Here is a 46,703-nt window from a genome sequence, read left to right on the forward strand (position 1 = left end):
ACCAGCGCGTTGTTGATCTGCAGGAACTCCCCGCTCAGCGTCTCGCGCTTGAACAGGTTGGACACCTGCGGCTCGATGCACTCGTAGCAGCCGACGATCGAGGCGATGGTGGCGGTCGGCGCGATCGCGATCAGCAGCGAGTTGCGCAGGCCGTGGGCGGCGATGCGCTCGCGCACCGCGTCCCAGCGCCCGGCCTGGGTGCCGCTCTCCCCCCACAGGTCGTGCTGGAGCCGGCCACGGGCCGCCCACGTCTGGTCGTAGGCGGGGTGGGCGCCGAAGCGCTCGGCCAGGGCGGCGGAGGTCTCCAGCGCCGACAGGTAGATCTCCTCGGCGATCCGGGTGGACAGCTCCTTGGCCTCGGCCGAGTCGAACGGCAGGCGCAGGGCGAAGAAGACGTCCTGCAGGCCCATCACGCCGAGGCCGACCGGGCGCCAGCGCGGGTTGCTGGCCGCGGCCTGCTCGCTCGGGTAGTAGTTGATGTCGATCACCCGGTCGAGGAAGGTGACCGCGGTGCGGACGGTGGCGCGCAGCCGCTCCCAGTCGATGCCGCCGTCGATGTCGCCGTCGGGGCCCGTGCCCGTCAGGTGGGCGGCGAGGTTGACCGAGCCCAGGTTGCAGACCGCGGTCTCGGCGTCGCTGGACACCTCGACGATCTCGGTGCACAGGTTGGACAGGTGCACGACGTTGCCGGGCTCGGCCGCCTGGTTGCACAGGCGGTTGGCGGCGTCCTTGAAGGTCATCCAGCCGTTGCCGGTCTGGGCCAGGGTGCGCATCATCTTGGCGTACAGGTCGCGGGCCTTGACCTGCCGGACGTACCGGCCGTCGCGCTCGGCGGCGCGGTAGGCCTCCTCGAACGCCTCGCCCCACAGGTCGGGCAGCTCGGGGACCTCGTCGGGGTCGAACAGCGACCAGGTGCCGTCGGCCTCGACCCGGCGCATGAACTCGTCGGGGATCCAGTTGGCCAGGTTGAGGTTGTGGGTGCGGCGCGCGTCCTCGCCGGTGTTGTCGCGCAGCTCCAGGAACTCCTCGACGTCCGGGTGCCAGGGCTCCAGGTAGACGCAGGCCGCGCCCTTGCGCCGGCCGCCCTGGTTGACCGCGGCCACCGACGCGTCGAGCGTGCGCAGCCACGGGACGATGCCGTTGGAGTGCCCGTTCGTGCCGCGGATCAGCGCGCCCCGGGAGCGCACCCGCGACCAGGAGATGCCGATCCCGCCGGCGAACTTCGACAGCTGCGCCACCTGGGCGTAGCGGTCGTAGATCGAGCCGATCTCGTCACGGGGCGAGTCGACCAGGTAGCAGGAGGACATCTGGGTGTGCCGGGTGCCGGAGTTGAACAGCGTCGGCGAGCTGGGCAGATAGGCCAGCGACGACATGAGCCGGTAGAAGCCGACCGCCTCGGCGGGCGTCTCGGCCAGCCCGCAGGCCACGCGCAGCAGCCAGTACTGCGGCGTCTCCACCACCAGCCGGGTGGACGGGTGGCGCAGCAGGTAACGGTCATAGACCGTGCGCAGCCCGAAGTACTCGAACCGCAGGTCGGCGGTGACGTCGATGGCGTCGTCGAGCTTGCGGGCGTTGGCGTTGACGAACTCGGCGGTCTCGTCGCCGATGAGCCCCTCGGCGTGGCCCAGCCGGATCGCCTGGCTGAAGGAGGCCACGCCCTGCCCGCGGACCTCCTTGTCGATGTAGCCCGACAGCAGCCGCGCGGCCAGGCGCGAGTACTGCGGCTCCTCGCCGATCATCTCGGCGGCCGTCTGGATGGACAGCCGGTCGAGCTCGGCGGTGGTGGCCCCGTCGTAGAGGCCGCTGATCGTCTTGGTGGCCACCCGCATCGGGTCGATGTCCGTCAGATCGGCCGCCCAGTGCTCCACCGCACGTACGATCTTGTTGACGTCGACCGGCTCCGCGGTGCCGTTGCGCTTGCGCACCTGCATCTGGACACGCCGCGGCGCGGACCTGTCGGCGTCCGCCCGCGCCGTCCCGGCCAGGTCCGTCATCGGGTCCCCTGTGACCGTCACTGCGCTCTCCCCTCGTGAACTCGGTCGGTCGCCGAGAACGCGCGCAGGAGGCGGACGGCGAGGCGCCACAGCCCTCTCGCCGGTGCCGTCCGCCGTCCCGCGCGGCCTCGGAGCAGCCGCGCGCGCATGATCGCGCGCGGCGCGCCGGCAGGTCTTCGGACTTGTGGGCATGCTGTCGCTGCCTACTGGCCGTCGCTTCCCGGGCCTTCGGCCCAGTGCGTCTGACGGCGTTCGTTCCCACTCACCGCTGCGGGGCAGTCCCGGATTCCCACCGGGTTCCCTCTTGCTTCGGCCGCCCTGGCGGGGCGACCGAACCGGCTGCGGGAGACACCATATATAGGGCGGATCAAAAAGTCACACCCAACATCTCGTGTTGCGAAGAACCCCCGCTCCGATCCGGCCACCCGCCGCGGGGCCGCTCCCCGCGTGCCTCACGGACGGACCGGTGTGTGATCGAGGTCATAGACCGGCCGTGCCAGATTTTCGCTACCTTAGGTATCGATACTTCAAGTAGCGAAAAGCCGAGGAGACCCCATGAGCGACACCTTCACCCGTCCGGTCACGCCGGACTGGGACACCGTCACCCCCGCCGAACTGGCCGCCTACGTCGAGGCGGAGAACCGGCTGCGCGCCTCCGTCGAGGCACAGGCGATCACCGGCCGGCCGGATCCCGGCGCCGCCATCGACTGGCGGACGGTGGCGCTGCCCGGCCGCGACCTCCGCGTCCGGGTCCACCGGCCCCGAGCGGCCGGGCCGGGGGACGTCCTGCCGCTGGTGCTGCACGTGCACGGAGGCGGCTTCGTCGGCACGGCGCCGCAGAGCGACTGGGTCAACAGCCACCTCGCCGCCCACCTGCCCGCCGTCGTCGTCTCGGTGGACCACCGCCTGCTCGACCGGCACACGCCGCTGGCCGCCGCCGCCGACGACGGCTGGGACGCGCTCCGGCACGTGCTGGAGCACGCCGCGCAGTGGGGCGTCGACCCGGCGCGGGCCGTCCTGTTCGGCGAGAGCTGCGGCGGGCTGATCTGCGCCCTGGCGGCGATCAGGGCCCGCGACGCCGGTCTGCCCCTGAAGGCCCAGGTGCTGGTCAACCCCGCCGTGGACGTGACCGGTACGATGTTCGACCACTCCTCGACGGCCGAACACGCCGACACCCCGACGCTCGGCGTGCCGGTGCTGCGGTTGGTCCACCGGCTCGCCGCGCCCGAGGGCACGGACGCCCGCGCGCTCTCCCCCCTGCACGCCGGCGACCTGGGCGGGCTGGCCCCGGCGCTCGTGGCGGTGCCGACCCACGACCCGATCGCCGACCACGGCCGCCGCTACGCCGAGGCGCTGCAGGCCGCCGGCACCCCCGCCCGCCTGGCCGAGTACCCGGGGGCCGGGCACGCCTTCCTCAGCCTGCCGGCCCTGGCCCCCCAGGCCGAGGACGCGCGGGCGGACATCCTGGGCTTCCTCCGCGACGCCCTCACCGCGTAACGCCACGACCGGAGCGGGCAGGCGAGGACGACCCGGCCCCTCGCGCGGCGCCGGGTTCTGCTTCATGATTCGGGGTGTCACCCCGTGGCCCCTCGCGATGGGACGGTCAGTGAAGCGCATCCTCGCCTGGATCGGCGTCAACGTCGACATCCTCGTCGCCCTGGCGGTGGCGGTCGTGGTGAGCGTCCTCGACGTCGCGGGCATCGCCACCGCGGAGGCCGTCAGCAACGCCCAGTCGCTCAACCTGTTCATGAGCGCGACCTGCTGCCGTCCCTGCTCCAGGAGCAGTCGGCGGTCCGGCTGGTGCGGGGCGAGGAGTTCAACCGGGTGCCGGCGCAGGCGCGCCCGCTGAACCTCAGGGGCGCCGAGGACGTGACGTTGTCGTTCTCGCCCACGGTCGAGGAGGTGCGGGCGCTGTTCGAACGCCTCGGCCTCGCCCTGCCCGGGACCTACGGCGACGACGACGTCGCGGAGATCGTCGGGATGGCCTTCAGGAACGTCGATCCGTACGACAAGGCGGCGGCCTGGGGGTGAGCCGCCGCCGGCGCGGTCAGCGGCCGGCGTCCCGGGCGACGATGCCGTGCGCCAGCCGGGCCAGGGCGGCGGTGATCTGCTCGGGGGTGAGCCCGCGCCTGCGCTGCTCGGCGTAGACGTCGGGGCCCAGCGGGGCCAGCAGGATGTCGGCCAGCGCCTCGGTCTCCGGGACGCCCGCCTCGGTCAGCAGCACCCGCACGTGCGCCCGCCAGAACCCGTAGGCGCCGGTGGCGTAGCGCAGCGGGCCCTGCTCGGCGCCCAGGACGAGCGAGATGTGCTCGTCCAGCAGGCCGACCATCGCGGCGTAGAAGGCGGCGAGCCGGTCGGCGGGGGGCGCGCCGGGGCCGAGCGGCGGGTCGCCGCGCAGCAGGCGTTCCTGCAGCTCGCGCTCGTGCTCGTCGAGCAGGGCCTGCGCGATCGAGACGGTGTCGGGATAGCGGCGGTAGAGCGTGCCCCGCCCGACGCCGGCGGCCTTGGCGATGTCGTCCATGGTCACGGCGCGCGGGTCGCGGGTGGCGAACAGCTCGGCCGCCGCGGCGAGCACCTTGGCGCGGTTGCGGGCGGCGTCGGCGCGCTCGCGCGGGCGGCCCGTCTCCGCCACGGGACGTCCGGTCAGCAACTCGGTACGGGACTCCATGGCGGCGACTCTAACCCACTCCGACATAAGTGGACAACGTGCCCGCTTACTTGCTACGGTCACCTCGACCGCAAACCGGACGCGATGTCCACTTATTTCGAGGAGCCCCTCCCATGGCCGTTCTGCTGCACCTGGACGCCAGCGCCCGACGCCGTTCGATCAGCCGCGAACTCGGCGACACCTTCGCCGAGGCGTGGCGGTCCGCCCACCCCGAGGGCACCTACGTCCACCGCGACCTGGCCGCCGAGCCGGTGCCGCACATCGGGGAGGCGTGGACCGAGCTGTGCGACTACGTCATGGCCAACCAGATCACCGACATCTCCCGCTACCACGAGGCCGCCCGCACCCCGGAGCAGGCGGCCGCCTGGGCGATCGTCGAGCCGCTGCTGTCGCAGCTGGTGGCCGCGGACGTGGTGCTGATCGCCACCCCGATGTACAACTACTCGATCCCGTCGGCGCTCAAGGCCTGGCTCGACCAGGTGACCTTCCCCAAGATGTCCCTGGCCGGGCGGCGTTTCGTGGTCACCACCGCGCGCGGCGGGGCCTACTCGCCGGGCGCCCCCAAGGCCAGGTTCGACTACCAGGAGCGCTACCTGCGTGACTTCTTCGCCGGCCACTTCGCCGTCGAGGACACCACCGTCGTCACCGCCGAGCTGGCCAACTCCCGCGTCGACCCCGGCCTGTTCCACCTGCGCGCCCAGCACGACGAGCTGTACGCCGCCGCGCTGCGCGGCGCCCGCGATCTGGGGAAGGAGTTCTGACGATGAACTGGCTCATCCTCGGGCTGGCCGGGCTGGTCGAGATCGCCTGGGCGCAGAGCATCAAGCCCACCCAGGGCTTCACCAGGCCGCTGCCCACGCTGATCTGCTTCGTCCTCATGGTGGCCGCGGTCTGGCTGCTGTCGTACTCGATGAAGACCCTCCCCGTCGGCACCGCGTACGCGGTCTTCACCGGCATCGGGGCCGTCGGCGCGATCGCCCTGGGCGTCGTCGTGCACAAGGACCCGATGTCGATCGGCCGGATGGCGGCGCTGGCGCTGATCGTCGGCGGCATCGTGCTGGCCCGCCTCACCAGCCCGGAGTGACCCCTCCCCGTCCGGACGGGCGGCCGGGCTCAGCTCGGGCCGAACCAGCGGGCGAGGGCGGCCCTGAGTCCGTCGGGGCCCGCGCCCGCCCAGGCGACGTAGCCGTCGGGCCGGACGAGCAGCGCCGGGGCGGGGGCGTCGGCGGCAGTGGCGGCCACGTGGCGCACCCGGCCGAGCCAGGGCGCGGCGGCGGTGGCCAGGGCGTCGCCGCCGGTCAGGTCCAGGAGCAGGGGGCGGGCGTCGCGCATCAGCTCGGCCAGGCGCCACGGCCGCCCGTCGCCGGTGGTCAGCGCCAGGGACGGCGCGAACCAGCCGGTGGGCCCGGCGGGCCGCTCCTCCCCCATGTCATGGCGGACGTCGCCGCCCGCCATCAGCTCGGCGATCATGCGCAGGTTCTCCGTACGGCCCAGGAGCTCGGCGAACAGCCGTCGCAGCGCGGTGACCTCGGCGCCGGGCGCCAGCAGGGCGGTCGCGGCGAGGGTCTGGGTGACCACCCGTTCCGCGCACGCGCGGCGCTCGGTCTCGTAGCTGTCCAGGAGCCCTTCCGGGGCCTGCCCCCGGAGCGTGGCGGCGAGTTTCCAGGCCAGGTTGGCGGCGTCCTGGAGCGCCAGGTTCAGGGTGGGCCCGTGGCTCACCTGGGCGGCGTCGCCGGCGATGAAGACGCGCCCGGCGCGGTAGCGGTCGGCGAGCCGGGTGTTGCGCCCGCACAGCCGGCGCAGCATGACCGGCGCCCCCTCGGGCGGCGGGCTCAGCGGCAGGCGCACGCCGAGGACGCGTTCGACGCTCTTCTCCATCTCGGCCAGCGTCATCGGCGCGCCCGGCCCCGGGTAGCCGCCCGCCGGTTGGTCCTCCCACTCGGCGGTGTTGATCAGCGGCCGCCGCAGGTCGTGGGCCAGGAGGGTGAAGACGCCGCGATCGGTGCGGTGGAAGTGGGCGGGGATCTCGCCGAGCCCCTCGATCAGGACGCGCCCGCCGGGCAGGACCCGGAAGTGCTCGCTCGGGCCGATGAGGGCCGAGCGGTCCACGACGTGGTCGTCGCTGACGCCGGGGAAGCCGATGCCCGCCGCCTTCCTGACCAGGCTGTGGCCGCCGTCGCAGCCGACCAGGTAGCGGGCGGTGAGGGTGGTCTCGGCGCCGCCGGGGCCGCGGGTCACGACCTCGACCCGGTCGGCGTCCTGGCCGAAGGAGATCACCTCCTGGCCGCGCCGCACCTCCGCGCCCAGTTCGGCCGCGCGCGCGGCGAGCACCCGTTCGAGGTCGCGCTGGTCGCAGGGCAGCAGGTACATCGGGTTGGCCTCGCCGAGCGTGTGCAGCGGCAACGGCATCCCGCCGAAGAAGTGGCCGGGCGCCGGCGCCGGGACGCCCCGGCCGCCGCAGCGTTCGAACAGGCCGCGGTGGTCCAGCAGCCGGACGACCTGCCCGGCCAGGCCGTGGGCCTTGTCCGACAGGTCGGGCTCCGGCCGTCGTTCCAGCACCAGCGGCCGCACGCCGGCCAGGCGCAGCTCGCAGGCGAGGAAGAGGCCGGCGGGCCCGGCGCCGACGACGATGACGTCGAACATCATGGAGGGTCCTTTGAGTACAGGGCTGTATCTAATTCCGGCCACCGTAGGGCGCCGGGATAAGATACGCAAGTGACTCTCAAGCACCGTGCCCCCGGCGGCGCGTCCCGCCGTCGCGGCCCCGCGCTGGAGGAGGCGATCCTCGACGCCGCCTGGCAGGTGCTGGTCGAGCACGGCTACCACGGCTTCACCTTCGAGGCCGTCGCCGCCCGCGCCGGCACCAGCCGCCCGGTGCTCTACCGGCGCTGGCCCCGGCGCGACGACCTGCTGCTGGCCACCCTCGCCAAGTTCTGGCGGCTGATCGACGTGCCCGACACCGGCAGCCTGCGCGAGGACGCCGTCGGGTTCCTGCGCAACGCCGGTGACGACCGCGCGGGCATGCTGACGCTGATGAGCGTGCAGCTCGCCGACTACTTCCGGGAGGCCGGCACCAGCCTCACCGAGCTGCGCGACACGCTGCTGCCGCCCGGCCGGGCGACCGCGTTCGAGACGATCGTGGGCCGGGCGGTCGAGCGCGGCGAGCTGCCCGACGTGCCGCGTTCGTCCAGGGTGGTGAACCTGCCGCTGGACCTGCTCCGGCACGACATGCTCGTCACGATGCGCCGGGTGCCGGAGGAGTCGATCGCCGAGATCGTGGACGAGGTGTGGCTGCCCCTGCTGGGCGCGCCCCCCGGCTGACCGGCGGCCACCCCGTGGCGGCGAGCCGGTCAGCTCCCGTAGTAGTCGCGGACCTCCCAGAACCTGGACGGGTGCCCGTCGCAGGTGTACTGGACGGCCTCCAGGTTGTTGGCGGGACTGACGCCGCCGGCGATGGTCAGGCACTTGGCGGTCTGCACGTTGCGGAACTCGACGTACTGGCCGACGCGGTTGCCGAGGGCCCAGTAGCGCGAGGGGTGGGTGTCGCAGGTGTACTGGAGGGCGACGACGTTGTTCTCGGTGCTGACGCCCCCGGCGATGGTCAGGCACTTGCCGGTCTGGCGGTTCCTGACCTGCAGGGCTGCGCTGGAGTAGCCCCAGACGTCCCAGCGGCGGGAGGGGTGGCTGTCGCAGTCGTACTGGACGGCGTGCACGTTGTTCTCCGTGCTGACGCCCCCGGCGATGGTCAGGCACTTGCCGGTCTGCCGGTTGACGAGCTGGACGTTCGAGGCGGCCCAGACGGACGAGGCCGACGCGGGCGCCGGGGCGGCGGTGAGGGCGAGGACGAGCAGCGGGGCGGCGACGGCCGCCGGGCGAAGGAGGTGTCTCTTCATGCGACCAAGCGTGCGACGGCCGGGCTCGTCCGGCCTGAGTAGCGCGTACTCAATGTGCGCCGGCGGGGTTGTGCGCCTGGACGATCAGGAATGAGGATCGGGCACATGACAACACGACGCATACAAGGAAGGGTCTTCGGCGAAGTCGCCGACGAGTACGACAGGGTCCGGCCCGGCTACCCGGCGGAGCTGGCCGCGGACGTGCTGGCCTACGCCGGAGGGCCCGCGCTGGAGGTGGGCGCGGGCACCGGGAAGGCGACGGAGCTGTTCGCGGCGACCGGCGTCGAGGTCGTGGCCACCGAGCCGGATCCGGCCATGGCCGCCGTGCTGGCCCGGCGGACCGCCGACCGGCCGAACGTGAAGGTCACCGTCTCGGCGTTCGAGGAGTACGTCCCGGAGCGGGCGTTCGGCCTGCTGTACTGCGCCCAGGCGTGGCACTGGGTCGACAAGGAGGTGCGCTGGCGGCGGGCCGCCGCGGCGCTGGCCCCGGGCGGCGGGCTCGCCCTGTTCTGGAACGTCGACTGGCCCGCCGACGAGGGGGCGACCGCGCGGCTGCTGGCCGCGCACGAGCGGTTCGCCCCGCATATCAGGCCCAACACCGGCCCGATCGGCAGGCCCATCGGCGAGGAGGCCGGGGCCCGTGAGTGGGCCCGGGAGATGGGGCTGCCGCCCGAGTTCGGCGACCTCGGCACCCGCCTCTACCGGTCGGGACGCACGGTCTCGGCCGCCGACTACGTCGCCCTGCTGTCCACCCAGTCGTCCTACCGCATCCTGGCCGAGGACGTGCGCGAGAACCTGTTCTGCACGCTCCTCGACACGCTCGGCGAGCAGGTCGACCTGAACGTCGAGACGGCCCTCTACCTGGCCCGCCACCTCCCCTGACCGGCGGCACGGCACGGACGGGCGCACCCCGTCACGGCTGGGCCCTGCCGGTCGCCCACGCCCATCCCGCGATCATCACCCGGTTCCTCGCGCCGATCTTGCGCTGGACCGCGGCGACATGGTTCTTCACCGTCCCCGGGGACAGGAAGAGCTCGGCGGCGATCTCCGCGTTGGTCCGCCCCTGGGCCACCAGGGCCACGATCTCGTCTTCCCGCTCGGTCAGCACCACGTCCGACACCTCCCGTTCCGGGCCGCTGCCGCGCAGCAGCCGGACGGTGAGCTGGGGGCTGATGAGCATGTCGCCGTTCACCGCCGCCCGGACGGCCTCCACGAGCAGCGCGGGCCCCGAACGTTTCAGCACGAACCCGGCCGCGCCGTGCCTGAGCGCCGCCTGGACGTACTCCTCCAGCCCGAACGTGGTGACGACCACCACGTGGATGCCGGTGCCGGACAGGGCGCGGGTCACCTCGATGCCGTCGGCGCCGGGCATGCGGATGTCGGCCAGCACCACGTCCGGCCGGACGGCGAGGGCGGTGTCGATCGCGGTGCGGCCGTCGGCCGCCTCGGCCACCACGCTCAGGTCGGGCTGGGCGTCGAGGATCAGGCGGAAGGCGTCGCGGATGCCCTCCTGGTCGTCGGCGACGAGGATGCGGATGCTCACCCGGGAGATTGTCGCAGCGGCAGCCGCGCCGCCAGCGACCACCCGTCCGGCACGGCCCCCGCGACCAGCTCGCCCCCTTGCTCGGCGACGAGCGCGGCCAGGCCGGGCAGGCCCGAGCCGCCGCGGCGGCGGCCCGCCGCGGCGGACGTCCCGTCGTTGGTCAGCGTGATCTCCAGGACGTCGCCCGGCGTCGTGACGGACAGCTCGACGCGGCCCGCCCGCGGCGCGTGCCGCCGGATGTTGGTCAGCCCTTCGATCACGATCCGGTAGGCCAGCGCCGCCGTCTCCGCCGGGACGGCCACCGCGCGGTCGATCCGCACGCCGACGTGCGCGGATCCGGCGGCGGCGAAGCGCGCGGCGGCCTCGGCGATGCCGTCCAGGTCGCCGGACGGGCCGAGGGGCCGGTCGTGGTGGAGCATGTCGAGCGTGCGGTCGAGCGTGGACAGGGCCCGCTGACCGGCCGCCTCGACGCGTTCCAGCGCCCGCAGCGGATCGCCCGCGACGGCGCCCGCCTGGGCGTGCGCGACCATCTCGCTGATGTCGTGGGCGAGGAAGTCGTGCAGGTCGCCGGCCAGCCGCAGCCGCAGGACGGTGCGGGTGTCGGCCACCGCCCGCCGCTGCCGTACGTCGAGCAGCCGCAGGTAGGCGCCCACGGCGGCGCCCGCCAGCACGCCCGTCCCCCAGAACGCGCACGCCCCCACCGCCTCCAGCGCGGAGGCCGGCGTGAAGACCCGCGGCAGCCAGGTGGCCGCGGCGAGCCCCGCCAGGAGCGCCGCGGGCACGGCCCGGCGGACCGGCGCGTACCGGACGACCAGCCCGGCCGCGACCGTCAGCGCCGCGCTCTCGGCCATGCCCAGCGCGCCGACGCCCGGCGTGGACGGGCCCCCGGCGGCCCGCCACAGGACCGTGACCGCCAGGGACGCGCCCGCGGCCGGCAGGACCAGCCAGGCGAGCCACCCGGCCCTGCTGCCGGCCAGGAACAACCCGATCGCCGCCACGGCGACGGCGACCGCCGCCGGCAGCGCGGCGGCCGCCATCCACAGCACGTTCATCCGGGACACGATATGCGCCTACGCCGCGCACCCCCCACGTGCCGAACGGCACTGCCGCGGCCCGCGGGAGGTGCCGAACGGCATCTGCCCGCCGTGCGCCCGCGCTGGCAGGCTCGTCGCATGACGATCTTCACTTCCGGCCGGTACGGGTACGCGGCGGCGCTGTGGGCGGTCGCCTACGGCCTGCTCGGCGCGGCGTGGGCGCTCGGGGCGCCCGGCTATCCCTGGGGGGCCGACGATCCCGACCCCGACGGCGCGCTGTCGATCCTGGCCGGCACGGCGCCGCCGTTCGGCTGGTGGATCGCGGCGTTCTCGGCCCTGGTGGCCGCGACGGCACTCACCCTGACCCGCCGCAACGGCCGCCGCCCGGCGGAGGGGGCGTGGGGGCGGGTGCCGGTCCTTCTGGCCTGGCCGATCGCCGCGCTGCTGGTGCTGGTGGTTCCGGACTCGCGGCTGATGATGGGCGTCGCCTACACGCCGCTGCTCCTGGCCGCGCCCCTGTTCGGCTGGGGGCTGGGCGGCGCGACGTTCGCCGACGCCTGGCCGTGGCCGGTGCTCAACCAGCTCGTGTGCGTGCTGGGCGGCCTGCTGCTGGCCGCCGCCGCGCGGGAGCACGGGCGCGGGCGCGGGAACTGGTTCACCCCGGCGCGCGGGCGGATCGCGGTGTACGTGGCGGTCGCGGTGCCGCTGGTCTACTGCGCCACTCGGTGGGCCTGGGCGCTGGGCATCCCGCTCGGCGTGAGCACGGAGTTCCTGGCCCAGGGCGAGGACGGCCTGTGGCTGGCGGGGGCGTACCTGGCGACGTTCGGGGCGCTGGGCGGCGTGCTGACCCTCGGGCTGATCCAGCGGTGGGGCGAGGTGTTCCCGCGGTGGATCCCGGGGCTGCGCGGCCGGCGGGTGCCGCCGCTGCTGGCGGTCGTCCCGGCCGGGTTCGTCTCGATCATCATCACGGTGGCCGGGCTCACCTACATCCGCTGGACCGTGGCCGGCCGGTTCGCGCTGGAGGAGTGGGGAGCATGGCTGCCGGAGTGCTTCTGGCCGCTGTGGGGCGCCGCGCTGGCCACCGCCGCCGTCTGCTACCACCGGCGCCGCAGGGAGAGCCCGCAGCCGGCGGCGGAGGTCAGCCCGCGCTCTGCCGGTCGGGCTCGATGAGCAGGACGACCCGTTCCTCCGCGCGCGAGTAGGGGCCGCCGATGTACTTCGCGGCGATCCGGTCGACGATCTCCCAGCCCGCCTCGCCCTCGACCCACTCCACGACCCGGCCCCGGACGAGCACCGGCCGGAACGGGTCGCCGGGCGGCGTCAGGGAGAGCGCTACCCGCGGGTCGCGCCGCAGGTTGAGCGCCTTGCGGGAGCGCGGGCCGGTGAGGACGGCGAGATGGTCGCCGTGCGTGCCGATCCAGACCGGGACGGAATGGGGGGCGCCGTCGGGCAGGACGGTGGCGAGGTGGGCGATCGGGGTGCCGTCGAGCACGCCGCGCACGTCGGGGTCGAGTTCCATGGTTCTCTCCGGATTCTGGGGTTCCTTGAGGAGACTCTGTAACCGTAACACCTTGAGTTCCCTCAGGGAACCCCAAAAGGTAGAGTGGGGGCCATGCAGCGCACGAACTTCGCGGAGATGGCCTGCTCCATCGCCCGCACCCTCGACGTGATCGGCGAGCCGTGGTCGCCGCTGATCCTGCGGGACGTGTGGGCCGGGGTGCGGCGGTTCGACCAGCTCCAGGCCGATCTCGGCATCTCCCGCAAGGTGCTGACCGAACGGCTCGCCCACCTGATCGACCACGGCGTCCTCGAACGCCGCCCCTACGACCGGCGGCCGCGCCACGAATACCACCTGACGGCCAAGGGCGCCGAGCTGGTCGACCTGCTCATGGTCATGGCCGGATGGGGTGACAGGTGGCTCGCGGGCGAGGCCGGGCCGCCCGTGCTCTACCGCCACCACGCGTGTGGCGAGATCAGCGCCGTGGAGCTGCGCTGCGCCCACTGCGGCGCGCCGATGCACGCCGGCGACGTCGACCTGCTGCCCGGCCCCGGCGCGACCGGCCCGGACAAATCGGCGCCCGGCGCCGGCGCGGCCGGCCCGGATGAATCGGCGCCCGGCCCCGGCGCGGCCGGCCTGCCCGGATGAATCGGCGGCCGGCGCCATGGAGGACCGGCCCGGGTAAATCGGTGGCCGGCGCCGCGGACGGTCTGGGAGCCTGAGTCATGCCTCCCACGGAACCGGGCCCTTACCGAGCCGGCGAGACGGCGCTCGTGGTCGCGATCCCCGAAGCGGAGCCGCTGGTCGGCCCCTGGCGCTCCCGGCTGGACGCCGCCGCCGCCGACGGCGTCCCCGCGCACGTGACGATCCTCTACCCGTTCCTCGATCGCGACCGTCTCGACGAGGGGGCGCTCGACCGGCTGATCGGCGCGCATCCCGCCTTCGACGTGCGGTTCACCGGGTGCGGCAGGTTCCCCGGGGTGCTCTACCTCTCCCCCGACCCCGAACGGCCATTCCGGGAGCTGACGGAGGCGGTCGCCGCCCGCTGGCCCGAGGCCCCGCCCTACGGAGGCCGGTTCGCCTCGATCGTCCCCCATCTCACGGTCGCCGACCAGCAGGAACCGGAGCTCCTCGACCACGTGGCGGCCGAGCTGGCCGCGGGGCTGCCGCTGGCCGCCCGGGTCCGCGAGGTACGCCTGCTGGTCAGCGACGGCCGCCGCTGGCACGAGGACCGGATCTTCGCACTCGGACGGCGCCTCTGAGCGCCCGGCAGGCTTTCGTCACTTACCGTGCCTTTGCCATTCCTTGGCGTTACGATCGGGGAGTTTCCGGTCCCTGATCGATCACGGAGTGCCGTATGGAGCGAACGGTTCTGGCCGCCGTCACCGAACACCCCGACGCCGACTCGGCGCTCGCCGAGCAGATCCGCCGGGTGTGCGCCGAGATGGCCGAGCTCGGCCTGCAGGTGCGCTGGACCCGCCGCACGGCCGACGCCCTGGCGGTGGTCGGCTCCGACGCCTCGCTCACGGCGATCCTGGCCGCCTGGGACGCGCCCGGCGCCGAAGACCTGCTGGCCGCGGTGGCCAAGCGCTTCCGCGGCCTGCCGGTCTTCCTGATCACCCAGGACCAGGAGCTGCCGCTGTGGGTGTACGAGGTCATCCAGGGCTACGTCTTCCCGCTGGAGGACACCCCGCAGTTCATCGCCGGGCGCATCGCGCACGCCGCCGACCAGTACGCCGACCAGATCCTCCCGCCGTTCTTCCGCGCGCTGGTGCACCTGGAGGACCACCACCCCTACTCCTGGCACACCCCGGCGCACGCGGGCGGCGTGGCGTTCCTGAAGTCGCCCGTGGGCCGGGCGTTCTTCGACTTCTACGGCGAGCGGCTGCTGCGCACCGACCTGTCGATCTCCGTCGGGGAGCTGGGCTCGCCGCTCGACCACACCGGCCCGATCGGCGAGGCCGAGCACAACGCGGCCCGCGTCTTCGGCGCCGAGCGCACGTTCTTCGTGGTCAACGGCAACTCCACCGCCAACCGCATCGTCGGGCACCACGCGATCGCCCGTGGCGACACCGTCCTGGTCGACCGCAACTGCCACAAGTCGATCCAGCACGCGCTGGCGATCAGCGGCGCGCGGCCGGTCTACCTGGTTCCCGAGCGCAACGGGCTGGGGCTGGCCGGGCCGATCCCGGCCGCCGCGCTGGAGGCGTCCGCCGTCCGGGCGCGGGTGGCCGGTCATCCGCTCGCGGCGGGCGATCCCGCGTACGCGGTCGTCACGAACTCCACCTACGACGGCGTCTGCTACGACGCGGTCCGGGTCGCCGAGTTGCTGGGCGCCACCGTGCCGCGGCTGCACTTCGACGAGGCGTGGTTCGCCTACGGCCGGTTCAACCCGCTCTACTCCCGCCGGTACGCCATGTCGGTCGACGAGCGCACGCTGCCCGGCCCGGGGCGTCCCACCGTGTTCGCCACGCAGTCCACGCACAAGTTGCTGGCCGCGTTGTCGCAGGCGGCGATGTTGCACGTCCGGCCCTCGCCGCGGGCGCCGGTCGACTTCGACGCGTTCAACGAGACGTACCTGATGCACGCCTCGACCTCGCCGCTGTACCCGATGATCGCCTCCCTCGACGTGGCCGCGGCGATGATGGACGGCCCCTCCGGGTCGTTCCTGACCGGCGAGGCGATCGTCGAGGCGGTCCGGTTCCGGCAGGCGATGACCCGGCTGGCCGCCCGCATCCGCGAGGACGGCCGCCGGCCCGGCTGGTTCTTCGGCCTCTGGCAGCCGCCCTCGGTGCTCGACCCGCACACCGGCCGGGCCGTGCCGTTCGCCGACGCCGACCCGGCGCTGCTGTGCTCGGAGCCGCGCTGCTGGGTGCTGGAGCCCGGCGCCGCCTGGCACGGCTTCGACGGCATGCGCGACGACTACGCCCTGCTCGACCCGGTCAAGGTGACGATCACCTGCCCCGGCGCGGACGCGGCCGAGGGCACGCTGGAGTGGGGCATCCCGGCCAAGGTCGTGGCCGCCTACCTGCAGCGGCGCGGCATCGTGGTGGAGAAGACCGGCGACCACACGCTGCTGGTGCTGTTCTCGATGGGCATCACCAAGGGCAAGTGGGGCACGCTGATCGACGCGCTCACCGACTTCAAGAACGCCTACGACGACGACAAGGCGCTGGCGGACGTGCTGCCCGGGTTCGGGCCGTCCGGCGTGTCGTTGCGGGCGTTCTGCGGCGAGGTGCACGCGAAGCTGCGCGACTCGGGCGTGGGCGCGCTGCTCGACCAGGTCTTCACCGCGCTGCCCGAGCCGGTCTCCACGCCCGCCGACGTCTACCAGGCCATGATCCGCTCCCGTACCGAGCGGGTCCCGCTGGATCGGCTGGCCGGGCGGGTGGTGGCGGCGACCGTGGTGGTCACCCCGCCCGGGATCCCCATGCTGATGCCCGGCGAGGCGACCGGCGCGGCCGACGGCCCGCTGCTGAGCTACCTGCGCGCCCTGGAGGACTTCGACCGGGCCTTCCCCGGCCTGGCCACCGACATCCACGGCGCCCACCGCGACGGCGAGGGCCGCTACCGGGTGGAGGTCCTCCGCGACTGACGGCCCCGCCCCCGCCGGGCCGTCAGAGCAGGCCCGGACCGTCAGGACGGGGGCCGGAGCGTCAGGGCAGCGGCCGGACCGTCATGGCAGCAACCGGACTGTCAGGGCAGTGGCCGGCGCGGCGGGCCGGGCCGGTTCAGGGCAGGGCCGGTACGGCGGGCCGGGCGTCGGTCCAGCCGACCTCGGCCAGGGTGGTGACGGACGACTTCACGGCCCCCTTCCCGCTGCCCCCGGTGGTGTACTCCTGCGCCAGCAGCGCCATCCTGCCGGTGTCGACGATCAGCCGGTTCCTCGTCCGCGGCGCCGCCTCGCCCGTCCCGTTCACCTCCTCGATCACGACGGCGACGCCCGGCCTGCCCAGCTCGTCCTTGGCGTCGCCGTCCGCGCGCACGCCCGGCATGGTGAGCATCGCCTGGTAGGCGGCGTCGCGGACCTCCTTCGGCGCGGGCAGCACGTGCAGGAGCTGGGGCAGCGTCCCGGCCACCCAGCCGGGCAGGGCGCTCGCGGGGACGCCGCCGACCCGGCCGGCCCTGGAGAGCCAGTCCTTGAGCAGGGCGGGATCGGCGGGCAGGCGCTGGACCTCGTCGTAGGTCAGCAACTGCCCGGCCAGCTCGAACGTGACGAGCTCCCGCGCGGTCCCCACGTGGCCCTTGGACGGCTCGGTGGACAGCCGAACGGTCCTCCCGTCGATCGACTCGCTCCACCTGACGGGTGAGCCGGCCCGCCGCCAGGCCTCCTTGTCGGCCGGGGTCGGCGGGGTCGTGCCCAGTTCGCGGTAGGCGTACCAGGCCCTGCCGTCGGGGGTGGTCCACCGTTCCGTGATCTGCCTCTTGACCAGCGAGTACGGGTGCACCCTGGTGCCGAACCGTCCCTCCTGCGGCATGGTGAGCAGTTCCTTGACGTGCCAGTAGGCGCCCTCCGGCGGGGCCGCCGCGGCGGGCGCCGGCGTGCCGAGGGCGGCGCCCACCGCCAGCCCGGCGCCCATGGCGATCAGGCGGCGGAAGGTCGCCGCCGCGGTCCATGAAGACGAAGTCATGACCCTCCATACGCCCGGGCCCGCCGAAGGGTTGCCCGCCGTCTTCCCCCGCTCTCGCGGGCAACCGCCGCCGGCGCCCAGGCGTATAAGGAAGCGTGAAATCGGACAGACAGCCGTGAGCGCCACGGAACACGACTTCGGCGCATTCGTGGCCGCACGCGCCACGAGCCTGCTAAGGGTCGCCTACCTCGCGTGCGGCGACGAGGCGGAGGCCGAGGACCTGCTGCAGACCGCGCTGGAGCGCACGTACCGGAACTGGGACCGGGTCCACCACGACAGCCCCGAGCCGTACGTGCGCCGCGTCATCGTCAACGCCGCCATCAGCCGGGCCCGCCGCCGGGCGATCCTCAGGATCATCCCGATGCACAGCCCGCCGGACACGCCGGACCGAGCGACGGACACCGACCTGCGCCAGGTGCTCATGGACGCGCTGCGCGCCCTGCCGCCCCGGCAGCGGGCGGTGATCGTCCTGCGGTACTGGGAGGACCTCAGCGAGGCGCAGACCGCCGAAGTGCTCGGTTGCTCGGTCGGCACGGTCAAGAGCCAGGCCTCGAAGGCGACGGCCAAACTCCGTTCGGCCCTCGGACGGGAGACAGTGGAAGGAGTGATCAGGAATGCCCACGCTTGAGGAGGAGCTCCGCCGGCTCATGACGGAGGAGACCGCCCGGCTGCACGCCGTGCCCGACCTGCTGGAACGGGTGGTGCGCGGGTCCCGGCGCAGGCGGGTGCGGGGCCGGATCGCGGCGTTGTCGGCGTCCGTGGCGGTCGTGGCCGCGCCCGTGGCGTACCTGGGCGTGAGCACGACGACCGCGACCGGCGGCCAGGTCACGATCTCCGTGACGCCGGAGCCGCCCGCCATCGACGACACCCCGCCCCAGCCGTCGGAACCGCCCAGCCTCGGCGACCTGGGCGACGGGAAGAAGTTCGGGCACGTCAAGGTGGGGTACCTGGCCGAGCGGCTGAAGTGGTCCGGCTGGTCGGTGGACTTCGGCGACAAGTACACGACCGCCTACTTCTATGAGGGCGACGACCCGGGCTCCTACCGGGTGCAGATCTACATGTACGAGGACGGCGCCGTCCAGGAGGTCGGCGACCGGATCGCGGCCTACCGCGACGAGGGGGACGGCGAGGAGGTGACCGTCGGCGACCGCGGCGGCTACCTGGTCGTCCAGAACGTCGGTGAGGACGGCATGGCGGGCACCCCCACCCTCTTCCTCCGCATGGGCGACCGCCAGTGGGCCGAGATCATGTTCAGCCCGACGTACGCCAAGGAGTTCCGCGACGCCGGGGCCGTGTCCGCCGAGCTGAAGAGGATCGCCGAGGGGCTCACCCCCAGCCCGTGACCGCCTCCGCCTCCGCCGCGCCCCCGCGGACGTGCGCGGCACCATACCTCGGGGGGTATATTGGCGGTGGAGGTGGAGCGAATGGACATGAACGCGGCCGTCCTGGCCGAGGCGCTCACCCGGCTCAAGCGGGCCCACGGCCAGCTCGGCGGGGTGATCGCCATGATCGAGAACGGTGACGACTGCGAGCGGGTGCTGACCCAGCTCGCGGCGGTGTCCAAGGCCCTGGACCGGGCCGGATTCAAGATCATCTCCACCGGCCTGCAGCAGTGCCAGGCGGCGCGCGAGCGCGGCGAGGAGCCGGCCATCACGCCGGAGCGGCTGGAGAAGCTGTTCCTGGCCCTGTCCTGATGCAGCACTGATCTCCCCACGGGCATCCGAAGGCGACGAATGAACTCGCACGCCCTCGCATGCCCGTCTTTTTACCTGCCCGATACCCCCCAGGGTATCAATGGGTAGGACGGTCCCTGACCCGGAGACCGGCCGGACCGCGACTGCGACGACACGAAGGCGGCGAAGAAGATGAGCACGATCCACATCGAGGTGGTGGAGACCTCTTCCCTGGGCGACCGCAGCTACCTCGCCCACGACGGCCAGGTCGCCCTGGTCGTCGACCCGCAGCGGGACATCGACCGGATCCTCGCCCTGGCCGGACGGCTCGGCGTGCGCATCACCCACGTGGCCGAGACCCACCTGCACAACGACTACGTCTCGGGCGGCCTGGCCCTGGCCCGGGTGACCGGCGCCGCCTACCTGGTCGCCGCCGACGAGAGCGTGCGGTTCGACCGCCGGCCGGTCTCCGACGGCGACGAGGTCACGCTGTCCGGCGCCATGAGCGTCCAGGCGGTGGCCACGCCCGGTCACACCTTCCACCACCTGTCGTACATCCTGACCGGCCCGGACGGCCCCGAAGGCGTCTTCACCGGCGGCTCCCTGCTCTTCGGCACCACCGGCCGCACCGACCTGCTCGGCGCCGAGCACGCCCACGACCTGGCCCACCGCCAGCACACCTCGGCGCACCGCCTGGCCGACCTGCTGCCCGACGGCGCCCACGTGTGGCCCACCCACGGCTTCGGCAGCTTCTGCTCGGCGACGCAGGCCGACGCCCCGGCCTCCACGATCGGCCGCGAGCGGCAGGCCAACCCGGCGCTGCGCCTGGAGGCCGACGACTTCGTCGCCCAGACCCTCGCCGGTCTCGACGCCTACCCCGCCTACTACGCCCACATGGGCCCGCGCAACTCCGAGGGCGGCGGCCCGATCGACCTCACCCCCGTACGGACCGCCGACCCCGAGGAGCTCGGGAAGCGGATCGCGGCCGGGGAATGGGTGGTCGACCTGCGCTCGCGCAAGGCGTTCGCCAGCCGCCACCTGACCGGCACCCTCAGCTTCGGCCTCGACGGCCCCATGTCCACCTGGCTCGCCTGGATGGCTCCTTGGGGCGCGCCGATCACCCTGCTGGGCGAGGACGCCGCGCAGGTCGCCGCCGCCCAGCGCGAACTGGCCCGCATCGGCGTCGACCGCCCGGCCGCCGCCGCGACCGGCGACCCCGGCCGGTGGGCCGGCGGCCACGACGACCGGCTGGGCGAGCTGGCGGTGGCCACGTTCGCCGACCTGGCCGCCGTCCGCGCCGGGCGCGCGCCCGCGCACCTGCCCGCCCCGGACGTCGTGCTGGACGTGCGCATGACCAACGAGTGGCGGGCCGGCCACATCGCGGGCGCCACCCACATCCCGCTGCCCGACCTGCCGCACCGCCTGGCCGACGTCCCGGCCGGCACGGTGTGGACGCACTGCGGCTCCGGCTACCGGGCGGCCGCCGCCACCAGCCTGCTCGCCCGCGCCGGACGCCGCGTGGTGCACATCGACGACGCCTACGCGGCGGCCGCCGAGGCGGGCCTGACCATCACCGACGACTAATGGGACCCGGCGAGTTCGCCGCCGTGCGCGTCCCGGGCTCCCCCGACGTGCCGCGCGCACCACACCACCCTGCGCCCGGACGCGCGCCGCCGTCAGGAGTGGGCGTGGCGGTCGAGGCCGAGGGTGGAGATCAGGTCCTCGTGCAGCTCGAACCAGACGCGGTGACAGGAGTCGACGTCGGTGCGGTCGACCCACGCGCCCTCCCCGTTGCGGGCGCGGGCCAGGGCCGCGGCGAAGCGCGTGTCGTACCCGCCGAAGCGGGCCAGGACGCCGGTCAGCCGGTCGGCGAGCGGCTGGAGGGCGCGGCCGACGACGCTGAGCTCGTGCAGGATCCGGGCGTCCCAGGCGGGGTCGGAGTGGTCGTTGGCGGCGAGCCGGTCGCGGCCGTCCGGACGCAGCTGCCAGTCGGTGCACGCCTTGAGCAGCAGGGCGTTCAGCGGGAGGAACTCGCGGTGGACGTCGCGGACCTCCTCCCCGCAGCCGGCCTGGTCGAGCTCGGCGGCCAGGCGCCGCTCGTCCTCGGCCCGGCCCGCCTCGGTGAGCGACCAGCCGCCGGTGCCGGCGAACTCGGAGCGGCTCACCCAGCCGCGCGCCTCGGCGTCGAGCAGCTCCTCCTCCGTCTCGGCCACGCCGAGCGCGTACCGGCGGGCGAGCACCGGGGTGTCGGCGAAGCCGGTGACGCGTACGGCGTGCAGCGCCAGCAGGTCGGGCGCGGACTGCCGGGTCATGAGCCGGCCTCCTGACGGGTGGTCAGGCGGGTGTAGTGCTGCTGGCACGCCTGCGGCGAGTTGAACCCCATCGCCTCCGCCATCTGCGCCCAGGTCAGCCCGGCGCTGCGGGCGGTGAACAGCAGGGCGGACTCGATCGCCTCGACCTCGGCGCGCGCGGCGGGCAGCAGGGCCAGCGCGCCCAGGACGTCCTCCGGCTCCAGGCCGGCGTTGCGCCAGACGGCGAACCGCGTCAGGTCGACCGCCGACGGCGGGACGGGCGGGGGTTGCCACGGGCGCGGGTCGAGCAGGTCGGCGCCCAGGGCCATGAGCCGCCGGCGGGCCTCCTTCTCGCGCTGGGCCTGGAGCTGGTCCGCGTTCGGGGCGCGGACGGGGTCGTGGTTGCGTTGCATGCGGGACATGATTCACAATCGGCGGGACATCGTCAACATTTTGTTGAAGGGCGGGCGGATGATCGTACCCCTTGTGGCGGCCGCGGCCGACACCTGCGGGGGCAAGGGCGGCGCGCTCGGCGCGCTGCTGCGGGCCGGGCTGCCGGTCCCGGACGGTTTCGTGGTGCCGTTCGCCGCCTACCTCGCCGCGGTCCGCGGTCTCGACCTCGGACGGCACACCGCCGGACCGGACGACCTGGCCGCGGCGCGGCGGGCGATCGAGGCACGCACGCTCGACGCCGGGCTGGCCGCGGCGCTGGCGCGGGGGCTCGCCGGGCTCGGCGACCCGCTCGTGGCCGTGCGGTCGTCGGCGGCCGACGAGGACACCGGCCTGAGCTCGGCCGCCGGCCGGTACGAGAGCTTCCTCGCCGTGCGTGGCGCGGGCGGGGTGGCCGAGGCGGTGCGCGCCTGCTGGGCGTCGCTGTTCTCGCCGCGCGCCGCCGCCGGCCGCGGGTCGGGCGACGGCAGCGGGTCCGGCGACGGCCCGGCGATGGCCGTGGTCGTCCAGCGCCACCTGGACGCCGAGGCGTCCGGGGTCATGTTCACCCCCGGCGGGCCGGGCGAGCCCACCGGGATCGAGGCCTCGTGGGGCCTCGGGCCCAGCGTCGTGGGCGGCACGGTCACCCCCGACTCCTACCGGGTCGCCGCGGACGGATCGGTCGTGCGGGCCGTGGCCGACAAACGCACCCGCCTCGACCGGGAGGGCGCGCGGCTCGTCGTGCGGAACGTGCCCGACGACCTCCGGGGGCGGGCGGCGATCGACGACGCGACCGCCGTGCGGCTGGCCGGGCTGGGCGCGCGGATCGCGGCCCTGCGCGGCGGGCCGCAGGACGTCGAGTGGGCCGTCGCGGGCGGCCGCGTCTGGATCCTGCAGGCCCGCCCGGTCACCGCCGCTCCGCCGCCCGCCGGCCCGCCCGCCCCGGAGGCGGACGTGCCGGCCGGGGCGCTCGTCGGGACGCCGGGCAGCCGCGGAGCCGTCACCGGCACCGCGCGGATCGTGCGCGGGCCGCGCGACTTCGCCCGCGTGCTCCCGGGCGACGTGCTCGTCTGCCCCTTCACCGACCCGGCGTGGACGCCGCTGCTGCGCATCGTCGCCGGCGTCGTCACCGAGACCGGCGGCGTGCTCTCGCACGCCGCGATCGTGGCCCGCGAGCACGCCATCCCCGCCGTCCTCGGCGTCCCGGACGTGACCAGCAGACTCCGGGACGGCGCGCTCGTCACCGTCGACGGCACCGCCGGTACCGTCACCGCCACCTGACCCTGGGAAAGGAGAGGGGAGCGGTCTCCGACCCGCCGCTCCCCGATCATCCATGTCGCTACGACGCCTCTACCTGGCCCGCCACGGCGCGGCCGACGCGTTCGGGCAGCTCACCGACGCCGGGCGGCAGCAGGCTGCCCTGCTCGGCGAACGGCTGGCCGCGATGCCGATCGGCGCGGTGTGGCACTCGCCGCTGCCGCGTGCCGCCGAGAGCGCGCGCGAGCTCGCCCGGCAGCTGCCCGGCGCGCCGGGCGTGCCCGTCGCCGCGGCCGACGAGCTCGTCGACCACGTGCCGTACGTGCCCGCCCCAGCCGAGACGCCCGCGTCCTGGGCCGGCTACTTCGACGGCTTCGACCAGGCGGAGGCGGAGGCCGGCCGCGCGCTCGCCGACGCCCTGGTCGCCCGGTTCGCGAAGGTCCCCGACGAGCCCGACTCCGACCTGCACGAGGTGCTGGTGACGCACGCCGGTCAGATCGCCTGGCTGGTGCGGCACGCCCTGGACGCGCCGCCGCCCCGGTGGCTCGGCCTGAACAGCGCCAACACAGGCCTGACGATCATCGAGTACCGCACCGGCCTGCCGCCCACGATGGTGATGTTCAACGACCTGAGCCACCTCCCGTCCGGCCTGCGCTGGACCGGGTTCCCGCAGGACATGTGGCCGTGAGCGGCGGGCCGGGGGGCGTCGGGAGGTGGCGTCAGGGGATGCCGCGTCAGGAGATGCTGCGTCAGGAGATGCTGCGTCCCTCCACCGCGTCGAGCACCAGGGGGCTGGGGCCGGGGTCGCCGCGCACGCCGAAGCCGTAGCGGTAACCTGCCCTGACCTCCGGGTCCGACAACGCCGGCAGGTGTTCCAGGGTGGCCGCGGTCACCAGCTCCCAGCCGGAGCCGGTGTCGGCGTACATGGCGGCCCGCTCCCCCACCAGCGACAGCGCGAAGCGGCCGCCGTCGGGGACGGTGACGCCCTGCTTGACGCCGAAGACCGCGATCCCGCCCGGCACCTGCGGGCCGCGCACCTCGAACCCGGCGAACCTGTGGCTGTTGACGTAGAACGCCGCCACGTCCGTGCTGCCGTCCTTGACCAGGCCCGTGTAGACGGTGTCCATGTCGGTGGAGTCGCCCTGGAATTTCCTGATCGTGATCGCCGTGGCGAACGCCGGGTTGCGCGGCGAGACGCCCGACGACATCAGCCCGAACCAGGACGCCGACGGGTGCCCGGCCGACAGCGCGCCGCCCGCGTACGTCACCTGCGGCAGCTCCTTGTCCTCCGGCTTGACCCGGTGGACCTGGTAGTCGCCGGCCCGGTCGAAGCCGTCGGCCAGCTCCTGGTTGGCGAAGGCGTCGGGGGCGGGCGGCACGTACGCGGCCTGCGGCGGCAGCCGGAACGTCACCCGGTCCGTGTGCCCGAGGTAGGAGGCGCACACGACCGGATACTCCTGGTCGGCGGGCGCGTACGCGGTCAGCGTGGTCTCCGTCGTGCGGCTCGCGCCCGTGCGCAGGCCGGTCACCGGCAGCGCGGGCGGATCGACGGCCACGCCGTCGCAGGCGGACAGGGTGACCCGGCCGGCCATCGGCAGCACGTCCCGGTTGGTGACGGTGAAGGTGACCTTGGAGCCGAGCCGGCCGCGCTCGGCGGTGGACGCGCTCACCTCGACGTTGCGCCGGGCGAGGCCGGGCAGCGCCGCCGCGGCCAGGCTCAGCCGGTCGAGGTCGTACGAGCCCGCCCAGTCGGAGCCGGCCGAGCCGCGTACCCACACCTTGACCCGGGAGATCGCGGCGCGCGGGGCCCAGCGGGACAGGTCCAGCGTGAGCCGGTTCCAGCCGAGCTCGGGATCGACCGTGCCGGCGCCCTCCGCGACCGCGCCGCCGCGCCCGTAGACGCGGACCTTGGCGGTGAAGACGTTGCCCGGCTTGAAGCCGTCGTCGGCCTCGGGCGGCACCCGGACCGACACCGAGAGCGACGGCGTGCGCGAGGCGTCGAGCGGCTTGCCGAACAGCACGTCGGCGCCCTTGTACGACTTGGCGTAGCGCGACCAGCCGGGCAGGTCGCGGTCGAAGCGCACGCGCAGCGCGTGCCCGCCGTCCACGGCCACCCGCTCCACGGCGGCGGCGTTGTCCGAGGGCCGCCAGCCGTCGGCGCCGGTCTCGAAGCCGGAGATCACCCGCTCGGCCACCGGCCTGGCGTCGAGCTGGGTGCCCACCGCGGCGGGCGGCTTCCTGACGGCCAGCTCGGCCGGGTCGAAGCCGGGGATGACGTCCTTCCAGTCGGAGATGCCGATGATCTTCTTGGCGAACTCGGTCACCTCCAGCGACCGGTCGGTGTCGATGGCGGCGAAGACCTCGTGCAGGGGCTTGCGCTCCCCGGCGTTGGAGGGCGCGCTGTGCTCCTCGTCCCAGGTCCACAGGCCGAGCCGCAGGCCGCCCTCCTGCTTGTGGTCGACGTGCCGGTGCAGGATGAAGGAGTCGATGCCGTCGGCGAAGGCGATCTTGTAGTAGGCGTAGGCGTAGGCCGCGGCCTGCAGCTCCAGCTCCTTGGCGGAGTAGTCCTGGGAGTTCAGGCCCTGTTCGGAGAGGATCACCCGCCGCCGTTGCCCGTGGTAGGTGAGGTCGTCCTGGGCGAGGTAGCGCGGCAGCAGCTCGATGTTCTTGAACGTGATCCGCAGGGTGTCGAAGCTGTCCGTGGCCGTCTTGTCGTTCCAGAACGCCGGGTTGAACAGGTTCTCCGGGTAGGGGTGGTAGGCGATGTTCCAGTCGAAGTCGCCCTGGCGCTTGGTCAGGGCGTTGAGCCCGTCCACCACGTCGCGGCCCTTGTAGGTGTACTTCGGGTCGTCGTTGGCCGCGCCCGTCCAGAAGTGCGTCAGCGAGGTGTAGACGCGGGCGGCGGCGTCGGCCTTGCGCACGGCCTGCCAGGTCAGCCGCATGGCGCGGGCGTACTGGTCGAGGAAGACGTCGCGGTCCTGGCGGCCCATGTTGTACCAGAACTGCTGGGCGTCGATCTCGTTGCCGACGATCCAGCCCCACGCCCGGCCGTACCGGCCGTCGGGCTGGCTGTAGCGCTGGGCGAAGAACTCCATCGCGGCGGTGAAGTGCGCCTCGCCCTCGGCCGTCTTGGTGTTGAACGCGTACACCGTGCCCTTGCCCAGCTCGGCGTCGGGGTGGATGAGCGTGCGCGCGGCGGAGTTGGGCGCGCCGCTGTTGTAGACCAGCACGATCATGTTGACCAGGACGCCGTTGTCCGACAGCGGCTTGACCTGGGCGTCGAGCCCGGCGACGGCGCCGCGGTCGAAGTAGTACGTCTTGCCCTGCGAGACGAACTCGATGGTGTTGCCAGGGGCGCCCGGCCCGGCCGTCATGACCGAGTCGAGGGCCAGGTTGATGCCGGCGTGCTGGACGCCGATCTCCTCGGCGTCGTCAGTCATCTGCACCTGCAACCCCTTTTTGCCCGACATTTCGGGATAAGGGGTTTGGTTGGCCGACGTGAAGCTCAGCTTGTCGGCGTAGTGCACCTCTCCCAGCGGGCCGTCCGCGCCCACCGCGAGGAACTTGTCGTAGAGCCGGTCCTGGTCACCGTCCATCCGGGGCACCTCGACGCGGAACGGGCCCGCCTCGACGGACGCGACCGGCCGCTCGCCCTCGGGCGAGTCCTGCCAGGTGTCCAGCGCGTACAGCTCGGCCGGGCCGGGGGCGAGGCCGGTGACGGTGATCGTGTCCCCGCCGACCTCGACGCCGCTCACCCCGCCGGCCTCCGCCGCGCGCGCGGGCAGGGCCTGCGCCGGCAGGGCCAGCATCGGGACGGCCAGCGCCAGGGCGATCAACAACCGCATGTCATCTCCTCCTACTTGGCCCAGTCCTCGTCGCCCCAGGCGTTCTTCTTGATCCCGGCCTCGATGCCGCGCTTCCACCACTTGTCCAGGTCGGCCAGCTCCTCCTCCAGGGAGCGCCGGCCGAGCAGATAGCCGTCGAAGACGTCGCGGAAGGAGGTGCCCTCCGGGCCGCCCGGCAGGGCCACCACCCGGAACGGCTTGCCCCACTCGCCCTCCAGCAGCCCGGCGGTCTCGGCCGACGGCTCGACGCCCTCGACGGCGGGCAGGCCGCCGGTCGCGTCCAGCCAGGGCTTGATCGCCGGGGAGCTCATGTACTGCAGGAACTTGACCGCCGCCGCGTACTTCTCGCCCTTGACGGTGGAGGGGATCATGTAGCTGGTGCCGCCGATCGAGGCGCCGTAGCGGGCCGGGGCCTCCGACGACAGCGGCGTGCTGGCCTTGGTGATGGTCGGGAACGGCATCGTGCCGAGGGCGAACTTGGCGTCCGCCTTCAGCGCCTCGACGGCGAAGTCGGTGCCCCACGACATGGCGGCCTTGCCCGAGACGAAGTCGCGGTAGCCCACGGTCGCGCCGCCGTCGGCGACGCCCGTCCAGTTGGGCGTGCCGCAGTCGAAGAACTCCTTGTAGATCTTCAGGGACTCGGCGACCTCGGGCGTCCTGGTGGTGAGCGTGCCCTCCTTGATGACCCTGCTCATCGACTTCTCGGTCACCGTCGGCGCCTTGCCCGGCTTGCCGGTGGCGTCGAAGAGGTTCCAGTCGTCGTGGTACTTGTCGATGAGCTGGGTGCTGACCGCCTCCCACGTCCAGCCGGCGGCCAGGCCGCCCTTGTCGAGGGCGACGGGGTCGAAGCCGGCCGCCTTGAGCTTCCCGCAGGCGCTCCTGAAGTCCTCCCAGGTGGCGGGGGGCTGGTCGATGCCCGCCTTGGCGAAGGCGTCCTTGTTGTAGAACAGGCCGATGGCGACCAGGTTGAAGGGGACGTACTCCAGCTTGCCGCTCTCCTTGCTCAGCGCCTTGGAGACGGCGGGGCCGTAGTACTCCTTCCTGAACACGTCGATCCAGCGCTGGTTGCCCGGCACGTACGGGTTGGGCTTCTGCAGCTCGGCGTCGAGCGCGTGCACCTCGTGGGCCTTGTGCGGCGGCTGGTTGAAGACCAGTTCGGGCGCGGTGCCGGCGGCGAGCTGGGTGGTGATCGTCTGCATGAAGCCGTCGAGGGGCAGCACCTGCGTCCTGACCTCGATGCCGGGCTCGCGCTTCTCGAAGGCGTCGACCAGCGCCTCCCAGGCCGGTCCGAAGCTGCTGCCGCTGGCGTTCCACTGGTTGGGGCCGGCCAGCGTGATCGTCACCTTGCCGCCGCCGTCCTGGGCGGACGTGCCGCCGGTGCCGAGCAGGCCGCAGCCTGTCAGCGCGAGCAGCGCGGCCAGCGCCGCGAGCCCGCTCTTGGGGGGTGTCCTCATGGGGGTACGGGTCCTTTCCTTATTGATACGTTTCAATCGCGGGCGCCGGCTCACTTGCCGGACACGATGCCGCCCTGGATGCCCGCCAGGAACCACTTGGACAGGAACGTGAACAGCACCACCAGCGGCAGGCTGGCCAGGACGTAGCCGGCGAACAGCGGGCCCCACTGCTGCGCGTTCTGGTTGGCGAAGAAGGCCAGCCCCGCGGGGATCGTCCGGTAGGCGTCGGTCTGCACGGTGAGCAGCGGCCAGAAGTAGTCGTTCCACACGCCCAGCACCGTCATCAGCGCCACCGTGCCGATGACCGGCCGGGCCAGCGGCAGCATGAACGCCAGGAACAGCCGGACGCCGCCCGCCCCGTCCACCCGCGCCGCCTCGAAGATCTCCTCGGGGATCTGCGCCATGTACGTGCGCATGACGACGATCCCGAAGACCGTGTTCGCGGTGACGTGCGGGATGATCAGCACCAGCCGGCTGTCCAGGATGCCGAGGTCGCGCATCAGCACGAACAGCGGGATCAGGCTGGTGATCGAGGGCACCATGAGCAGCGCCGCGACCAGCCCGAACAGCGCGTTGCGCCCAGGGAAGCGGTAGCGGGCGAACACGAACGCCGCCGCCGGGGCCAGCAGCATCGTGCCGGCGATGGCCAGCGCCGCCACCACGAACGAGGTGAACAGGTACGGGCTGACCTGCTCCCAGGCCGCCGCGTAGTTGTCCAGGTGCACCGGCCAGGCCGGCGACCAGTAGCTGCCGAAGAACTGCTCGTTGTCCTTGACCGAGGCGGCCAGCATGAACAGGTAAGGGAACAGCCCGGCGAAGGCCAGCACCGCCAGCACGCCGCCGGCCACCAGGTCGGTCCTGCGGGTCCGGCTCACGATCCCGACCTCCTGCCGAGCGCCAGCGCGCCCAGGCTCACCCCGAGCGTCAGCGCGAACAGCACGGTGCCGAGCGCGGCCGCGTACCCCCAGCTCGTGTCCACGAAGGCGGCGTCGAGCATGCGCAGCACGGGCACCTGGGTGGCGTTGTCGGGGCCGCCCTTGGTCATGATGTGGGCCTGCATGCCGTACTGGAGCACCGAGATCACCGCCAGCACCAGCAGCAGCTTGACGTCGCGGAACATCATCGGCAGGTCGATGCTCCAGAAGCGGCGCAGCCGGCCGGCGCCGTCCACCTCGGCGGCCTGGTAGATCTCGGCCGGCACGTTCTGCAGCGCCGACAGGAAGACCAGGAACGGCAGGCTGGCCACCCACGGGAAGCCGATCGTCATCAGCGCGGCGAGCGCCGTGGCCGGGTCGCCGATCCAGTTGCCCGCCAGCCCGTCCAGGCCGAGCGCGCGCAGCAGGCTGTTGACGACGCCGTCGCGCGGGTCGTACATGAACTGCCACAGCAGCACGTTGACCACGGCCGGGAAGGCCAGCGGCAGGATGAGCAGGGTGCGGAAGACGAACCGCAGCCGCTCGCTGGACAGCGACATCACCAGCTCGGCGGCCAGCAGCGGGAACACCCACATGAGCGTGACGGCCCAGACGAAGATGATCCCGGCGTTGCGGAAGGAGGCCCACCACAGGTCGTCGCCGAGCATCGTGAGGTAGTTGTCCAGGCCGACGAACGGCGAGCCGAAGCCCGGCCGCCACTCGTACAGCGAGTGCAGCATGCCGTTGAGCGCCGGGTAGTAGGCGAACGCCGCGAGCAGGGCGAAGGTGGGCAGGAGGACGAGGTAGACGCCCCACGGGATCCGGCGGCGCGCTTTTGTGCTGGTCACGATCGTCAATGCCTCTCAGCGGTGGTGCGGAACGCGTACGAGCCCGAGCCGACCCGGTAGACCGCGGCCCCGTCGTCGAGGCGGTCGAAGGTCACGCCCGCCGCCTCGGCCGCCGGCCGGCCGCCCTCGGTCACCCGCTCCGGCGGCGCGGGCACGTGCACCTCGGCGCGGGTGTTGGGCGGCACGACGACGTCCAGGGCGAGGCCGCCGTCCGTCAGCCGCCAGGAGATCTCCACCTGGCCGTGCCGGGTGCGGTGGGCGGTCCGCGCCCAGCCGATCCCGCCGCCGGGGCGGGGGCGCACGACGATGTCGGCGTAGCCGGGCGAGCCGGGGGCCAGGCCGCCGACCGTCCGGTACATCCAGTCGCCGACGGCGCCGTAGGCGTAGTGGTTGAAGGAGTTCATGCCGGGGTCCTGCAGCCCGCGGTGGTGGCTCCAGGAGTCCCAGCGCTCCCACATGGTCGTCGCGTCGCCGTGCACGACCGGGTAGAGCCAGGACGGGAAGGTGTCCTGCGTCAGCAGCCGGTAGGCCACGTCCAGCCGTCCGGTCGCGGTGAGCACGTCCAGCAGGTACGGCGTGCCGAGGAACCCGGTCGACAGGTGGCCGCCGCGCGCCTCGACGTCGCCGGCCAGCCGGGCCGCGGCCCTGGGCAGCTCGTGCTCCTCCAGCAGCCCGGCGGTGACGGCCAGCACGTACGCGGTCTGCGTGCCGCTCGCCACCACGCCGGGGCCCTCGACGAAGGCCGCGCGGAAGGCCCGGCGCACCCGTTCGTACAGCTCCAGGCAGGAGCGCTCGTCGGCGTCGCGGCCGAGCGCGGCGGCCAGCCCGGCCAGCTGCCGGGCCGACAGCGCGAAGATCGCCGTGCCGACGAGCCGCTTGGGGGTCTCGGCGCCGATCGACAGCCAGTCGCCGAACCCCTCGTCGGGGAAGATCCCGTTCTCGGAGCGCCGGTCCAGGTAGGCCAGCCAGCGCAGCATCGGCTCGAAGCAGGCGGCGACCACGCGGGCGTCGCCGCGCAGCCGGTGCAGCGCCCACGGCAGCATGACCAGCGCGTCGCCCCAGCCGGGCGAGCCGGCCTCCTTGGGGTTGGGCGACAGGCCGCGGCCGGACAGCACGTCGGGCACCACGTGCGTGACCGCGCCGTCGTCGCCCTGGGCGTCGACCACGTCGGTCAGCCAGCTCCGCAGGAAGGCGGCGGCGTCGTAGTTGAACAGGGCGGTCGGGGCGAAGGCCCAGATGTCGCCGGTCCAGCCGAGCCGCTCGTCCCGCTGCGGGCAGTCGGTGGGGACGGCCAGGAAGTTGCCGCGCTGCCCCCACACGATGTTGCGCTGCAACCGGTCGAGCCGCTCGTCGGAGCAGGTGAACTCGCCGGCCGGTTCCATCGCGGCGTGGGCCACCCTGGCCGTGATCGACTCGGGGGCCGCGCGCAGGCCGGACACCTCGGCGTACCGGAAGCCGTGGAAGGTGAACCGCGGCTCGAACGTCTCGGCCTGCTCGCCGCGGGGCAGGAACTCGTCCGTGGCGCGGGCCGAGCGCAGGTTGGCCAGGTGCAGCCCGCCCTCGTGGTCGAGCACCTCGGCGTGCCGCAGCACCACCGGGCGGTCGCGGCCGGCGCGGCCGGTGAGCCGGACCCAGCCGACCAGGTTCTGGCCGAAGTCGGCGATCCACACGCCGGGCCGGTGCTCCCACACCCGCACCGGCTCCACCTCCTCGTGCACCCGGATCGGCGGCGCGACGGAGGCGGTCACCCGGCCGGCCGGCGGGCTCACCGGCACCGCGGGCGCCCAGCCGGAGTCGTCGAACCCGGCGGCCGTCCAGCCGAGCGGTTCTGCCGCCAGGTCCTGCCGCTCGCCGTTCTGCAGGTCGGCGTAGCGGATCGCGCCGGAGCCGGCGCGCCAGTCGGAGTCGGTGCGCAGCCGGGTGCGGGTGCCGTCCTCGTGCAGGATCTCCAGCTCGGCGCGGAAGGCCAGGCGGCGGCCGTACTGGAAGGAGCCGAACCAGCTGATGTTGCCGGCGTACCAGCCGTCGGCGAGGACCGCGCCGATCGTGTTGCGTCCCTCCGCCACCAGCGCCGTCACGTCGTAGGTCTGGTAGGTGACGCGGTGGCGGTAGTCGGTCCAGCCGGGGGCCAGGTGGTCGGCGCCGACCCGGGCGCCGTTGAGGTGGATCTCGTAGACGCCGAGCGCGGTGGCGTACAGCCTGGCCCGGCGCACCGGCGACGGCACGCCGAACTCGCGCCGCAGGTACGGGCTCGGCCGGTCGCCGACCGGTTCGCGGCCCAGCGGCGGGTCGCCGTGCAGCCCGACCTCCTCGGCCAGCCGCCAGCCGGAGTCGTCGAAGCCGGGCTGCTCGAAGCCCTCGCCCGGCCGGTCCTCGGCCCGCCACCGGCCGCCGGAGGTGACGGTCACCGTGCTCTCGCCCGCCACCGGGACGAGCTGCGGCAGCGCGGGCCGCCCCTCGACCACGACCTCCAGCCGCACGCACAGCCCCGGCCCGGCGGCCCTGATCGCGAGCACGTTCTCGCCCGAGGCCACCAGGTCGCCGGCGTCGGCCACGAACGCGCCCGCCCGCCGCTCCCCCGCGACCCGCACCCCGTTGACGTACGCCTCGACCGCCCCGGCCGACTCGGCCGCCTCGCCCGACGCGCTCCCGCCGCCGTCGCCGATCACCAGCCACGCCGACAGCGGCCTGGCCCCGCCCGGCACCGAGAACCGCGTCCGGAACGCCCCGGTCGGCGCCTCGGACGGGCCGAGCGGGCCGGCGACCCAGATGCGCGGCACGTTCTCCAGCGACGGCAGCCGCTCTGAGCCGGGCACCATGGGGGTGCCGATCCAGCCCGCCATCCAGCCGCCGGCCTCGCCGAGCCCGGTCTCGAACCAGTGCGCGGGGCTCCAGCCGGACCATGCGCCGTGCTCGTCGGCCACCTGGACCCGCCACTGGTAGCGCGTCCTCGGCCGCAGCGCGGCGCCGTCGTACGGGACGTCGAAGGTCGCCGCCGAGCTCACCACGCCGCTGTCCCAGACCGATTCGGCCCCCTCGGCGGCCGGATCGCCCTCCCGGGCCACGACCAGCCGGTACGCGCTCTGCGCCCGTCCACGCCCGGCCCCGGTGATCCGCCAGGAGAACTCCGGCGTGTCCACGTCGAGGCCGAGTGGTTCGGCCAGTCCTTCGACGCGCAGGTCGGTCACGGCGAGATGCGACAAGGGAGCTCCCGGCTAGTTGAAACATTTCAAGCAATGCGCACCGTAGGCACCGCGAGGTACATCCGTCAATGCCCTGGTTCCAGTTGTGCAGCGCAGGGTCGTTTGGCTGAAACATTTCAACCAGTAGACTGGCCGTCTCTGCCAGGTGACCAGAAGGGCTGTCCACCGGTGACCGACATCCACAAGCCGGCCGAGCGCCGCCGGCTCAGCATGGTCGACGTCGCGGCCCATGCCGGCGTGTCCGTGGGAACGGTCTCCAACGTGCTCAACCGGCCCGAGCTGGTGGCCGAGCGCACGCTGCGCCGGGTGCGCGCCTCCATCAAGGCGCTCGGCTTCGTGCCCAGCGCGCCGGCCCGGCAGCTGCGCGGCGGCTCCGGCCGCTCGGTGGGCGTGATGGTGCGCGACATCGGCAACCCGTTCTTCAGCGAGGTGCTGCCGGGCATCGAGACCCGGCTGTCGCAGGAGCAGCTGCTCCTGGTGCTGTGCAGCTCCGGCGACTCGGCCGAGAAGGAGGCCCACTACCTGCAGATCCTGGAGCAGCACCGGGTGCCCGGCATCCTCATCACGCCCGCCGGGCCCGACATCTCCCACCTGGTGGAGCTGCGCCGGCGCGGCATCGGCATGGTGCTGCTCGACCGGCCGGGCGCCGACGCCCAGCTCTGCGCGGTGGCGGTCGACAACGTCCGGGGCGGCGAGCTGGCCGGCGCCCACCTGCTCGCGCTCGGCCACCGGCGCATCGCCTTCCTCAACGGGCCGCCGATCGTGCGCCAGTGCGCCGATCGCCGCGAGGGGCTGGCCAGGGCGGTGCGGGCCGCCGGGCTCGACCCCGACGAGGTGATCACCGAGGTCACGCTGCCCGCGCTGACGCCGCGCGAGGGCGAGGCGGCGCTGGAGCGGCTGCCCGCGCGCAAGGGCCCGACGGCGCTGTTCTGCGTCAACGACACGGTGGCGCTGGGCGCGCTGCGCGGGCTGGAGCGGCGCGGCGTGCGCGTCCCGCACGACATGGCGGTGCTGGGCTACGACGACGTCGAGTTCGCCGAGCTGCTGTCGCCGTCGCTGACCTCGGTCCGCCAGCCCAAGCACCAGCTCGGCCAGGCGGCCGCGGAGCTGCTGCTCACCGACGCCCGGGGCGATGTCAACCACTGGCACCAGGAGATCGTCTTCCAGCCGGAGCTCATGGTCAGGGCGTCGACCGTTCCTCAGTGACGTTTCAAGTCGGCCCGCCGCAGGAAATCGGGTCTTGCCTGGCCGCCTTCTGGGCCTCATTGTTGAGACGTTTAAATCCAGGAGGTCCCATGGGTTGGGTTGCCCGCATCGCCGCCGTCCTCTTCCTTCTCCTTCCGGCCGCTCCGGCCGCCGCCACCGGCACCGCCGCCGCCGCTCTGCCGTATCCGGTCAGGTCCGACTACCGCATCAAGGGCCTGCAACCGGACTTCTGGCCCGACAAGAACGAGATCGCCGGCAACAACGCCGGCGGCGTCGCCATGAACCTCATCTGGGCCGACTGGGAGCCCAGCGTGAAGACGCCGCCGTGCGCGGCGGGCGCGCAGGAGTTCGGCGGCCGCTGCTTCACCGTCGCCTCGGCCGTCGACGCCGCCATCAGGGACTGGACCGCCCGCGGTCTCGTCGTCACCGCCGTCGTCTACGGCACCCCGGCCTGGGCGCGCGGGGCCCGTCCCTGCACGCCCGCCGCCCCCGGGTTCGAGAAGTTCTGCGTCCCCGACGACCCCGCCGACTACGGGCGCTTCGCCGGCATGCTGGCCCAGCGCTACGACGGGCAGCACGGCAACGGCCGCATCGCCGACTTCGTCGTCATGAACGAGGTCAACAGCAACACCTGGTTCGACATCGGCTGCGGCCAGGGCACGGCCTGCGGCACGACCGCCTGGCTGGACGCGATCGCCGCGAACTACAACGCCGCCTACGACGCCGTCATGGCCCAGCAGCCCACCGCGAAGGTGCTCACCTCGCTCGACCACCACTTCGGCACCGCCTACGACCAGCCGGCCGCCTCCGAGGCGATGTTGTCGGGCATGACCGTGCTCAAGGGCCTGGCGGCGCGGGCCGGCAACCGGGCCTGGCGGGTCGCCTACCACCCCTACCCGCCGAACCTGCTGGCGCCGCAGTTCTCCGCCGACGACTTCCCGAAGGTCACCTACGGCAACATCGGCGTGCTGGTCGGCTGGCTGCGCCAGCAGTTCCCGGACACGCCCTCGGCCTGGCAGGTGCAGCTCACCGAGAGCGGCGTGAACTCGTTGTCGCCCTCGTCGGAGGCCGCGCAGGCGTCGCAGCTGTGCAACTCCTTCCGCAACGTCCTCGGCACGCCGGGCATCGAGAGCTACGTCTGGCACCGCATGAGCGACCATCCGGACGAGACGGCGGCCGGCCTCGGCGTGGGGCTGCGCCGTACCGACGGCTCGGCCAAACCGGCCTGGGCCACGTGGGCGCTGGCCAACCGCGACGACCTGTCGCCCCCGCAGTTGTCGTGCGGCTTCGAGCTGCTGCCCCACACCCAGCTGCGCCGCGGCTACCAGTCGAGCAAGGGGCACGTGGCCAGCTCCCGGCTGCTGCCGCCCGGCTTCACCCAGGAACGCGTGTGGAAGCTGCTGCGCAACCAGGCGGCCGGCACCGTCCCCCTGTACGAGTGCAAGGTCGGCGCGCACACCATGCTCACCCGCGACCCTGGCTGCGAGGGGCAGTTCCCGATGGGCCCGGTCGGGCACGTCTACACCAGCCAGGTGCCCGGATCGGTCGCGCTGCACCGGTGCCGGGCCGCGAGCGGCGACCACCTGGTCACGGACCAGGCGGGCTGCGAGGGCCTGATCCACGAGCAGGTCCTCGGCTACGCGCTGCCCTGACCCCGTCCCGGGCCGGTGACCGCCCGCGTGGCGGTCACCGGCCCGGCGGCTATCGGGCCCGCTTCGCCGGCGTCCTGGCCGCGGCGCGGACCAGGGTGAAGTCGTCGACGTCGAAGTTCGCGCCGGTGAACACCAGGTACAGCCGGGCCGTGCCGGAGGGCACGCCGGTCAGCGCCGTGGAGACGTCGGCGTAGGACTCCCAGCCGCCGGTGCCCGGCACGGTGACGGCGCCGAGCACCGGCCCGGACGGCGAGCCGGTGCGGATCTCGAAGCCGCCCGACGGCCCCGGCGAGGCCACCCGCGCCCGCAACGCGGTGACCCCGGTGAGGTCCACGTCGTAGGCCGCCCAGTCGCCCGGGTTGACGTAGCCCAGCACGGTGCCGCCGTGCGCGGGCGCGTGCGGGTAGGTGGCCACGCCCGACGCCTGCGCCCAGGTCTCGGCCTGGACGACGGAGTCCCCGGCGGGCGGGCCGAGCTCCTTGATCCGGATGTTGCGGAAGGACGCCTGGTCGGCGTCGCTGTGGTTCTGGATGCCGATGTGCCCGTTCTTCAGCGAGCGGGCCGGGTCGGTGTTGGTGAAGTCGTTGATCTGCACGCCGTTGAGGAACACCTGGAGGCGTTCGCCCTCGACCCGGATCTCGTAGGTGTTCCACTCCCCCGGCGGGTTCAGGGCGGCGTCGCGGGCGGCGATGTCGGCGGCCTTGAAGCCGTAGACCGAGCCGGTGGTCCGGTCCGGCGCGTCGGTGGCGTCGATCTGGATCTCGTAGCCATTGTTCACCGCCGAGGACGGGTCGGTCGAGGGCGGGAAGCCGACGAAGACGCCGGAGTTGTCGTCACCGGCCAGCTTCCAGTCCAGCTTGAGCGAGTAGGAGGTGGTGTACTCCTTGGCCTTGTACCACAGCAGGCCCATGCCGCCCTGCGAGGTCAGCGTGCCGCCGGCGTTGGCGAACCCGCCCGGCCCGGCCTGCTCCCAGCCGGTGGTCGAGCCGTTGTAGAGGGTGGTGTAGCCGGTCTCGGGGCGGCAGTCGGCCTTGGCCTGGCCGGTGGCGTAGGCCAGGCCGCCGCGCAGGTGCTGCCGGAAGGCGGGCTCGGCGAAGGACTCCGCGGTGTGCCCGCCGCCGGTGTAGAAGGAACGCCCCCCGTCGTACGGCTTGCACCAGGCGATCGGGTGGTCGGCGCCCATCGTGCCGCCCGAGTACGTCGACTCGTCCAGGGTGGCCAGCACGTGGGCGCCGGTCCTGGCGTTGGTCCGGTAGTCGTACCATTCGTCCGTCCGCGGCCAGGTGGCGTCGAGGTGGGCGGTGGCCGGGTGGGCGCGGTCCTCGACCTTGACCGTCGCCTTCTGCACCGCCGGGTGGGCGGCGAACCAGGCGCCGACGAGGCCGCCGTACCAGGGCCAGTCGTACTCGGTGTCGGCGGCCGCGTGGACGCCGGCGTAGCCGCCGCCCGCCTTGACGTACGACTCGAACGCGGCCTGCTGCGCGGCGTCGAGCACGTCACCGGTGGTGTTGAGGAAGACGACCGCCTTGTAGGCGGCCAGGTTCGCCGTGGTGAACGCGGCCGGGTCCTCGGTGGCGGTCACGCCGAACCCGAGATCCCTGATCGCCTGGACGCCCGCCGCGATCGAGTCGTGCCGGAACCCCGCCGTCCGGGAGAAGACCAGGACGGCGGGGCCGCCCGCGGCGGGGGTCGCGGTGGCGAACCTCTGGGCGGCGCCGCCGTCGCACGTCCTGACGACGAGCTGGGCCGGGTCCGTGGCGTCGAGGCACTTGCCGAGCGCCTTGAGCGCGCCGCCCTCGGCGGTCCACTTCTGCGCGCCCGTGCCGTTGCAGGTCCAGATCTGCACCTTGGTGCCGTCGGCGCCGCTCGCCCCGGCCACGTCGAGGCACTTGCCGAGCGCCTTGACGGTCTGGCCGTCGATGGCCCAGTTCTGGGCGTTCGTACCGTTGCAGGAGTAGAGCTGCACCTTGGTGCCGTCGGCGCTGTTGGCGCCCGCGACGTCCACGCACCTGCCGTCGGCGGCGCGGATCGGGCCGACCGCCATCGCCTCCTTGGCCAGGGTGAAGTCGTCGAGGTCGAACAGCGCCCCGGCGCCCCCGGTGAAGACCAGGTAGAGCGTGGTGGACGCGGCGGTCGCGCCGGTCAGCGGGGCCTGCACGTCGGTGAAGGTCTCCCAGCCGCCCGTCACCGGGACGGCCGCCTTGCCGAGCAGCGGCCCGGTGGGCGAGCCCGTCCGCACCTCGATGGAGCCGCCGACGCCGCCCGAGGAGACGCGCGCCCGGAACGTCCTGGCGTCGTCGAGCCGGTAGGGGGTGAAGGCGATCCAGTCGCCGTTGTGCACGTCGCCGACCGTCCTGCCGCCGTGCGCGGCCGCCTTGGAGATCTGCGAGACGCCGGACATCGTCGCGTAGTGCTCGGCCTGGCGGTGGCGTGGCTGCAGGACGTGCTGGGTGTGGGTGGTCAGGCCGCCCTTGTCGGTGTACTCGGCGTCGAAGACGGCGAAGATGTTGGCCGCGTCGTCGTGCTCGCCGTCGGCGGGGATCGTCAGCTCGCCCGCGCAGCCGTTCTTCGAGGTGATCTGGTGGCCGTGGCTGTCGTGGCCGAGCACGTACGTCATCTTCACCTGGGCGCAGTCGATCTGCGTGTCCTCGGGGTCGGTCACCCCGATCGTGAAGGGCACGGTGTCGCCCCAGGTGAACAGCGTCCCGGGGGCGGGCGTGCCGATGGTCACCGCGGGGGCGGTGTTGCCGGCCGTGATCACCACGCCGGCGCTGCCGGCGTTGCCCTGGGGGTCGCGCACGGTGAGCGTGGCGGTGAACTCGCCCTCGGTGGTGTAGGTCTTGGTGGGGTTCGGGGCGGTGGAGGTGGTGCCGTCGCCGAAGTTCCAGGCGTAGGTGAGCGCGCCGCCCTCGGGGTCGGCGGAGCCGGCGCTGGAGAAGGCGACGGTGAGCGGGAGTTTCCCGGACGTCCTGTCGGCCTTGGCGACCGCGACCGGCGAGCGGTTGCGGTCCTTGATGTACTCGACGCGGTAGAGGGCGGAGTTGGCGTCGCCGCCGAAGTAGCCCGAGCCGTAGTCGAGGACGTAGAGCGCGCCGTCGGGCCCGAAGGCCAGGTCCATGACCTGCGTGCCGGTCCAGGGGAAGGCGGCGATCTCGCCGCGCGTGCCGTCGGCGGCGACGTCGATCGCCTTGATCCACTTGCGGCCGAACTCGCCGGCGAAGAAGTGCCCGTCGAGGTCCTGGGGGAACTTGACGGCGGAGTTCAGCGCGGGGTCGTAGCGGTAGATCGGGCCGCCCATCGGCGACTCCGAGCCGCTGCCGAACTCCGGCGGCGAGCCGGCGTCGCCGCCGTACCTGATCCAGGCGGGCTTGGCGGGCGGGAGCTTGGCCAGGCCGGTGTTGCGCGGCGAGTCGTTGGCCGGGCCGCCCGCGGCGCAGTCGTACTTCTGGCCGGAGGGGCCCGAGGGGAAGGTGTAGTCGTTGTAGGTCTCGGTCAGGGTGTTGGTGCCGGTGCAGTACGGCCAGCCGTAGTTGCCGGGACCGGTGACGCGGTCGAACTCGACCTGCCCGGCGGGCCCGCGGGCCGGGTCGGTGCTGCCGGCGTCGGGGCCGTAGTCGCCGACGTAGACCACGCCGGTGGCCTTGTCCACGGTCATCCTGAACGGGTTGCGGAAGCCCATGGCGTAGATCTCGGGCCTGGTCCGCGCGGTGCCCGGCGGGAAGAGGTTGCCCGCGGGGATCGTGTAGGTGCCGTCCGCGGGGTTCACCTTGATGCGCAGGATCTTGCCGCGCAGGTCGTTGGTGTTGCCGGCGCTGCGCTGGGCGTCGTAGACGGGGTTGCGGTCGGGGCGCTCGTCGATGGGGGCGTAGCCGGCCGAGTCGAAGGGGTTGGAGTCGTCGCCGGTGGACAGGTAGAGGTTGCCCTGGGCGTCGAAGTCCATGTCGCCGCCGACGTGGCAGCACATGCCGCGGTCGGCGGCCACGTCGAGCACGGTCCGCTGGGAGGCCAGGTCGAGCGTCCAGTCGGGCTTGAGGGTGAACCGGGCCAGGCGGTTGACGCCCTGCCAGGCCGACCAGTCGGCGCCGGTCGCGGGCGCGTCGCCGGCCGGCGTGCTCAGGCGGGGGGCGTAGTAGAGGTAGATGGTCCTGTTGGCGGCGAAGCCGGGGTCCACGGCGACGCCCTGGAGGCCCTCCTCGTCGTGGGTGTAGACGGGCAGCGTGCCGGCCACGGTGGTCAGTCCCTGGGCGTCGGTGCGGCGCAGCGTCCCGTCGCGCGCGGTGTGCAGCACCGACAGGTCGGGCAGCACCGCCATGGTCATCGGCTCGCCCATCTCGGCGACGCCCTTGGCCAGCTCGACGCGCTGGTAGTCGGCGGGGTCGATGGCGGCGTGGGCACGGGCGGGCGGGGCGGCCACGGGGAGCACGACCGCGCTCGACATGGCCAGGAGGACGGCGCTGACCCGCGCCGTCCATCGGGAGGCACGGGTGGGCCTGCTGGGAGGCATCGCGGAGGTTCCCTTTCCGTGGGGGGTGGACCGGGAAGGAGGGTTCCATTGGCGGACGATCGAAGAACCTTCGTAGATCGCGACAGTAGATCTGACTTTTGATGATTGTCAACGAAAGTCTGTTAAGTCACAGACGAAACGGTTTCGGTCCGTGGCCGGAACGACGAAGCGCCCCGCCTGCGCGCAGGCGGGGCGCTTCGCGGACGAGGTCAGCCGGCCAGGGCGCTGTCGACCGCCTCCGGGGCCAGGACGTGCTCCAGCACCATGACGGCCGCCCCGATGACGCCCGCCCGGTCGCCCAGCTCGCTGACCTGGATGCGCAGGTGCTGGGTGGCCAGCGGCAGCGAGCGCTTGTAGATGGCCTCGCGCACGCCCGCGAGCAGGTGTTCGCCGGCGTCGGCCAGGTCGCCGCCGATCACGATCGCGGCCGGGTTGAAGAAGTTGACGATCGTGGCCAGCACGTCGCCGATCTCGCGCCCGGCCTGGCGGACGAGCTGGGCGGCGTCGCGGTTGCCGGCGCGCAGCAGCGCGACGACGTCCCGGCCGCCCGCGGCGGGCACGCCGGTCGCCGAGATGCGGGCGGCCAGCGCGGCCCCGCCGGCCAGGGCCTCCAGGCAGCCCACATTGCCGCAGTGGCACAGCACGCCGTCGTCGGCGGTGGCGACCCGGATGTGGCCGATGTCGCCGGCCGCGCCCTGGGCGCCCCGGTGGAGGCGGCCGTCGGAGATCACGCCGCAGCCGATGCCGGTGCCGATCTTGACGAAGACGAGCTGGCCGGTCGCCTGCCGCCCGGCGCGCTGCTCGCCGAGCGCCATGATGTTGACGTCGTTGTCCACGAAGACCGGCACGCCCAGCCGCTCCCCCAGCCACTCCGGCACCGGGAACCGGTCCCAGCCCGGCATGAGGGGCGGGTTGACCGGGCGCCCCGTCGGGTACTCGACCGGGCCCGGCAGGCCGATGCCCGCCCCGCACACGTCGGCCAGGTCGCGCCCGCTCTCGTCGAGCAGGTCGGTGAACGTGCGCGCGAGCCGCCCGAGCGTCGCCTCCGGGCCCTGGTCGATCGGCGCGTCGGCGGTGCGCTCGGCCAGCACCGTGCCGCCGAGGTCGGTGATCGCCACCCGCTCGTGCGTGACGCCCAGGTCGGCGGCCAGGACGAGCCGGGCGGTGCGGTTGAAGGCGAACATGGCCGCGGGCCGCCCGCCCGAGGAGATGGCCTCGTCGGCGGGCAGCACCCAGCGGTGACGGAGCAGCGCGTCGAGGCGCAGGGACACGGTGGACCGGGCCAGGCCGGTGAGCTGGACCAGCTCGGTCCGGGTGCGCGGCGGCCCGTCCCGCAGCAGGGAGAGCAGCGCGCCGGCCCCCGCCGTCGCGCCGTTGAGCGTGTCCAGAGTCAACACCAGCCTCTCCGCCGATGACGGCAGCCACTTCAGAGGAGCCCAAGTCTATCTTCGCCGACTGACGCACAACTTATGGCTGAGCATCGACATAAGCCCGTCGATCCCGTGGACGATCACGTCGCCAGCGGGAGCCTCAGGACGAAGCGGGCGCCGCCCGGGTGGTCGGCCACGAAGAGGTCGCCTCCGTAGGCGTGGGCGATCTCGCGGGCGATCGGCAGGCCGAAGCCGGAGCCGCCCGCGTCCAGCGAACGTGCCTGCTCCTGCCGGTACAGCCGGTGGAAGATGCGCTCCCGCTCCTCGGGCGGGATGCCGGGCCCGTCGTCGATGACCTCCAGGACGGCGTACGGGGGCGCGGCGGCGACCACGAACTCGATCCTGCTGGTGGTGTGGCGCTCGGCGTTGGCCACCAGGTTGGACAGCAGCCGGGCCAGCCGCACCCGCGAGGCCCGGACCACCACGTCCTGCTCCAGCCGGGTGAGGACGGACGCGCTCGGCGGATGCGCGTCCAGCTCCTCCACCACCAGGCGGCCCAGGTCGACGAGGTCGGCGCCGGGCGGCGGGGCGGTGTAGAGGCGGGCCAGGGCCAGCAGGTCGCCGACGATGTCGTTGAGCCGCTCGGCGTCCCGGTGCAGGCTGTGCAGGGTCCGGCGGAGGTCGGCGCCGGGGTCGGACAGGGCCTCCTCCAGCTCGGTCAGCAGGCCGGTGATCGGGTTGCGCAGGTCGTGGGCGGCGTCGAAGACGAACCGCTGCTGGTGCTCGATCGTCTCGTGCAGCATGGAGACCTTCTGCTGCTCCTGGCGGTATGCCTGGTGCAGCAGCGCGTCGGGCTGCGGGGAGCCGGGGACGCGGCCGCCGGGGCGGGCGGCGGGCCGGGGTTCGAGCGACCCGGTGACGTCCCCGAAGACGACGACGATCTCCGTCACCTCGCCCGACGGGCCGAGCACCGGGGCGTTCGCCAGCCGCCAGTGGCGCCGGCCGGGCGGATCCCAGTCGTCGCGCAGCAGCGGCACGACGTCGCCGGCGCCGGTGGCGGCCACCCGCTCCAGCGAGGCGCGCACCTTCGCCGCCCCCGGCCCGCTCAGGCCGCCCAGCGCCGGGGCCGGGCCGAGCAGGGCGCGGCCGACGACCTCCGCCCGGTCCTGGCCGGTCATCCGCAGGTAGGCGTCGTTGACGGCGAGCACGACCTGGCCCCGGGTGAGCAGCACGCAGGGACACGGCAGCGCCTCGAACGCCGCCTGGTATCCGACCGTCGCTCCCATCACCGGGTCCCCCTCAGCCGCCACATACCCCCATAAGGCCACTGACATGCGGAAATGCCATGCCCTTGTCATTCTCATTCTCGATAGTGATAACGTGTGGAGCGTGACGACCTCGACAGAGCGCTGGGCCGAGCTGGCGCTGCATCCCGTGCGCATCCGCATCCTGCGCGCCGTCGCCGGGGGCCGCCGTACGCCCTCCGACCTGGCGGGCCTGCTGCCCGACGTGCCGCAGGCGACGCTCTACCGGCAGATCGCGACGCTGGCCAAGGCCGGGATGCTGAAGGTGGTCGAGGAGCACAAGGTCGGCGGGGCGACCGAACGGGTCTACGCGGTGCCCGAGGGCGGCCTGACGCCGTCCCCCGAGGCGCTGGCCACGGCGTCGGCGGAGGACCACGCGCGGTGGTTCACCGCGTTCGCCGGCAGCCTGCTGTCGGAGTTCGCGCGCTACCTCGACCGGGACCGCGTCGATCTGGCCGCCGACGGCGCCGGATACCAGCAGGTGGTCCTGCACCTGGACGACGAGGAGTTCGTCGCCTTCGCCACGGGGTTCGCCGAACTGGTGCGCCCCCTGCTGGCGAAGGAGCCGGGACACGGGCGTACGCCGCGCTTGCTGGCGACCGTCCTGCTCCCCCTGAAGGAAGGCTGAACTGTGGCAACGGTATGGGTCGACGAGGGTCGGGTCACGATCGAATTCGGCCGCTGGGAGCGGTTTCTCACCGGTCACGGCCGGTACGCGTGCCCGCTCGCGTCCGTGCGGGAGGTGCGGGTCGCGGGCGAACCGCTGCGCGTCCCGCGCGGCGCGCGCAAGGGGCTGAGCGTGGCGGGCCACGTCAAGATCGGCGTGTGGGGCCTGTTCGGCGGGCGGCGGCAGCTCGTGTCGGTGACCGGTGACACGCCGGCGCTGCACCTGCTGCTCGACCGCGCCGCCTCCGGCGGCGAGTTCGACGAGGTGGTCGTCTCGGTCCCCGACGCCGGCCGGGCCGCCGCCGCGGTCCGGGCCGCGGTACGGGCGGTGGCCACGTGATCGCCGTCGAGGTCACCGGCCTGACCAAGCGGTACGGCGCGCTGACCGCCGTCGACGACCTCAGCTTCACGGTCCGGCCGGGGGCGGTCACCGCGTTCCTCGGCCTCAACGGCGCCGGGAAGACCACGACCATGCGCATGATGGTCGGCCACGTCACCCCCACCAGCGGCCGCGTGACGATCGGCGGCCGCCGCTACCGTGACCTGCCGCGCCCGACCACCGTGGTGGGCGCGACCTTCGACGCCGCCTCCTTCCACCCCCGTCATTCGGTCCGCGACCACCTGCGCGTCTACGCCGCGATGGGCGGCCACCCCGACCGCCGGGTCGGCGACCTGCTGGGGCTGGTGGGCCTGGCCGGAGCCGCCGGGCGGGCGACCGGCGCCCTGTCCACCGGGATGCGGCAGCGGCTCAACCTGGCCACCGCCCTGCTCGGCGCCCCCCGGGTGCTGCTGCTGGACGAGCCGGGCAACGGCCTGGACCCCGAGGGGGCGGCGTGGCTGCGCTCGTTCCTGCGGGAGATGGCCGCGCAGGGGCGGGCGGTGCTGATCTCCAGCCACGTGCTGGCCGAGGTGGAACAGGTCGCCGACGACGTGGTGGTCATCGGGCGGGGGCGGCTGCTGGCCGCCGGCCCGCTGCGCGAGCTGTGCGGCACCGAGCCGGACGTGCTGGTGCGCACCCCCGACGCCGCCGCCCTGCGCGCGGCGCTGGCCGCCGAGGCCGCGCAGGTGGACGTGGCCGGCCCGCACGACCTGCGGGTCCGCGGCCTCGATCCGGCGCGGGTCGCCGCGTTGGCCGCGGCCCGCGGGCTGCCGGTGCACGGCCTGACCACCGAACGCCCCACCCTGGAACGACTCTTCCTCGGCCTCACCGGCGAGACGGCGGGCGCGCGAGAACGGGCAGGCAGGGGCGGGGACGCGGCGGGCGCGGGCGGGGAGGTGGCGGCGTGAGCGGGTTCGTGCGGGCGGAGTTCCGGCGGCTGCTGGCCACCAGGATGTGGTGGGGCATGCCGCTGGCGGCCGTCCTGCTCGGGGGCGGTCTGATCGGGCTGCTGGCCCTGGTCGGGCCGGAGAACTTCGAGCCGCCGATGCCGGGGCTGGACACCGAGGCGGGGGTGCGGGCCGTCCTGGGGTTCCTCGGGTTCACCGCCTTCGTGCCGGCCGCCGTCGGGACGCTCGCCGTCACGTCGGAGTACCGGCACCGCACGGTGAACTTCACCTTCCTGTTCGCGCCGGACCGGTGGCGGGTGCTGGTGGCCAAGCTCGTCGCGTACGCCGTGGCGGGCCTGGCGTACGGGCTGGTGCTGGCCGGGACGGCCGGGGCGGCGCTGTTCGGCGTGGCCGCGGCCCGCGGCGTCGAGCTGGGCCTGCCCGCCGGGACGATCGTGGCGCTGCTGGCCCGGCTGGGGGTGGCGATGGCGGTCTACGTGGTGCTGGGCGTGGGCATGGGCGCGCTGATCCGCAACCAGGTCGCGGCGCTGTGCGTGGTCATCGGCTACCTGTACGGCGGCGAGCTGGCGCTGATCATGATCCCCGGCGTGCGGGAGTTGTACCCGTGGCTGCCCGGCGGCGCGACCTCGGCGCTGACCGACTTCACCGCCGTGGCCGACGCGCTGGCCGCCCAGCTGTCGAGCGAGCCGGTCCGGCTGCTGTCACCGGCCGCCGGGGCGCTGGTCCTGCTGGCGTACGCGGCGCTGGCGAGCGCGGCCGCCGTCCTGCGACCGCTCCGCCGGGACGTGGCCTGACCCGGCGCCGGCCCGGCCCGGCCTTACCAGTGACGGCCTTACCGCTGAAGGCCCGACCGGAGATGGCGTTCGTCCTCGGCCGCCGGTTACCGGACGGTCCCCGGCGCGTCCGTCGAGCTGCTGCCCGGGGCCGGGCACTCCCCCATGCTGGCGGACCCGGCCCGGATGACCGCCGCGCCCGGCGGGTGAGCCCCGGACGCGGGAACCGGGTGAGCCCCGGGCGCGGGGACCGGGGCCGGTCCGCGCGCCCGGGGCCGGGGATCAGAAGAAGCCGCCGAGGAAGTCGTCCAGGCCGCTCTGGTCGATCCATCGGGTGACCCGGGCGCCGGTCTCGGCGATCGTGCCCGTCCGGGTGTTCTCCGGCTCGATCTTCTCCGGCTTGAAGATCTGCTTCTCCGCCTGCCCGGAGCCCTGGGGCCTGGTCAGGCTGGGTGGCGGCGGCCCGTCCGGGTACATCTTGCCGTCGCGGTAGACGGTGTAGGACTGGGTCGGCTGCGTGGTGCCGTCGTTCCGGTAGATCTGGCTCGGTTTCGGCTGCGCCGGCTGCCTGGCGGCCTTCGGTGGCGACTGCCGTTGCACCGCCCGATGACTGGTCGGACGCTGTGCCGGGCGCCGCGCCGCCTGGGCGCGCCGGGCCTGGGCCGCCCGGTAGCGGTTGCGCGCCCGCGCCGCCTGCGTGGCCCGTCGCTTGGCCGCCGCCTCGGCGGCCTTCCTGCGTGCCTCCCTCTTGGCCGCCGCGGCGGCC

The 46,703-nt window shown here is 73.7% G+C and carries 42 protein-coding genes and 1 riboswitch (1 of these 43 running past the window's edge); of the genes, 23 read left to right on the forward strand and 19 right to left on the reverse strand.

The window, feature by feature from the left end:
• On the reverse strand, positions 1 to 2,015 hold the 5' portion of the coding sequence (locus ABT158_RS33375) for a ribonucleoside-diphosphate reductase subunit alpha (RefSeq protein WP_352360301.1). 430 nt of this gene lie to the left of the window's left edge; the window shows 2,015 of its 2,445 coding nt (coding positions 1-2,015); its start codon is at positions 2,013 to 2,015; the stop codon falls past the left edge of the window.
• Positions 2,016 to 2,144: 129 nt separating this feature from the next.
• A riboswitch (cobalamin riboswitch) is annotated at positions 2,145 to 2,349 on the reverse strand.
• Between the two features lie 200 nt (positions 2,350 to 2,549).
• Between ABT158_RS33375 and ABT158_RS33380 the strand changes: the two genes are divergently transcribed.
• The 3 genes from ABT158_RS33380 to ABT158_RS33390 all read left to right on the forward strand — a co-directional run bounded on the left by ABT158_RS33380 (position 2,550) and on the right by ABT158_RS33390 (position 4,025).
• Complete coding sequence (locus ABT158_RS33380; protein ID WP_352360303.1) at positions 2,550 to 3,491, forward strand: alpha/beta hydrolase; 942 nt, start codon at positions 2,550 to 2,552, stop codon at positions 3,489 to 3,491.
• Positions 3,492 to 3,600: 109 nt separating this feature from the next.
• Complete coding sequence (locus ABT158_RS33385; protein WP_352360305.1) at positions 3,601 to 3,843, forward strand: hypothetical protein; 243 nt, start codon at positions 3,601 to 3,603, stop codon at positions 3,841 to 3,843.
• Positions 3,819 to 4,025, forward strand: coding sequence for a hypothetical protein (locus ABT158_RS33390; protein WP_352360307.1), 207 nt, complete (start codon positions 3,819 to 3,821; stop codon positions 4,023 to 4,025). The genes ABT158_RS33385 and ABT158_RS33390 overlap by 25 nt, the downstream gene beginning before the upstream one ends.
• A gap of 16 nt (positions 4,026 to 4,041) precedes the next feature.
• On the opposite strand, the gene ABT158_RS33395 is transcribed toward ABT158_RS33390, so the two are convergent.
• Positions 4,042 to 4,662, reverse strand: coding sequence for a TetR/AcrR family transcriptional regulator (locus tag ABT158_RS33395; protein WP_352360309.1), 621 nt, complete (start codon positions 4,660 to 4,662; stop codon positions 4,042 to 4,044).
• Positions 4,663 to 4,775: 113 nt separating this feature from the next.
• On the opposite strand from ABT158_RS33395, the gene ABT158_RS33400 reads away from it, so the two are divergent.
• Both ABT158_RS33400 and ABT158_RS33405 read left to right on the forward strand, forming a co-directional pair.
• Positions 4,776 to 5,423: an FMN-dependent NADH-azoreductase gene (locus ABT158_RS33400; protein ID WP_352360311.1), complete on the forward strand. Its 648-nt coding sequence runs from the start codon at positions 4,776 to 4,778 to the stop codon at positions 5,421 to 5,423.
• 2 nt (positions 5,424 to 5,425) lie between these two features.
• On the forward strand, positions 5,426 to 5,746 hold the full coding sequence (locus ABT158_RS33405) for a DMT family transporter (RefSeq protein WP_352360314.1): 321 nt from the start codon (positions 5,426 to 5,428) through the stop codon (positions 5,744 to 5,746).
• Positions 5,747 to 5,775: 29 nt separating this feature from the next.
• Here ABT158_RS33405 and ABT158_RS33410 read toward each other — a convergent pair whose 3' ends face one another.
• Positions 5,776 to 7,308: an FAD-dependent monooxygenase gene (locus ABT158_RS33410; protein WP_352360316.1), complete on the reverse strand. Its 1,533-nt coding sequence runs from the start codon at positions 7,306 to 7,308 to the stop codon at positions 5,776 to 5,778.
• A 69-nt stretch (positions 7,309 to 7,377) separates the two neighbouring features.
• Between ABT158_RS33410 and ABT158_RS33415 the strand changes: the two genes are divergently transcribed.
• A complete protein-coding gene (locus ABT158_RS33415) occupies positions 7,378 to 7,983 on the forward strand; it encodes a TetR/AcrR family transcriptional regulator (RefSeq protein WP_352360318.1) in 606 nt (201 codons plus the stop codon).
• A gap of 29 nt (positions 7,984 to 8,012) precedes the next feature.
• Here the strand turns inward: ABT158_RS33415 and ABT158_RS33420 are convergent, their stop codons facing one another.
• Complete coding sequence (locus ABT158_RS33420) at positions 8,013 to 8,555, reverse strand: RICIN domain-containing protein (RefSeq protein WP_352360320.1); 543 nt, start codon at positions 8,553 to 8,555, stop codon at positions 8,013 to 8,015.
• A gap of 105 nt (positions 8,556 to 8,660) precedes the next feature.
• On the opposite strand from ABT158_RS33420, the gene ABT158_RS33425 reads away from it, so the two are divergent.
• Complete coding sequence (locus ABT158_RS33425) at positions 8,661 to 9,437, forward strand: class I SAM-dependent methyltransferase (protein WP_352360322.1); 777 nt, start codon at positions 8,661 to 8,663, stop codon at positions 9,435 to 9,437.
• A 31-nt stretch (positions 9,438 to 9,468) separates the two neighbouring features.
• Here the strand turns inward: ABT158_RS33425 and ABT158_RS33430 are convergent, their stop codons facing one another.
• Together ABT158_RS33430 and ABT158_RS33435 are read right to left on the reverse strand one after the other, a co-directional pair.
• Positions 9,469 to 10,098: a response regulator gene (locus tag ABT158_RS33430; protein WP_352360324.1), complete on the reverse strand. Its 630-nt coding sequence runs from the start codon at positions 10,096 to 10,098 to the stop codon at positions 9,469 to 9,471.
• Positions 10,095 to 11,150 (reverse strand): sensor histidine kinase, encoded by a 1,056-nt coding sequence (locus ABT158_RS33435; protein WP_352360326.1) that lies wholly within the window; start codon positions 11,148 to 11,150, stop codon positions 10,095 to 10,097. The genes ABT158_RS33430 and ABT158_RS33435 overlap by 4 nt, the downstream gene beginning before the upstream one ends.
• Before the next feature lie 120 nt (positions 11,151 to 11,270).
• Between ABT158_RS33435 and ABT158_RS33440 the strand changes: the two genes are divergently transcribed.
• Entirely contained in the window at positions 11,271 to 12,302 is a 1,032-nt protein-coding gene (locus tag ABT158_RS33440; RefSeq protein ID WP_352360328.1) for a hypothetical protein, read from the forward strand.
• Here the strand turns inward: ABT158_RS33440 and ABT158_RS33445 are convergent.
• Positions 12,271 to 12,651, reverse strand: coding sequence for a PPOX class F420-dependent oxidoreductase (locus tag ABT158_RS33445; protein WP_352360330.1), 381 nt, complete (start codon positions 12,649 to 12,651; stop codon positions 12,271 to 12,273). The two genes, ABT158_RS33440 and ABT158_RS33445, sit on opposite strands and share 32 nt — an antisense overlap.
• Positions 12,652 to 12,744: 93 nt before the next feature.
• On the opposite strand from ABT158_RS33445, the gene ABT158_RS33450 reads away from it, so the two are divergent.
• From ABT158_RS33450 to ABT158_RS33460, 3 genes are all read left to right on the forward strand, one after another.
• Positions 12,745 to 13,278 (forward strand): winged helix-turn-helix transcriptional regulator, encoded by a 534-nt coding sequence (locus ABT158_RS33450; RefSeq protein ID WP_352360332.1) that lies wholly within the window; start codon positions 12,745 to 12,747, stop codon positions 13,276 to 13,278.
• A 77-nt stretch (positions 13,279 to 13,355) separates the two neighbouring features.
• Positions 13,356 to 13,892, forward strand: coding sequence for a 2'-5' RNA ligase family protein (locus ABT158_RS33455; RefSeq protein WP_352360334.1), 537 nt, complete (start codon positions 13,356 to 13,358; stop codon positions 13,890 to 13,892).
• Between the two features lie 95 nt (positions 13,893 to 13,987).
• Entirely contained in the window at positions 13,988 to 16,225 is a 2,238-nt protein-coding gene (locus tag ABT158_RS33460; protein WP_352360336.1) for an Orn/Lys/Arg family decarboxylase, read from the forward strand.
• 136 nt (positions 16,226 to 16,361) lie between these two features.
• Here the strand turns inward: ABT158_RS33460 and ABT158_RS33465 are convergent, their stop codons facing one another.
• The gene (locus ABT158_RS33465) at positions 16,362 to 17,261 is read right to left on the reverse strand and encodes a hypothetical protein (protein WP_352360338.1); all 900 of its coding nucleotides are present in this window, start codon (positions 17,259 to 17,261) and stop codon (positions 16,362 to 16,364) included.
• 115 nt (positions 17,262 to 17,376) lie between these two features.
• Between ABT158_RS33465 and ABT158_RS33470 the strand changes: the two genes are divergently transcribed.
• The 4 genes from ABT158_RS33470 (at position 17,377) to ABT158_RS33485 (ending at position 20,518) form a co-directional block, all read left to right on the forward strand.
• Positions 17,377 to 17,889 carry a SigE family RNA polymerase sigma factor gene (locus ABT158_RS33470; protein WP_352360340.1) on the forward strand — a complete coding sequence of 171 codons (513 nt, stop codon included), beginning with the start codon at positions 17,377 to 17,379 and terminating at the stop codon, positions 17,887 to 17,889.
• Entirely contained in the window at positions 17,876 to 18,604 is a 729-nt protein-coding gene (locus ABT158_RS33475; protein WP_352360342.1) for a hypothetical protein, read from the forward strand. Before ABT158_RS33470 ends, ABT158_RS33475 begins: the two co-directional genes overlap by 14 nt.
• An 81-nt stretch (positions 18,605 to 18,685) precedes the next feature.
• Complete coding sequence (locus ABT158_RS33480; RefSeq protein ID WP_352328991.1) at positions 18,686 to 18,955, forward strand: metal-sensitive transcriptional regulator; 270 nt, start codon at positions 18,686 to 18,688, stop codon at positions 18,953 to 18,955.
• A gap of 171 nt (positions 18,956 to 19,126) precedes the next feature.
• Complete coding sequence (locus ABT158_RS33485; protein WP_352360345.1) at positions 19,127 to 20,518, forward strand: MBL fold metallo-hydrolase; 1,392 nt, start codon at positions 19,127 to 19,129, stop codon at positions 20,516 to 20,518.
• A 92-nt stretch (positions 20,519 to 20,610) separates the two neighbouring features.
• On the opposite strand, the gene ABT158_RS33490 is transcribed toward ABT158_RS33485, so the two are convergent.
• Positions 20,611 to 21,246: a transcriptional regulator gene (locus tag ABT158_RS33490; protein ID WP_352360347.1), complete on the reverse strand. Its 636-nt coding sequence runs from the start codon at positions 21,244 to 21,246 to the stop codon at positions 20,611 to 20,613.
• Positions 21,243 to 21,638 carry a DNA-binding protein gene (locus ABT158_RS33495; protein ID WP_352360349.1) on the reverse strand — a complete coding sequence of 132 codons (396 nt, stop codon included), beginning with the start codon at positions 21,636 to 21,638 and terminating at the stop codon, positions 21,243 to 21,245. Before ABT158_RS33495 ends, ABT158_RS33490 begins: the two co-directional genes overlap by 4 nt.
• A gap of 58 nt (positions 21,639 to 21,696) precedes the next feature.
• Between ABT158_RS33495 and ABT158_RS33500 the strand changes: the two genes are divergently transcribed.
• Together ABT158_RS33500 and ABT158_RS33505 are read left to right on the forward strand one after the other, a co-directional pair.
• On the forward strand, positions 21,697 to 22,935 hold the full coding sequence (locus tag ABT158_RS33500) for a PEP/pyruvate-binding domain-containing protein (protein ID WP_352360351.1): 1,239 nt from the start codon (positions 21,697 to 21,699) through the stop codon (positions 22,933 to 22,935).
• A gap of 52 nt (positions 22,936 to 22,987) precedes the next feature.
• Positions 22,988 to 23,599, forward strand: a complete 612-nt coding sequence (locus tag ABT158_RS33505; protein ID WP_352360353.1) for a histidine phosphatase family protein — start codon at positions 22,988 to 22,990, stop codon at positions 23,597 to 23,599.
• Positions 23,600 to 23,660: 61 nt separating this feature from the next.
• Here the strand turns inward: ABT158_RS33505 and ABT158_RS33510 are convergent, their stop codons facing one another.
• Genes ABT158_RS33510 through ABT158_RS33530 form a run of 5 tightly spaced genes read right to left on the reverse strand, consistent with a single transcriptional unit; the run spans position 23,661 to position 33,175 of the window.
• On the reverse strand, positions 23,661 to 26,756 hold the full coding sequence (locus ABT158_RS33510) for a DUF5722 domain-containing protein (RefSeq protein ID WP_352360355.1): 3,096 nt from the start codon (positions 26,754 to 26,756) through the stop codon (positions 23,661 to 23,663).
• An 11-nt stretch (positions 26,757 to 26,767) separates the two neighbouring features.
• Positions 26,768 to 28,210 carry an ABC transporter substrate-binding protein gene (locus ABT158_RS33515; RefSeq protein ID WP_352360357.1) on the reverse strand — a complete coding sequence of 481 codons (1,443 nt, stop codon included), beginning with the start codon at positions 28,208 to 28,210 and terminating at the stop codon, positions 26,768 to 26,770.
• Positions 28,211 to 28,260: 50 nt separating this feature from the next.
• On the reverse strand, positions 28,261 to 29,085 hold the full coding sequence (locus ABT158_RS33520) for a carbohydrate ABC transporter permease (protein WP_352360359.1): 825 nt from the start codon (positions 29,083 to 29,085) through the stop codon (positions 28,261 to 28,263).
• Entirely contained in the window at positions 29,082 to 29,972 is an 891-nt protein-coding gene (locus ABT158_RS33525; RefSeq protein WP_352360361.1) for a carbohydrate ABC transporter permease, read from the reverse strand. The genes ABT158_RS33520 and ABT158_RS33525 overlap by 4 nt, the downstream gene beginning before the upstream one ends.
• A gap of 5 nt (positions 29,973 to 29,977) precedes the next feature.
• Entirely contained in the window at positions 29,978 to 33,175 is a 3,198-nt protein-coding gene (locus tag ABT158_RS33530; RefSeq protein WP_352360363.1) for a family 78 glycoside hydrolase catalytic domain, read from the reverse strand.
• A 168-nt stretch (positions 33,176 to 33,343) separates the two neighbouring features.
• On the opposite strand from ABT158_RS33530, the gene ABT158_RS33535 reads away from it, so the two are divergent.
• Entirely contained in the window at positions 33,344 to 34,381 is a 1,038-nt protein-coding gene (locus ABT158_RS33535) for a LacI family DNA-binding transcriptional regulator (RefSeq protein ID WP_352360365.1), read from the forward strand.
• An 89-nt stretch (positions 34,382 to 34,470) separates the two neighbouring features.
• Positions 34,471 to 36,033 (forward strand): DUF5722 domain-containing protein, encoded by a 1,563-nt coding sequence (locus ABT158_RS33540; RefSeq protein WP_352360367.1) that lies wholly within the window; start codon positions 34,471 to 34,473, stop codon positions 36,031 to 36,033.
• Positions 36,034 to 36,082: 49 nt separating this feature from the next.
• Here ABT158_RS33540 and ABT158_RS33545 read toward each other — a convergent pair whose 3' ends face one another.
• From ABT158_RS33545 to ABT158_RS33555, 3 genes are all read right to left on the reverse strand, one after another.
• A complete protein-coding gene (locus ABT158_RS33545; protein ID WP_352360369.1) occupies positions 36,083 to 40,537 on the reverse strand; it encodes a ThuA domain-containing protein in 4,455 nt (1,484 codons plus the stop codon).
• A gap of 209 nt (positions 40,538 to 40,746) precedes the next feature.
• Positions 40,747 to 41,934, reverse strand: a complete 1,188-nt coding sequence (locus ABT158_RS33550; RefSeq protein ID WP_352360371.1) for an ROK family transcriptional regulator — start codon at positions 41,932 to 41,934, stop codon at positions 40,747 to 40,749.
• A gap of 113 nt (positions 41,935 to 42,047) precedes the next feature.
• Complete coding sequence (locus tag ABT158_RS33555) at positions 42,048 to 43,193, reverse strand: sensor histidine kinase (RefSeq protein WP_352360373.1); 1,146 nt, start codon at positions 43,191 to 43,193, stop codon at positions 42,048 to 42,050.
• A 103-nt stretch (positions 43,194 to 43,296) separates the two neighbouring features.
• Here ABT158_RS33555 and ABT158_RS33560 point away from each other — a divergent pair, with 103 nt between their 5' ends.
• The 4 genes from ABT158_RS33560 to ABT158_RS33575 are packed head-to-tail and all read left to right on the forward strand — an operon-like array spanning position 43,297 to position 45,958.
• The gene (locus ABT158_RS33560; protein WP_352360375.1) at positions 43,297 to 43,839 is read left to right on the forward strand and encodes a helix-turn-helix domain-containing protein; all 543 of its coding nucleotides are present in this window, start codon (positions 43,297 to 43,299) and stop codon (positions 43,837 to 43,839) included.
• A 3-nt stretch (positions 43,840 to 43,842) separates the two neighbouring features.
• The gene (locus ABT158_RS33565; RefSeq protein WP_352360377.1) at positions 43,843 to 44,217 is read left to right on the forward strand and encodes a hypothetical protein; all 375 of its coding nucleotides are present in this window, start codon (positions 43,843 to 43,845) and stop codon (positions 44,215 to 44,217) included.
• Positions 44,214 to 45,164: an ABC transporter ATP-binding protein gene (locus tag ABT158_RS33570; protein ID WP_352360379.1), complete on the forward strand. Its 951-nt coding sequence runs from the start codon at positions 44,214 to 44,216 to the stop codon at positions 45,162 to 45,164. The genes ABT158_RS33565 and ABT158_RS33570 overlap by 4 nt, the downstream gene beginning before the upstream one ends.
• Positions 45,161 to 45,958 carry an ABC transporter permease gene (locus ABT158_RS33575; protein WP_352360380.1) on the forward strand — a complete coding sequence of 266 codons (798 nt, stop codon included), beginning with the start codon at positions 45,161 to 45,163 and terminating at the stop codon, positions 45,956 to 45,958. The genes ABT158_RS33570 and ABT158_RS33575 overlap by 4 nt, the downstream gene beginning before the upstream one ends.
• 261 nt (positions 45,959 to 46,219) lie before the next feature.
• Here the strand turns inward: ABT158_RS33575 and ABT158_RS33580 are convergent.
• A partial coding sequence (locus tag ABT158_RS33580) for a hypothetical protein (protein WP_352360381.1) occupies positions 46,220 to 46,703 on the reverse strand: 484 nt, incomplete at its 5' end.

This window comes from Nonomuraea sp. NPDC001636 (assembly GCF_040298265.1).
Classification (GTDB): Bacteria; Actinomycetota; Actinomycetes; order Streptosporangiales; family Streptosporangiaceae; genus Nonomuraea.

Coding starts and splice junctions, on each gene's coding strand:
- ABT158_RS33485 (WP_352360345.1), top strand. CDS start 19,127: ATGAGCACGATCCACATCGAGGTGGTGGAGACCTCTTCCCTGGGCGAC.
- ABT158_RS33380 (WP_352360303.1), top strand. CDS start 2,550: ATGAGCGACACCTTCACCCGTCCGGTCACGCCGGACTGGGACACCGTC.
- ABT158_RS33495 (WP_352360349.1), bottom strand. CDS start 21,638: ATGCAACGCAACCACGACCCCGTCCGCGCCCCGAACGCGGACCAGCTC.
- ABT158_RS33540 (WP_352360367.1), top strand. CDS start 34,471: ATGGGTTGGGTTGCCCGCATCGCCGCCGTCCTCTTCCTTCTCCTTCCG.
- ABT158_RS33455 (WP_352360334.1), top strand. CDS start 13,356: ATGCCTCCCACGGAACCGGGCCCTTACCGAGCCGGCGAGACGGCGCTC.
- ABT158_RS33425 (WP_352360322.1), top strand. CDS start 8,661: ATGACAACACGACGCATACAAGGAAGGGTCTTCGGCGAAGTCGCCGAC.
- ABT158_RS33545 (WP_352360369.1), bottom strand. CDS start 40,537: ATGCCTCCCAGCAGGCCCACCCGTGCCTCCCGATGGACGGCGCGGGTC.
- ABT158_RS33395 (WP_352360309.1), bottom strand. CDS start 4,662: ATGGAGTCCCGTACCGAGTTGCTGACCGGACGTCCCGTGGCGGAGACG.
- ABT158_RS33515 (WP_352360357.1), bottom strand. CDS start 28,210: ATGAGGACACCCCCCAAGAGCGGGCTCGCGGCGCTGGCCGCGCTGCTC.
- ABT158_RS33480 (WP_352328991.1), top strand. CDS start 18,686: ATGGACATGAACGCGGCCGTCCTGGCCGAGGCGCTCACCCGGCTCAAG.
- ABT158_RS33420 (WP_352360320.1), bottom strand. CDS start 8,555: ATGAAGAGACACCTCCTTCGCCCGGCGGCCGTCGCCGCCCCGCTGCTC.
- ABT158_RS33450 (WP_352360332.1), top strand. CDS start 12,745: ATGCAGCGCACGAACTTCGCGGAGATGGCCTGCTCCATCGCCCGCACC.
- ABT158_RS33500 (WP_352360351.1), top strand. CDS start 21,697: ATGATCGTACCCCTTGTGGCGGCCGCGGCCGACACCTGCGGGGGCAAG.
- ABT158_RS33410 (WP_352360316.1), bottom strand. CDS start 7,308: ATGATGTTCGACGTCATCGTCGTCGGCGCCGGGCCCGCCGGCCTCTTC.
- ABT158_RS33445 (WP_352360330.1), bottom strand. CDS start 12,651: ATGGAACTCGACCCCGACGTGCGCGGCGTGCTCGACGGCACCCCGATC.
- ABT158_RS33465 (WP_352360338.1), bottom strand. CDS start 17,261: ATGACTTCGTCTTCATGGACCGCGGCGGCGACCTTCCGCCGCCTGATC.
- ABT158_RS33400 (WP_352360311.1), top strand. CDS start 4,776: ATGGCCGTTCTGCTGCACCTGGACGCCAGCGCCCGACGCCGTTCGATC.
- ABT158_RS33440 (WP_352360328.1), top strand. CDS start 11,271: ATGACGATCTTCACTTCCGGCCGGTACGGGTACGCGGCGGCGCTGTGG.
- ABT158_RS33435 (WP_352360326.1), bottom strand. CDS start 11,150: ATGAACGTGCTGTGGATGGCGGCCGCCGCGCTGCCGGCGGCGGTCGCC.
- ABT158_RS33475 (WP_352360342.1), top strand. CDS start 17,876: ATGCCCACGCTTGAGGAGGAGCTCCGCCGGCTCATGACGGAGGAGACC.
- ABT158_RS33555 (WP_352360373.1), bottom strand. CDS start 43,193: ATGGGAGCGACGGTCGGATACCAGGCGGCGTTCGAGGCGCTGCCGTGT.
- ABT158_RS33490 (WP_352360347.1), bottom strand. CDS start 21,246: ATGACCCGGCAGTCCGCGCCCGACCTGCTGGCGCTGCACGCCGTACGC.
- ABT158_RS33405 (WP_352360314.1), top strand. CDS start 5,426: ATGAACTGGCTCATCCTCGGGCTGGCCGGGCTGGTCGAGATCGCCTGG.
- ABT158_RS33510 (WP_352360355.1), bottom strand. CDS start 26,756: ATGCGGTTGTTGATCGCCCTGGCGCTGGCCGTCCCGATGCTGGCCCTG.
- ABT158_RS33460 (WP_352360336.1), top strand. CDS start 13,988: ATGGAGCGAACGGTTCTGGCCGCCGTCACCGAACACCCCGACGCCGAC.
- ABT158_RS33505 (WP_352360353.1), top strand. CDS start 22,988: ATGTCGCTACGACGCCTCTACCTGGCCCGCCACGGCGCGGCCGACGCG.